Source organism: Pantoea rwandensis, from assembly GCF_002095475.1.
GTDB classification, from domain to species: Bacteria; Pseudomonadota; Gammaproteobacteria; order Enterobacterales; family Enterobacteriaceae; genus Pantoea; species Pantoea rwandensis.
On record NZ_MLFR01000017.1, the window covers coordinates 57,672 to 115,342 of the forward strand.

General features: G+C 52.3%; 55 protein-coding genes and 1 pseudogene (2 of these 56 cut by a window edge). 33 read left to right on the top strand and 23 right to left on the bottom strand.

The window, feature by feature from the left end; translation table 11 throughout:
• Nucleotides 1-496: the end of a glycine C-acetyltransferase gene (locus HA51_RS16250; protein ID WP_084935659.1), read on the top strand. It extends 713 nt beyond the left edge of the window; the window shows 496 of its 1,209 coding nt (coding positions 714-1,209); the start codon falls outside the window, past its left edge; the stop codon is at nt 494-496.
• Nucleotides 493-1,521 carry an L-threonine 3-dehydrogenase gene (tdh, locus tag HA51_RS16255; protein ID WP_084935660.1) on the top strand — a complete coding sequence of 343 codons (1,029 nt, stop codon included), beginning with the start codon at nt 493-495 and terminating at the stop codon, nt 1,519-1,521. The genes HA51_RS16250 and tdh overlap by 4 nt, the downstream gene beginning before the upstream one ends.
• Before the next feature lie 34 nt (nt 1,522-1,555).
• On the opposite strand, the gene HA51_RS16260 is transcribed toward tdh, so the two are convergent.
• Nucleotides 1,556-2,653 (bottom strand): glycosyltransferase, encoded by a 1,098-nt coding sequence (locus tag HA51_RS16260; RefSeq protein ID WP_084935661.1) that lies wholly within the window; start codon nt 2,651-2,653, stop codon nt 1,556-1,558.
• A 166-nt stretch (nt 2,654-2,819) separates the two neighbouring features.
• Here HA51_RS16260 and HA51_RS16265 point away from each other — a divergent pair, with 166 nt between their 5' ends.
• Complete coding sequence (locus HA51_RS16265) at nt 2,820-3,791, top strand: polysaccharide deacetylase family protein (protein ID WP_084935662.1); 972 nt, start codon at nt 2,820-2,822, stop codon at nt 3,789-3,791.
• Here the strand turns inward: HA51_RS16265 and HA51_RS16270 are convergent.
• Nucleotides 3,766-4,797, bottom strand: a complete 1,032-nt coding sequence (locus tag HA51_RS16270; RefSeq protein WP_084935663.1) for a glycosyltransferase family 9 protein — start codon at nt 4,795-4,797, stop codon at nt 3,766-3,768. The two genes, HA51_RS16265 and HA51_RS16270, sit on opposite strands and share 26 nt — an antisense overlap.
• Before the next feature lie 181 nt (nt 4,798-4,978).
• Here HA51_RS16270 and HA51_RS16275 point away from each other — a divergent pair, with 181 nt between their 5' ends.
• From HA51_RS16275 to coaD, 6 genes are all read left to right on the top strand, one after another.
• Nucleotides 4,979-5,968 (top strand): glycosyltransferase, encoded by a 990-nt coding sequence (locus HA51_RS16275; RefSeq protein ID WP_084935664.1) that lies wholly within the window; start codon nt 4,979-4,981, stop codon nt 5,966-5,968.
• A gap of 73 nt (nt 5,969-6,041) precedes the next feature.
• Complete coding sequence (gene rfaQ / locus HA51_RS16280) at nt 6,042-7,118, top strand: putative lipopolysaccharide heptosyltransferase III (RefSeq protein WP_084935665.1); 1,077 nt, start codon at nt 6,042-6,044, stop codon at nt 7,116-7,118.
• The gene (locus HA51_RS16285) at nt 7,111-8,244 is read left to right on the top strand and encodes a glycosyltransferase family 4 protein (RefSeq protein ID WP_084935666.1); all 1,134 of its coding nucleotides are present in this window, start codon (nt 7,111-7,113) and stop codon (nt 8,242-8,244) included. Before rfaQ ends, HA51_RS16285 begins: the two co-directional genes overlap by 8 nt.
• A gap of 85 nt (nt 8,245-8,329) precedes the next feature.
• Nucleotides 8,330-9,604, top strand: a complete 1,275-nt coding sequence (gene waaA, locus HA51_RS16290) for a lipid IV(A) 3-deoxy-D-manno-octulosonic acid transferase (protein ID WP_084935667.1) — start codon at nt 8,330-8,332, stop codon at nt 9,602-9,604.
• Between the two features lie 3 nt (nt 9,605-9,607).
• Nucleotides 9,608-10,384 carry a glycosyltransferase family 2 protein gene (locus HA51_RS16295; protein WP_084935668.1) on the top strand — a complete coding sequence of 259 codons (777 nt, stop codon included), beginning with the start codon at nt 9,608-9,610 and terminating at the stop codon, nt 10,382-10,384.
• Entirely contained in the window at nt 10,381-10,866 is a 486-nt protein-coding gene (coaD, locus tag HA51_RS16300; RefSeq protein ID WP_084935669.1) for a pantetheine-phosphate adenylyltransferase, read from the top strand. The genes HA51_RS16295 and coaD overlap by 4 nt, the downstream gene beginning before the upstream one ends.
• Here coaD and mutM read toward each other — a convergent pair whose 3' ends face one another.
• From mutM to radC, 4 genes are all read right to left on the bottom strand, one after another.
• Nucleotides 10,867-11,676 carry a bifunctional DNA-formamidopyrimidine glycosylase/DNA-(apurinic or apyrimidinic site) lyase gene (gene mutM, locus HA51_RS16305; RefSeq protein ID WP_084935670.1) on the bottom strand — a complete coding sequence of 270 codons (810 nt, stop codon included), beginning with the start codon at nt 11,674-11,676 and terminating at the stop codon, nt 10,867-10,869.
• A gap of 70 nt (nt 11,677-11,746) precedes the next feature.
• A complete protein-coding gene (gene rpmG / locus HA51_RS16310) occupies nt 11,747-11,914 on the bottom strand; it encodes a 50S ribosomal protein L33 (RefSeq protein WP_003024094.1) in 168 nt (55 codons plus the stop codon).
• 11 nt (nt 11,915-11,925) lie between these two features.
• Nucleotides 11,926-12,162: a 50S ribosomal protein L28 gene (gene rpmB / locus HA51_RS16315; protein ID WP_007885297.1), complete on the bottom strand. Its 237-nt coding sequence runs from the start codon at nt 12,160-12,162 to the stop codon at nt 11,926-11,928.
• A 242-nt stretch (nt 12,163-12,404) separates the two neighbouring features.
• On the bottom strand, nt 12,405-13,061 hold the full coding sequence (radC, locus tag HA51_RS16320; protein ID WP_084935671.1) for a RadC family protein: 657 nt from the start codon (nt 13,059-13,061) through the stop codon (nt 12,405-12,407).
• A 189-nt stretch (nt 13,062-13,250) separates the two neighbouring features.
• On the opposite strand from radC, the gene coaBC reads away from it, so the two are divergent.
• From coaBC to slmA, 3 genes are all read left to right on the top strand, one after another.
• Nucleotides 13,251-14,471: a bifunctional phosphopantothenoylcysteine decarboxylase/phosphopantothenate--cysteine ligase CoaBC gene (coaBC, locus tag HA51_RS16325; RefSeq protein WP_084935672.1), complete on the top strand. Its 1,221-nt coding sequence runs from the start codon at nt 13,251-13,253 to the stop codon at nt 14,469-14,471.
• Nucleotides 14,449-14,907: a dUTP diphosphatase gene (dut, locus tag HA51_RS16330; RefSeq protein WP_084935673.1), complete on the top strand. Its 459-nt coding sequence runs from the start codon at nt 14,449-14,451 to the stop codon at nt 14,905-14,907. Before coaBC ends, dut begins: the two co-directional genes overlap by 23 nt.
• A 117-nt stretch (nt 14,908-15,024) precedes the next feature.
• The gene (gene slmA / locus HA51_RS16335; RefSeq protein WP_084935674.1) at nt 15,025-15,621 is read left to right on the top strand and encodes a nucleoid occlusion factor SlmA; all 597 of its coding nucleotides are present in this window, start codon (nt 15,025-15,027) and stop codon (nt 15,619-15,621) included.
• Nucleotides 15,622-15,680: 59 nt separating this feature from the next.
• On the opposite strand, the gene pyrE is transcribed toward slmA, so the two are convergent.
• Complete coding sequence (gene pyrE, locus HA51_RS16340) at nt 15,681-16,322, bottom strand: orotate phosphoribosyltransferase (protein WP_084935675.1); 642 nt, start codon at nt 16,320-16,322, stop codon at nt 15,681-15,683.
• A gap of 49 nt (nt 16,323-16,371) precedes the next feature.
• A complete protein-coding gene (rph, locus tag HA51_RS16345) occupies nt 16,372-17,088 on the bottom strand; it encodes a ribonuclease PH (protein WP_084935676.1) in 717 nt (238 codons plus the stop codon).
• Between the two features lie 145 nt (nt 17,089-17,233).
• Between rph and HA51_RS16350 the strand changes: the two genes are divergently transcribed.
• Nucleotides 17,234-18,418, top strand: coding sequence for a NupC/NupG family nucleoside CNT transporter (locus HA51_RS16350; protein ID WP_084935710.1), 1,185 nt, complete (start codon nt 17,234-17,236; stop codon nt 18,416-18,418).
• Nucleotides 18,419-18,460: 42 nt separating this feature from the next.
• On the opposite strand, the gene HA51_RS16355 is transcribed toward HA51_RS16350, so the two are convergent.
• Nucleotides 18,461-18,904 carry a DUF3574 domain-containing protein gene (locus tag HA51_RS16355; protein ID WP_084935677.1) on the bottom strand — a complete coding sequence of 148 codons (444 nt, stop codon included), beginning with the start codon at nt 18,902-18,904 and terminating at the stop codon, nt 18,461-18,463.
• 173 nt (nt 18,905-19,077) lie between these two features.
• Between HA51_RS16355 and HA51_RS16360 the strand changes: the two genes are divergently transcribed.
• From HA51_RS16360 to HA51_RS16390, 7 genes are all read left to right on the top strand, one after another.
• Complete coding sequence (locus HA51_RS16360; protein WP_084935678.1) at nt 19,078-19,941, top strand: YicC/YloC family endoribonuclease; 864 nt, start codon at nt 19,078-19,080, stop codon at nt 19,939-19,941.
• Nucleotides 19,942-20,362: 421 nt separating this feature from the next.
• Nucleotides 20,363-21,286, top strand: coding sequence for a kdo(2)-lipid IV(A) palmitoleoyltransferase (gene lpxP, locus HA51_RS16365; RefSeq protein ID WP_084935679.1), 924 nt, complete (start codon nt 20,363-20,365; stop codon nt 21,284-21,286).
• A 138-nt stretch (nt 21,287-21,424) separates the two neighbouring features.
• Nucleotides 21,425-22,870 (top strand): efflux transporter outer membrane subunit, encoded by a 1,446-nt coding sequence (locus HA51_RS16370; RefSeq protein WP_084935680.1) that lies wholly within the window; start codon nt 21,425-21,427, stop codon nt 22,868-22,870.
• 236 nt (nt 22,871-23,106) lie between these two features.
• On the top strand, nt 23,107-23,502 hold the full coding sequence (locus HA51_RS16375; RefSeq protein ID WP_084935681.1) for a polyketide cyclase: 396 nt from the start codon (nt 23,107-23,109) through the stop codon (nt 23,500-23,502).
• 436 nt (nt 23,503-23,938) lie between these two features.
• Nucleotides 23,939-24,205 carry a hypothetical protein gene (locus HA51_RS16380; protein ID WP_084935682.1) on the top strand — a complete coding sequence of 89 codons (267 nt, stop codon included), beginning with the start codon at nt 23,939-23,941 and terminating at the stop codon, nt 24,203-24,205.
• A 74-nt stretch (nt 24,206-24,279) separates the two neighbouring features.
• Nucleotides 24,280-24,921, top strand: coding sequence for an oligosaccharide flippase family protein (locus tag HA51_RS16385; RefSeq protein ID WP_084935711.1), 642 nt, complete (start codon nt 24,280-24,282; stop codon nt 24,919-24,921).
• Between the two features lie 311 nt (nt 24,922-25,232).
• Nucleotides 25,233-25,850 (top strand): trimeric intracellular cation channel family protein, encoded by a 618-nt coding sequence (locus HA51_RS16390; RefSeq protein WP_084935683.1) that lies wholly within the window; start codon nt 25,233-25,235, stop codon nt 25,848-25,850.
• On the opposite strand, the gene ligB is transcribed toward HA51_RS16390, so the two are convergent.
• The gene (ligB, locus tag HA51_RS16395; protein WP_084935684.1) at nt 25,764-27,533 is read right to left on the bottom strand and encodes an NAD-dependent DNA ligase LigB; all 1,770 of its coding nucleotides are present in this window, start codon (nt 27,531-27,533) and stop codon (nt 25,764-25,766) included. The two genes, HA51_RS16390 and ligB, sit on opposite strands and share 87 nt — an antisense overlap.
• Before the next feature lie 239 nt (nt 27,534-27,772).
• Between ligB and gmk the strand changes: the two genes are divergently transcribed.
• The 5 genes and pseudogenes from gmk (at nt 27,773) to recG (ending at nt 33,631) form a co-directional block, all read left to right on the top strand.
• Entirely contained in the window at nt 27,773-28,396 is a 624-nt protein-coding gene (gmk, locus tag HA51_RS16400) for a guanylate kinase (protein ID WP_084935685.1), read from the top strand.
• Nucleotides 28,397-28,453: 57 nt separating this feature from the next.
• Nucleotides 28,454-28,729 carry a DNA-directed RNA polymerase subunit omega gene (rpoZ, locus tag HA51_RS16405; protein ID WP_013511051.1) on the top strand — a complete coding sequence of 92 codons (276 nt, stop codon included), beginning with the start codon at nt 28,454-28,456 and terminating at the stop codon, nt 28,727-28,729.
• Between the two features lie 20 nt (nt 28,730-28,749).
• Nucleotides 28,750-30,858, top strand: coding sequence for a bifunctional GTP diphosphokinase/guanosine-3',5'-bis pyrophosphate 3'-pyrophosphohydrolase (spoT, locus tag HA51_RS16410; RefSeq protein ID WP_084935686.1), 2,109 nt, complete (start codon nt 28,750-28,752; stop codon nt 30,856-30,858).
• Between the two features lie 3 nt (nt 30,859-30,861).
• Nucleotides 30,862-31,557, top strand: coding sequence for a tRNA (guanosine(18)-2'-O)-methyltransferase TrmH (gene trmH, locus HA51_RS16415; protein WP_084935687.1), 696 nt, complete (start codon nt 30,862-30,864; stop codon nt 31,555-31,557).
• Nucleotides 31,554-33,631: pseudogene (recG, locus tag HA51_RS16420) on the top strand (ATP-dependent DNA helicase RecG). Before trmH ends, recG begins: the two are co-directional and overlap by 4 nt.
• Nucleotides 33,632-33,682: 51 nt before the next feature.
• On the opposite strand, the gene HA51_RS16425 reads toward recG, so the two are convergent.
• Nucleotides 33,683-34,159, bottom strand: coding sequence for a MarR family winged helix-turn-helix transcriptional regulator (locus HA51_RS16425; protein ID WP_084935688.1), 477 nt, complete (start codon nt 34,157-34,159; stop codon nt 33,683-33,685).
• A 70-nt stretch (nt 34,160-34,229) separates the two neighbouring features.
• Here HA51_RS16425 and HA51_RS16430 point away from each other — a divergent pair, with 70 nt between their 5' ends.
• The 3 genes from HA51_RS16430 (at nt 34,230) to HA51_RS16440 (ending at nt 38,436) form a co-directional block, all read left to right on the top strand.
• Complete coding sequence (locus tag HA51_RS16430; RefSeq protein WP_084935689.1) at nt 34,230-35,165, top strand: quinone oxidoreductase family protein; 936 nt, start codon at nt 34,230-34,232, stop codon at nt 35,163-35,165.
• Between the two features lie 92 nt (nt 35,166-35,257).
• Complete coding sequence (locus tag HA51_RS16435) at nt 35,258-36,634, top strand: nucleobase:cation symporter-2 family protein (protein ID WP_084935690.1); 1,377 nt, start codon at nt 35,258-35,260, stop codon at nt 36,632-36,634.
• Between the two features lie 122 nt (nt 36,635-36,756).
• Nucleotides 36,757-38,436, top strand: coding sequence for an AsmA family protein (locus HA51_RS16440; RefSeq protein WP_084935712.1), 1,680 nt, complete (start codon nt 36,757-36,759; stop codon nt 38,434-38,436).
• Between the two features lie 208 nt (nt 38,437-38,644).
• On the opposite strand, the gene fabY is transcribed toward HA51_RS16440, so the two are convergent.
• From fabY to typA, 5 genes are all read right to left on the bottom strand, one after another.
• Nucleotides 38,645-39,592, bottom strand: a complete 948-nt coding sequence (gene fabY / locus HA51_RS16445) for a fatty acid biosynthesis protein FabY (RefSeq protein ID WP_084935691.1) — start codon at nt 39,590-39,592, stop codon at nt 38,645-38,647.
• Nucleotides 39,593-39,651: 59 nt separating this feature from the next.
• Entirely contained in the window at nt 39,652-40,089 is a 438-nt protein-coding gene (gene dtd, locus HA51_RS16450) for a D-aminoacyl-tRNA deacylase (RefSeq protein ID WP_084935692.1), read from the bottom strand.
• Nucleotides 40,086-40,958: a virulence factor BrkB family protein gene (locus HA51_RS16455; RefSeq protein ID WP_084935693.1), complete on the bottom strand. Its 873-nt coding sequence runs from the start codon at nt 40,956-40,958 to the stop codon at nt 40,086-40,088. The genes dtd and HA51_RS16455 overlap by 4 nt, the downstream gene beginning before the upstream one ends.
• Complete coding sequence (gene yihX, locus HA51_RS16460) at nt 40,959-41,555, bottom strand: glucose-1-phosphatase (protein ID WP_084935694.1); 597 nt, start codon at nt 41,553-41,555, stop codon at nt 40,959-40,961.
• Nucleotides 41,556-41,739: 184 nt separating this feature from the next.
• Entirely contained in the window at nt 41,740-43,560 is a 1,821-nt protein-coding gene (gene typA / locus HA51_RS16465; protein ID WP_084935695.1) for a ribosome-dependent GTPase TypA, read from the bottom strand.
• A 439-nt stretch (nt 43,561-43,999) separates the two neighbouring features.
• On the opposite strand from typA, the gene glnA reads away from it, so the two are divergent.
• From glnA to glnG, 3 genes are all read left to right on the top strand, one after another.
• The gene (gene glnA, locus HA51_RS16470; protein ID WP_084935696.1) at nt 44,000-45,409 is read left to right on the top strand and encodes a glutamate--ammonia ligase; all 1,410 of its coding nucleotides are present in this window, start codon (nt 44,000-44,002) and stop codon (nt 45,407-45,409) included.
• A 261-nt stretch (nt 45,410-45,670) separates the two neighbouring features.
• Nucleotides 45,671-46,720, top strand: coding sequence for a nitrogen regulation protein NR(II) (gene glnL, locus HA51_RS16475; protein WP_034823903.1), 1,050 nt, complete (start codon nt 45,671-45,673; stop codon nt 46,718-46,720).
• 7 nt (nt 46,721-46,727) lie between these two features.
• Nucleotides 46,728-48,137: a nitrogen regulation protein NR(I) gene (gene glnG, locus HA51_RS16480; RefSeq protein ID WP_084935697.1), complete on the top strand. Its 1,410-nt coding sequence runs from the start codon at nt 46,728-46,730 to the stop codon at nt 48,135-48,137.
• A gap of 30 nt (nt 48,138-48,167) precedes the next feature.
• Here the strand turns inward: glnG and hemN are convergent, their stop codons facing one another.
• Entirely contained in the window at nt 48,168-49,541 is a 1,374-nt protein-coding gene (gene hemN / locus HA51_RS16485; RefSeq protein WP_084935698.1) for an oxygen-independent coproporphyrinogen III oxidase, read from the bottom strand.
• A gap of 237 nt (nt 49,542-49,778) precedes the next feature.
• The gene (gene yihI, locus HA51_RS16490) at nt 49,779-50,300 is read right to left on the bottom strand and encodes a Der GTPase-activating protein YihI (protein WP_084935699.1); all 522 of its coding nucleotides are present in this window, start codon (nt 50,298-50,300) and stop codon (nt 49,779-49,781) included.
• Between the two features lie 555 nt (nt 50,301-50,855).
• On the opposite strand from yihI, the gene yihA reads away from it, so the two are divergent.
• The gene (yihA, locus tag HA51_RS16500; RefSeq protein ID WP_084935701.1) at nt 50,856-51,497 is read left to right on the top strand and encodes a ribosome biogenesis GTP-binding protein YihA/YsxC; all 642 of its coding nucleotides are present in this window, start codon (nt 50,856-50,858) and stop codon (nt 51,495-51,497) included.
• Nucleotides 51,498-51,583: 86 nt separating this feature from the next.
• Here the strand turns inward: yihA and spfP are convergent, their stop codons facing one another.
• From spfP to HA51_RS16520, 5 genes are all read right to left on the bottom strand, one after another.
• On the bottom strand, nt 51,584-51,631 hold the full coding sequence (gene spfP / locus HA51_RS27845) for a small protein SpfP (RefSeq protein WP_071892919.1): 48 nt from the start codon (nt 51,629-51,631) through the stop codon (nt 51,584-51,586).
• Nucleotides 51,632-51,906: 275 nt separating this feature from the next.
• Nucleotides 51,907-54,696: a DNA polymerase I gene (gene polA, locus HA51_RS16505; protein WP_084935702.1), complete on the bottom strand. Its 2,790-nt coding sequence runs from the start codon at nt 54,694-54,696 to the stop codon at nt 51,907-51,909.
• Nucleotides 54,697-55,064: 368 nt separating this feature from the next.
• Nucleotides 55,065-55,694 (bottom strand): thiol:disulfide interchange protein DsbA, encoded by a 630-nt coding sequence (gene dsbA, locus HA51_RS16510; RefSeq protein WP_084935703.1) that lies wholly within the window; start codon nt 55,692-55,694, stop codon nt 55,065-55,067.
• A 26-nt stretch (nt 55,695-55,720) separates the two neighbouring features.
• Nucleotides 55,721-56,707: a serine/threonine protein kinase gene (locus HA51_RS16515; RefSeq protein WP_084935704.1), complete on the bottom strand. Its 987-nt coding sequence runs from the start codon at nt 56,705-56,707 to the stop codon at nt 55,721-55,723.
• A gap of 46 nt (nt 56,708-56,753) precedes the next feature.
• Complete coding sequence (locus HA51_RS16520) at nt 56,754-57,029, bottom strand: YihD family protein (protein WP_084935705.1); 276 nt, start codon at nt 57,027-57,029, stop codon at nt 56,754-56,756.
• Nucleotides 57,030-57,100: 71 nt separating this feature from the next.
• Between HA51_RS16520 and mobA the strand changes: the two genes are divergently transcribed.
• Nucleotides 57,101-57,671, top strand: partial view of a molybdenum cofactor guanylyltransferase MobA gene (mobA, locus tag HA51_RS16525; RefSeq protein ID WP_211282957.1) — the 5' portion only. The gene runs 2 nt beyond the window's last position; only the first 571 of its 573 coding nucleotides appear in the window; it begins with the start codon at nt 57,101-57,103; the stop codon is cut by the window's right edge — 1 of its three bases falls inside, at nt 57,671.

Sequence of the window (57,671 nt, forward strand, 5' to 3'; positions counted from 1 at the left end):
GACCGGGACTTTAGGCAAAGCATTAGGCGGTGCTTCTGGTGGTTACGTGGCAGCCAAAAAAGAAGTTGTCGAGTGGCTACGTCAGCGGTCACGCCCTTACCTGTTCTCCAATTCATTGGCACCCGCCATTGTTGCCGCGTCTCTACATGTACTGGATTTATTGAGTGAAGGAGACGGCTTGCGTCAGCGTCTCTGGGATAACGCCCGCTTCTTCCGTGAGAAAATGACCGCAGCGGGTTTCACCTTGGCGGGTGCCGATCACGCCATTATTCCTGTGATGTTAGGTGACGCGAAAGTGGCACAACAATTTGCCAGCTTGCTACAACAGGAAGGTATTTATGTCACCGGTTTCTTTTATCCCGTCGTACCGCAGGGACAGGCACGTATTCGCACGCAGATCTCCGCTGGTCATACGCAGGCACAACTCGAGCATGCTGTTGCCGCCTTTACGCGCATTGGACAACAGCTGGGCGTGATTGCAGGAGCAGACAAATGAAAGCACTTGCCAAACTAAAAGCAGAAGAAGGGATCTGGATGGTCAAGGATGCCCCCATCCCTGAACCCGGTCACAACGACCTGCTGATTAAAATCCGTAAAACGGCAATTTGCGGCACTGATGTGCATATCTACAACTGGGATGACTGGTCGCGCAAAACCATCCCCGTTCCCATGATCACTGGCCACGAATATGTCGGCGAAGTGGTGGGAATGGGCGAAGAGGTGAGAGGTTTTTCACTGGGCGATCGCGTATCAGGTGAAGGCCACATCACTTGCGGCCACTGTCGAAACTGTCGTGCCGGGCGTACCCATCTCTGTCGCAACACCGTGGGGGTGGGCGTCAATCGTCAGGGTTGTTTCGCCGAATATCTGGTGATTCCGGCCTATAACGCTTTCAAAATTCCTGACAATATCTCCGACGAACTGGCCGCGATTTTTGATCCTTTCGGTAATGCCGTGCATACCGCGCTGTCATTCGATTTGGTTGGTGAAGATGTGTTGATCTCTGGCGCGGGTCCGATTGGCATCATGGCTGCAGCCGTATGCAAACATGTCGGTGCGCGTAATGTGGTGATCACAGATATCAACGAATATCGCCTGGGGCTGGCGCGCCAAATGGGTGTGACGCGCGCGGTCAACGTGGCGCAGGAGAATCTGCGTGATGTGATGGCCGAGTTAGGCATGACGGAAGGCTTTGATGTGGGACTGGAGATGTCCGGTGCACCTCCCGCGTTCCGCACGTTGCTGGAAGTGATGAACCACGGCGGCCGCATCGCCTTGCTGGGTATTCCACCGGGTGAAATGGCTATCGACTGGAATCAAGTGATCTTTAAAGGTTTGTTCATTAAGGGCATTTATGGCCGGGAGATGTTTGAAACCTGGTACAAGATGGCCGCACTGATTCAATCCGGCCTGGATCTCACGCCGATCATCACGCATCGCTATCACATTGATGATTTCCAGCAAGGATTTGACGAGATGCGTTCTGGACGATCTGGAAAAGTGGTATTGAGCTGGGATTGATGTTTGTGGGGGAAATGCAATTTCCCCCTATTTCCTATATCAATGCCAGGTACTGCTGACAGATTGCCGCAGTGTCAAATTCTGCAAAGGCATCTTCTGGTAATCGCGGTGGATGCTGATAAATATCCTGCATTTTCTCCGCCAAAGATTCAGGATTAAGCTCTGACAAACCACGTGCCAATTCGCCCTGTAATAACCATTCTGGACCGCCTGGACAACGCGTACTCACCACTGGCGTACCACACAATATCGCTTCAATCAGTACGTTACCAAAACCTTCACTGTCCGAACTGACAATCAACATTTCCGCTCGACTTACCCATGCGTAGGGATTCAGGGTGAAGCCCTGGAAAATCACTCGGTCGGCAATGCCTAATTCCCGCGCTTGTGCTTCGAGCGCCGTTTTACGCTGTGGTGAACCTTGCCCCAATAACACCAAAGGAAGTTGAATGTGACTTAATGCATAGGCCTTGAGCAGACGGTCATGTCGTTTGGTTTCGTGGAAACGCCCTACATGAACTAAAAATCCCGTTGGGGGTACGTCGGCGAATTCGGCAGCTTGTTGCCGGATATGAGCAATATCGAACGGATTGCCTATCACTGCTTCACGCGAAGGCTGCACTGCAAAAGCCGACTTAAGATCTTCCAGTACCGCCGGCGATACGCCAATGACGTTGCGCCCCTGATACACTTGCTGGATCTTGCGTGCCTTGAGCCAGCGTGACATCCCTGTTCGGTGTCCCAGATAAGAGGCGGAAAATACACCGTGCAGACAGAACCACGTTTTTTCAGGTGAGAGTGCCCGGCAACGACGTACGATACGGTCGGTTTTATGCAAGTGTGAAACAGCCAGATCAAACGCACCAGACTCCTTCTCCGCTTTTCTTACCGCCGCATCCAGCAAACTTGCACGTCGGCTGAGTTCAGTCAGTTTGCGCCATGGCTTACGATTGCTGTCCTGAATCACCTGATAATCCACACCTTGTGGCAAGGGATACTCGCAGACCTTGCGTAAGGAAAAGAGCGAGACGCGATGCCCCTGCGCCAGCATACCGGCCACCAAAGTCAACACCACTTTCTCGGCGCCGCCGCCCGGTAAACCATCAATCACGATGAGTATGCGTTTTGACAAAATGTCCTACCTGTGAGTTTTGAAAGCGGATTAATACCCGTTAGATGCTGGGAATTTTACCGCATTTTCACCACAATTTTCGCCTGTTTACTGCCGTGGCAAATAGTTTTGCGTCACTGAAAGGCACAGCGTAACATGGCGATTTTATTGGCTTCAGGCGGCGAATATGACCCGGCACGCGTTCCTTATTACCATAGACACCGAAGGCGATAATCTCTGGCGTAATCATCGCTCGATTACCACCAAAAATACCGGCTATCTGCCGCGTTTTCAGTCTCTATGCGAGCGTTATGGTTTTAAACCCACTTGGTTGACCAACTATGAAATGGCGATCGACCCCGCTTTTGTTGAATTCGGCAAAGATGTGATTGCCCGCAAGCAGGGCGAAATCGGTATGCATCTCCATGCCTGGAATAGCCCCCCTGAAGCACCGCTGACAGACGATGATTGGCGCTGGCAGCCTTTCCTGATTGAGTACCCTGATGCGGTACTGCGTGACAAAGTCGCCTATATGACGGATCTGCTGGAAGAAAAGTTCCAAACTAAAATGTTAAGTCATCGAGCGGGCCGATGGGCATTTGATGAACGCTACGCGGCGATCTTGACCGAATTAGGCTATCAGGTTGATTGTTCCGTCACACCGCGAGTGAACTGGTCCTATACGCGCGGGGCGCCACAAGGGAAAGGGGGGACAAACTATACTCACTTTCCAGCCAACCCCTACTTCCTTGATCCGCTGGACATCTCACGCAGTGGTCATTCATCGCTGCTCGAAATTCCTATGAGCATTCAATATAAATATTCGTCTTTGATGAATACGATTAAGCAGGGTGTGTATCGCCTACGCGGTAAGCAAAAAAGCCCGGCTGTGTACTGGTTACGTCCATCTGGCGGTAATCTGGCGGACATGAAGCGCGTGGTGGAGATGTCTCTGGCGGAGGGAAACAACTACACCGAGTTTATGTTGCACAGCTCAGAATTCATGCCCGATGGCAGCCCAACCTTTAAAAATGAGCGCGACATCGAGCAACTCTACGAAGATCTTGAAGCGTTATTCACCTGGCTTGCACCGAACTTTGTCGGGCAAACCCTGGCAGAATATTACGACACCTTTACACAGCAACAGGCTCAACGCTAAGCTGCTGCCATGCCTGCCAGACCGTTTCCAGCGTGATATCGCTGCACTCACCGGAATCGGTCTGCATAATTTGATATTTTCCAGACCATGGGTGCCAGATACTGGCATTGGTATCCCCGAAGAACACCACCTGCTTTTTATGTAACCCGGCAGCCAAATGCATCTGCCCGCCATCACTGCACAAAATCTGCTCACAGCGATCAAATCCGGCAATCAATTCGCGCACCGATGCGGTTGGGTAACGCGCCACACGCGGTGAACTCACCTGCTGCATCAACTCTTCTGCACGCGCGGCGTCACCTTTGTCATGGGGATCCAGAGTGCCTTGTGGAGACCAGAATACCAGCACCTGCGCTTGCTCATCTTCCAACAGTTTATTGATAAACGCTGCGTAGGATGCCACTGGCCAGCGGCGTTTAGGGCTGCGGCTGCTGATGTGTACGCCAAACACTTTTCCCGGTGCAGGAAACAGTGCCGCGACACGGGCTTTAGCGGCCTCACGCTCTGCATCCGCCAGATAGAGATTGACCTGGGGTATCGCCGGGGATGCATCCGTCAGCGCCGAAAGATAAGAGTAGGTATGCTCTACCTGATGTTTACCTTGGAAATCATGCTTCTGGAAAGGATGATCAAGATGCGCATCGGGCTGTGCGGCACCGATAATATTGTGCGCACCAGCCATTTTCGCCAGACGCAAACTGTATTTGCAAGGCACGGGATTTGCCAAAATGGTTGCATCAAATCGGGTTTTACGGAGCGCCAGCATGATCTTCACGCGCTGCCAGTAAACGCCCAATGTTGTCTCATTTTTTGCGCGGTGCTTGGCTTTTTTGTACACATACAAGCGATCGACATGCGGATTATGACTTATCACGTCTTGAGCAATTTTATTCACCAACAGCGTAATTTTCGCCTCGGGAAATGCCCGCTTCAGCCCTTCCAGTAACGGTGTGGTACAGACCATATCGCCAATGTTATCGCGTCTGATAACGAGGATGTTTTTCATACTGATGCCCGGAGAGATAAGGATATATGTCAAGTTTTGCGGCTATAACAATTCTTAAAAACGTAAAAATGCTAGCGAGCTAACTACTTTTGACCATTAATGTCCAAAAAGTTCTGAATTCCTTAGTAATAATTAACGTAAGAAAATCGTTAACGAATCATTATTAAAACATCGCAGAACAATGTCGCTAAAAGCTCCTTTAATCTCCATCATCTCACCTATGTACAATGCCGGTGCGATGCTTGAGACGTTTATGCAGTCCCTGCTGGCACAAACGCTGACGTCACTGGAAATTATCATCGTCGATGATGGCTCCACCGATGGCTCCGGCGAACGTGCTGACGCTTATGCGCAGCAGCATCCTCACGTCCACGTCATCCATCAGGTGAATGGGGGTGTTTCGCGCGCCCGCAATGCCGGTCTGGCTATCGCCCGGGGTAAATACGTCACTTTCCCGGATGCAGATGACACCATGAGCCCAGCCATGTATCAGACGCTGGTTGAGATGGCTGAGCGCGATAATCTCGACGCCGCGCAGTGCAATGCCGAGTGGTTTTTTAAATCCAGTCAGACCACCAAACCCCTCATTCCGCTTGACCGTTTGACCAGCACCGAGGTGCTGAGCGGTCCAGACTGGCTAAACACCGCACTGCAAACTCATCGTTACATGCATGTTGTGTGGCTCGGCATCTATCGCCGCGAACTGATTAACCAGCTAAACCTCACCTTCGAGCCAGGTTTGCACCATCAGGATATTCCCTGGACGACCGAGTTTATGCTCAATGTTCAGCGCGTGCGCTATACGGATCAAGTGCTGTATCGCTACTACATGCACGATGCGTCGATCAGCAACCGCAAACGCACCGGTCAGCGCAATGTGGAATACCAACGGCACTACCTGAAAATCGCGCAGATGCTGGAACAGATCAATGCACGCTATCGCAATAAAGTTAAAATATATTCAGCCTTCCACTACCAGATAACCCGTGAAGCGCTCAGTGTCTGCCACACCATCCGCCGCGAACCTGAAGAGAGCGCACGCCAGGCGATGATCGCAGATATCTTTGCCACCCAGACCCACAAGCGCATGCTGCGTAATGCACGCGGTGCAAGGCAGTGGTATCAGTTACTACTGTGGCTGAGCCGGATTTATCGCTGGCGTAAGAAATAAGCGGCGACGCTGGCTTTCGCAGCATAGGGGTTTACCCTACAATCAGCTCACTGAATTTTGAGATCATTTGAGTATGGCAAGCCCGATTCCAGCCCAATTTGTACCGCAAAACATTCTGCTGATTAAGCTGCGTCATCACGGCGATATGCTGCTGACCACGCCCGCAATCAATGCGTTACGTCAGCGTTATCCTCACGCCAACATTGACGTCCTGCTGTATAAAGAGACGCGGCCAATGCTGGAAGCCCATCCTGCCATTCGTCAGTTGCACATCATCGATCGCAACTGGAAAAAAGAGGGTGGATGGCAGAAGTTTCGTCACGAAATGGCCCTGCTCTCTGCAGTGCGCGCTTGCCATTATGATGTGGTGATTAATCTGGCTGACCAATGGCGCAGCGCCATTATTACCGGCTTTTCGGCTGCCCCCGTGCGCATTGGTTTTGCCTTTGCGAAGCGTGACAACCTGCTATGGCGCTGGTGCCACAATCACCTGATATCCACCCAAAATTACAACCAGCTGCACACGGTTGAGCAAAATATGGCAGCGCTCCAGCCGCTCAGCATTGGTGCAGAAGGTGCAAAAGCGTCGATGCATTTCAGCGCGGCAGACCAACAAAAAGTACAGGATATACTGGCGCAACAGCGGATTAGCAGGCCGTTTATCGTGATTCAGCCCACTTCACGTTGGGTATTTAAATGCTGGGAGGATGAGAAAGTCGCGCAGCTGATTGATACGCTCGCCGCTGACGGTCATACCATCGTCCTCACCGCCGCACCCGATCGGCAAGAGCAAGCGATGATTGCCAACATTCTTTCGCTGTGCCACAACCAAAAGGTGGTCTCACTCGCCGGGCAGCTTTCATTACCGCAACTGGCTGCGCTCATTGATACGGCGCAGCTGTTCATTGGCGTAGATTCAGCACCAATGCATATGGCCGCAGCCTTAGATACCCCTTGTCTGGCGCTATTTGGCCCCACCAAACTGCATCACTGGCGTCCGTGGGGCGAGAATAATCGGGTAATTTGGGCCGGAGATTATGCGCCGCTGCCCTCGCCTGATGATATCGATACCAAAACCCAGCAGCGCTATCTTTCCGCGATTCCGATTGAAGATGTGGTTGCCGCTGCAAGGAGCTTTTTGCATGACTAAGTTACGCCTGGCGATCGTCCGACAGAAATATCGCCCGGATGGGGGTGCTGAGCGCTTTATCTCGCGCGCACTGGAAGCGCTCGACAGCGAACAACTCGATCTCAACATTATTACTCGTAGCTGGCAGGGCACACCCAATCCTGCCTGGCACCTGCATATCTGCAATCCAACCAAGTTTGGTCGCGTGTCACGCGAACGCGGATTTGCCCACGCCGCCCGCCAGTGCTGGGAACGCGAGAAATTCGATATTGTGCAGAGTCATGAGCGTATTGCAGGTTGCGATATCTTTCGTGCTGGAGATGGCGTCCATCGCGTCTGGCTGGAACAACGCGCGCGTATCGTATCGCCATGGCAACGTCTCAGCGCCACGCTGAGCCCTTATCATCGCTATGTGTTGCAAGCAGAAGCAGAGATGTTTAATGCGTCGTCGCTGAAAGCGGTCATCTGCAATTCAGAGATGGTAAAACAGGATATTTTGCGTCATTTCACGTTAGATGCCAGCAAGATTCATGTCATTCACAACGCCATCGACAGCCAACGTTTTCAGCCCGCTAGCGAACTGCAGCGCCACGCTATGCGCCAGCAATTATCCTTACCCCAGAACGCCACAGTGATGATTTATGTGGGGTCTGGCTTTGAGCGAAAAGGATTAAAAGCAGCGATTGAAGCCCTTGCCAGCAGTGACCGTTACCTGATTGTTGTTGGCCAGGATAAGCAAGCCACACGCTATCAGCAGCGAGCAAAAACGCTGAATTGTGCCGATCGCTTACGCTTTGTTGGCGTTCAACAGGACGTACAGCCCTACTATCACGCAGCGGACGCACTACTGTTGCCGACGCTCTATGATCCTTTTCCGAATGTGGTGCTGGAGGCTATGGCCTGCGGCTTGGCCGTGATCACCAGTACAGGTTGTGGTGGCGCAGAATTCATCACGGCGGGTCAAGAAGGCTTCGTTTGTGATGCTTTGGATATCAAAGCATTAAATGAAGCGATTAACGCAACCCCCGCACTTTTGCAGAATTCTGCCATGGGCGAAGCCGCACGTCGCAGAATTGAACCTTATGGACCGCAGCAGCTGGCACAAGCACTGACCTCACTTTATCAGCAAGTGCTGAAGGCCAGCTGACGAAGTGGTAGGAGCAGGCGACCAGTTTCTGATAACATGCCGCCTTTCATGTGTTTTTTGACGCGAACCTGTCGTAACGATAACTATGACAACTCTATACACAGCCCTGCTCTATCTGATTCAGCCACTGATCTGGCTGCGCCTGTGGCTGCGCGGTCGAAAAGCACCGGCCTATCGTAAACGCTGGGCTGAGCGCTATGGCTATTGCGTGGGCAAAGTTCAACCACACGGCATTGTGCTGCATTCCGTGTCTGTTGGCGAAACGCTAGCCGCCGTTCCCTTGGTGCGCGCACTGCGCCATCGCTACCCTACGCTGCCGATTACCGTCACGACCATGACGCCGACCGGCTCCGAACGCGCCCAATCGGCGTTTGGCAAAGACGTGCATCATGTCTATCTGCCTTATGACTTACCCGGTTCTATCAATCGTTTCCTCGACACCGTCAATCCACGTCTGGTGATCATTATGGAAACCGAACTGTGGCCGAATATCATCCGTATTCTGCATCAGCGACAGATTCCGCTAGTGATTGCTAATGCCCGTTTGTCGGAGCGCTCAGCCAAAGGCTATAAAAAGCTTGGCGGCTTCATGCGCGATTTGCTGCAACGCATCACGCTGATTGCGGCGCAGAACAATGAGGATGCCGAACGCTTCCTGAGTCTGGGCCTTAAGCGCTCACACTTAGCCGTCACCGGCAGTCTCAAGTTTGATATTTCCGTCACGCCCGAACTTGCGGCAAAAGCCGTGACGCTGCGTCGGCAGTGGGCATCACGCCGCCAGGTGTGGATCGCGACCAGCACTCATGAAGGTGAAGAAGCCATCGTGCTTGATGCACATCGCCGTCTTCTGCAGCAGTTCCCGGATCTGCTGTTGATTTTGGTGCCACGCCATCCTGAGCGTTTCAAAGATGCCTGCGATCTGGCGCAAAAGCGCGGCTTTAGCTTTACGCTGCGCAGCAGCGGCGAAATTCCGTCCAGTGCCACGCAAGTGGTGATCGGCGATACCATGGGCGAGTTAATGATGTTGTACGGCATTGCTGATATTGCCTTTGTCGGCGGCAGCCTGGTCGAACGCGGTGGTCATAACCCGCTCGAACCCGCAGCGCATGCGATTCCCGTGCTGATGGGCCCGCACATCTGGAACTTCAAAGATATTTGCGCCAAATTGCAGCAAGCAGAAGGATTAATCACCGTCACTGATGTGGTTTCGCTGGAAAAAGAAGTGGCCAATCTGCTGAAAGATGACGATTACCGCCGTTACTATGGCCGCCATGCTGTGGAAGTTCTGCATCAAAACCAAGGCGCCTTACAGCGTCTGCTACAGTTACTCGAACCTCATTTACCGCCGCGGGCTCACTAACTCATGTCGCAACGCCAACGTCTTTCCGTAGTGATGATCGCCAAAAACGAGGCTGAACTGCTGCCGGAAGCGTTGGCCTCGGTGAGTTGGGCGGATGAGATAGTAGTACTGGATTCTGGCAGCCATGACGCCACCGCAGACGTTGCCCGTACACTGGGTGCACAAGTTTATCAGGCGAACGGATGGGATGGGTTTGGGAAACAGCGTCAACGCGCACAGGCTTTTGCCAGCGGCGACATGATTTTAATGCTGGATGCCGACGAACGTGTGACATCAGCATTGCGCCGCGCTATCGAACAGGTGCTGGAACAGCCAGCTTCGAATAAGGTTTATAGTTTAGGCCGCAGCAACTTGTTTCTGGGGCGCTTTATGCGACACAGTGGCTGGTACCCTGATCGCGTGATGCGTCTCTATCCGCGCGCCCTCAATTATAATGACAACCTGGTACATGAATCACTGGAAACGCAAGGCGCTCCGGTTGTTGCTTTGCCGGGCGATTTACAACATCTGACCTGCCGCGATCTGATCGCTTTTCAGCGCAAACAGATGAATTATGCCGAAGCTTGGGCGCTGGAGCGTTTTCAACGCGGTAAACGTTGTGGGATTTTCTCTATTTTCAGCCATACCCTCGGTGCGTTCCTCAAAACGCTGCTGCTGCGTGCTGGTTTTCTTGACGGGAAACAGGGCTGGATACTGGCTGTGGTGAATGCACAGTACACGTTTAACAAATATTCGGCGCTCTGGGCGCTGCATCACACCTCAACACAAGGCCGCGTATGAGTACTAAAGCGATTTATCCCGGCACCTTCGATCCTATCACCTTGGGTCATCTGGATATTGTGACACGTGCCGCGCAGATGTTTGACCATATCGTGGTGGCGATTGCGGCCAGCCCAAGCAAAAAACCGCTGTTTAGCCTGGATGAACGTGTAGATTTGGCGCGCCAGGCCACAACGCATTTATCGAATGTCGAGATTGTGGGCTTTAGCGATTTGATGGCGAACTTTGCTAGAACGCAAAACGCCAATGTGCTGGTGCGTGGTCTGCGTGCGGTATCGGATTTCGAGTATGAATTACAGCTAGCGCAGATGAACCGTCACTTGCTCCCTACGCTTGAAAGTGTGTTTCTGATGCCGTCCGAAGGATTCTCCTTTGTGTCATCCTCTCTGGTGAAGGAAGTTGCGCGTCACAAAGGCGATGTGCAGGCATTTCTACCTGCCATGGTGCATCAGGCACTGCTGGCGAAATTGGCGCAACCCTGATTAATGCTGGCAGCGTGGGCACCAGAAAGTGCTACGCTGGCCATGTTTGCCGCTGATAATCGGCGTGCCGCAGGCTCGACATGGCTCTCCTGCTCGACCATAGACCTGCAATTCCTGAGCAAAATAGCCCGGCTTGCCGTCAGTTTGCAGAAAATCACGCAGCGTCGTTCCACCCTGCTCAATTGAGCGCAGTAACACGGCTTTGATGGTGGCAACCATCAATTCAGCCTCATCGCGGCTCAAACTCATCGCAGGACGATCGGGCAAGATCCCCGCAGTAAACAGTGATTCACTGGCATAGATGTTACCCACACCCACTACCACTTTATTATCCATCAACCACTGCTTAATGACGGTGCGTTTACCACGTGACTTGTCAAACAGATAGGCACCATCAAATTCTTGACTGAGTGGCTCTGGACCAAGGTGAGAAAGCACGCTACTGCCTTCAAGGTCAGTCGTCCACAGCCAGGCACCAAATCGTCGCGGGTCGGTGTAGCGCAACACTTTGCCGTTACTCATCACTAAATCAACATGGTCATGCTTCGCAGCAGGTTGTTCACCCGGCAAAATACGTAAGCTGCCGGACATGCCGAGGTGAATAATAATCCAGCCGTGTTGAAGCTCCAGCAAGAGGTATTTCGCGCGACGTTGCACGCTCAATACGGGCTGATCGCTTAGCGCGTGGATTTCGTGCGAGACCGGCCAGCGCAGGCGTGAGTTACGCACTATCGCATGCAAAATCGTCGCGCCCACCATGTGTGGCTCAATGCCGCGGCGGCTGGTTTCTACCTCTGGTAATTCAGGCATGTCATCTCCTCAACAAACCGCAGAAACAAAAAACCCGGCCGAAGCCGGGTTTTTCACAAGAACACCAAAATTATTTAATTTTGGCTTCTTTGTAGAGAACGTGCTGACGTACAACCGGATCGAACTTTTTCAGTTCCAGTTTCTCTGGTTTAGTACGCTTGTTCTTCGTGGTGGTATAGAAGTGACCTGTACCAGCAGAGGAAACCAGCTTGATCTTCTCACGAATACCTTTAGCCATGATTCAGTTCCTTAGTACTTCTCACCACGGGCGCGGATTTCGGTCAAAACCGTATCAATGCCCTTTTTATCAATAACACGCATACCTTTAGCAGATACACGCAGAGTAACGAAGCGCTTTTCGCTCTCAACCCAGAAACGGTGAGAGTGCAAGTTCGGCAGGAAACGGCGTTTCGTCGCGTTCATTGCGTGGGAACGGTTGTTACCCGTTACCGGACGCTTTCCAGTTACCTGGCAGACTCGTGACATTTCTATTCTCCAAAAATCAAATAAGCTCGAGCTTTAAAAACTAGGTTTTGGCCGCCTCGTCAGGCCTTAGCCCGCCAGGCGAGTTCCATGTGAACCCGCTAAGCTGACCCAAACGCCAAACCCGAGATTCTCAAAGGTGGCGTAGTATACGCCGCTCAGGCGGTGTGCTCAAGTCCCGAACAGATAAAGATCCCTATGGATCGCGCGAAAATGCATCATTTCTGCGCACCCGGGCGGATGTTTTACAGCCAACCGCGCTCAGCGAAAGAGGTGTACTCGCCGTGACCGATCACCAAATGGTCAAGTAAACGAATATTCAGCAACGCGCAAGCCTGCCCAACTTTACTGGTAATATCACGGTCGGCCCGGCTGGGTTCAGCGATGCCAGAGGGATGATTATGCGCCAATATTACCGCAGCAGCGTTAAGTTTCAGCGCCTCACGCACAATTTCACGTGGATGCACCTCAACACTGGCGATGGAGCCGGAAAACATCTTCTGAGCTTGCAATACCCGATGCTGGTTATCCAGAAACAGCGCCATGAACACCTCCCGCTCCTGATGAGCCAGCACACTTTGCAGGTAGTGGCGCGTCACTTTAGGATTTTCCATCACATTTTCGCGTGCCAGCTGACTGGCGAAAAAACGTCGACCCAATTCGGCGATGGCATGCAGCTGTGTAATTTTGGCCATGCCCAAGCCTTTCATCGTTCCAAGATCTTCTTGAGTGGCGGTCATGATGCGATACAGCGAACCCCATTCATTGAGCATTTGCTGAGCCAGCACCATCACAGTCGTGCCATAGCTGCCGGTACGCAAAAAAATCGCTAAGAGTTCTGCATCAGTCAGCGCCTCTGCCCCCAGTATTGCCAGTTTTTCCCGTGGTGCCAGTTCCATCATGACTTTGACCTCCCTATTTAAGGGCGAGTGTGCGCGTCTGCCGTGTCGGGCACCAGCAACCCCTTTACGATTTCCGAGACGGCTCGCAAAGGTCGCAGGCAGTGAAAAGGCGAGTTGAGGATTTTGTGATAAAGTTGCCATCATCTGTCGCGCTTGGCGCGGCAATCCGTTTGAGTTGAGGCCAGGAACATGACGGGATTAGCCGGAAAAAAAATTCTGCTCGGCGTGAGTGGCGGTATCGCTGCTTATAAAGCCCCCGAGCTGGTGCGTCGTCTTCGCGATCGTGGCGCAGACGTGCGTGTGATGATGACCGAAGCGGCTAAAGCGTTCATTACGCCGCTCAGCTTACAAGCCGTTTCGGGCTATCCGGTGTTTGATGACTTGCTCGACCCGGCAGCGGAAGCCGCCATGGGTCATATCGAGCTGGCAAAGTGGGCGGACTTGATTGTACTGGCACCCGCAACGGCCGACCTCATTGCGCGCGTTACCGCAGGTATGGCAAACGATCTGGTCACCACCGCCTGCCTCGCCAGCGATGCCCCTTTAGCCATTGTACCCGCCATGAATCAGCAGATGTATCGCGCAGCGGTGACGCAGGAAAATCTTCAGCGTCTGGCGAAGCGAGGCGTCCTGATTTGGGGTCCAGACAGCGGCAGCCAAGCCTGTGGCGACATTGGCCCAGGACGCATGCTCGACCCACTGGCGATAGTGGCTTATGCACTCGAATGGGCGGCACCCGTCAACGATCTGCAACATCTCAACATTATGATCACCGCCGGCCCAACCCGTGAGGCATTGGATCCGGTACGCTATATCAGTAACCACAGCTCCGGCAAAATGGGTTATGCCATTGCTGCCGCCGCTGCAAAACGCGGCGCGAAGGTTACGTTGGTTTCCGGTCCGGTCACGCTCCCAACGCCAGCAGGCGTGACACGCGTGGATGTGGGCAGCGCACTGGAAATGGAAGCGGCGGTGATGGCGCAAATCAGCCAACAACATATTTTCATTGCCAGCGCAGCCGTGGCAGACTACCGGGCGGCAAACATTGCCGCAGAGAAAATCAAAAAACAGGGTGGCGATGATAACGTCACGCTGCAGTTGGTGAAGAACCCGGATATTGTCGCAGGCGTCGCGGCGCTGCAGAAAAATCGCCCTTATGTGGTGGGATTTGCTGCTGAAACCCAGAATGTGGAAGAATACGCGCGGCAAAAACGGGCGCGGAAAAACCTGGACCTGATTTGCGCGAACGATGTCGCGCAGGCCGGGCAGGGATTCAATAGCGACACCAATGCTCTTCACCTTTTTTGGCAGGAAGGAGAGAAAGTCTTACCGCTCAGTGATAAGACGCTCCTTGGCCAACAATTAATAGACGAGATTGTCAGCCGTTATGATGAAAAAAATCGACGTTAAAATTCTTGATGCGCGCGTGGGGAATGAATTCCCACTGCCGACTTATGCAACCTCGGGTTCAGCAGGCCTCGACCTGCGCGCCTGCCTTGATGGCGCACTGGAGATTACCCCAGGCATGACCACACTGGTGCCAACCGGCTTAGCGATTCACATTGCTGACCCTTCGCTGGCAGCAGTGATTTTGCCGCGTTCTGGTTTGGGCCATAAGCACGGCATCGTGTTGGGCAACCTGGTGGGCTTGATCGACTCCGATTACCAGGGCCAGTTAATGGTTTCTGTGTGGAACCGTGGTCAGGAGAGCTTTACGCTGCAGCCGGGTGATCGTCTGGCACAGCTGGTCTTCGTGCCAGTGGTACAGGCCGAATTTAATCTGGTTGAAGATTTTGATACCAGCGATCGCGGCGCAGGTGGCTTTGGTCACTCTGGTCGTCAGTAATACGCGACACTTTTCGCTTAGCCATCTTTTTATTTCTCATCTGCCACAGACAACCCAGTCAGTGGCAGATGAGGCCGTATTGCCTGTTTTTGGTGAATTTCAGGGGTCTTGAAGGTCATGGCAGAAAAAAAAGTCGCGAAACGCAACCGTCGCGAAGAAATTTTGCAGGCACTGGCGCAAATGCTGGAGTCGAGCGATGGCAGTCAGCGCATCACCACCGCCAAGCTGGCAGTCAATGTCGGCGTTTCGGAAGCGGCACTGTATCGCCACTTCCCCAGCAAAACGCGTATGTTCGATAGCCTGATCGAGTTTATTGAAGACAGTCTGATTACCCGCATCAATCTGATCCTGAAAGATGAAAAAGAGACCATGGCACGACTACGTTTGATTGTGCAGCTGGTTCTGGGATTTGGTGAGCGTAATCCGGGGCTGACGCGCATTTTGACTGGCCACGCGTTGATGTTTGAGCAGGATCGCCTGCAAGGGCGTATTAACCAACTGTTCGAACGCATTGAGGTGCAACTGCGTCAGGTAATGCGTGAGAAAAAAATGCGTGATGGTGAAGGTTTTCAGACTGATGAAACGCTGCTGGCCAGCCAGCTACTGGCGTTTTGCGAGGGGTTACTGTCGCGTTACGTGCGTTCTGAATTCCGCTTTCGCCCTACAGCCGATTTTGACACCCGCTGGCCGTTGATTGCTGCGCAGTTAGTGTAATACATAGCGTAGCGGCACAAAAAAATTGCGCCGCTACGGTTCGGTACAAAGCGAAAACTTTAGACGCCGTATTCTTTACGATATGCCCGTACTTTTGCCAGATGGTCTGCCATCTCTGGTTTCTCTTCCAGGTAATCAATCAACTCAGCCAACGTAATAATCGCAGTCACTTTGCACTGATAATCACGTTCCACTTCCTGAATAGCAGAAATATCACCACGCCCACGCTCCTGGCGATCCAGTGAAATCATCACACCCGCCAGGGTCGCATTGTGTGCACTGATAATATCCATCGATTCACGAATTGCGGTACCCGCCGTGATCACATCATCCACCAACATCACTTTACCCTGCAGTGGACTACCCACCAGCAAGCCGCCTTCTCCGTGATCTTTGGCTTCTTTGCGGTTAAAGCAGTAAGGCACGTCACGGTCGTGATGATCGGCCAATGCCACTGCGGTTGTGGTCGCGATGGGAATGCCTTTATAAGCAGGACCAAACAGTAGATCAAAATCAACGCCGCCATCCACCAGCGCTTGCGCATAGAAGCGTCCCAGCAGCGCTAAATCGCGCCCTGTGTTAAACAAACCAGCGTTAAAGAAATACGGGCTTACACGACCTGATTTCAGGGTAAACTCGCCAAATTTCAGTACGCCTTTGTTCAGGGCGAATTCGATAAACTGACGTTGCCAGGCTTTCATTTGTCACTCCTCAAATAAAGAAAAGGCGACTCTTTGGTCGCCTGTTAAATCAATTTGCTAACGCTGCTTTTTGCGCCTGAATCAACTGCTCTATGCCGCCTCGTGCCAGCGCCAACAGTTGCAGTAACTCTTCATGACTGAACGGTTCGCCTTCGGCAGTGCCCTGAACCTCAATCATGCGGCCATCTTCAGTCATCACCACGTTCATATCCGTTTCAGCTGTAGAATCCTCTACATACTCCAGATCGCATAGCGCTTCACCGCCAACAATGCCTACCGAAATGGCAGCAACCATGCCTTTCAGTGGACTGGCCTTCAGTTTGCCGGCTGCCACCAGCGCATTCAGCGCATCGGCCAACGCTACGCACGCACCGGTAATAGAGGCGGTACGCGTGCCGCCATCGGCCTGGATCACATCGCAATCTAATGTGATAGTGAATTCACCTAACGCCTCTAAATCCACGGCAGCACGAAGTGAACGGGCAATCAGACGTTGAATCTCTAATGTTCGTCCGCCTTGCTTACCTTTGGCGGCTTCACGCGCCATACGGCTATGGGTTGAACGCGGCAGCATGCCATATTCAGCGGTAACCCAGCCCTGACCTTTACCCTTAAGGAAGCGCGGCACACCTTCTTCAACGGTGGCAGTACACAGCACTTTGGTTTCGCCAAACTCCACGAGAACAGATCCTTCAGCGTGTTTGGTGTAGTGACGAGTGATAGTGACGGGACGCACATCAGATGCGTTACGGCCTGCTGGACGCATGGTTTCTCTCCGGCTTGCTTAGGTTTGGCTGCGCATTATACGGACTTCATACGCGGCTGTCCTGCCCACATGCGCCACAATCCCGGATGAAATTTCGCCGCAGCTATGGCTAAATGCGCCCTTTCCTCACATAAAAAGACACATGATGACAGCGATACTCCATTTCCTGTTAGCGTTGGCGGTGATCTTCGCCCTTGCGCTATTGGTCAGCCATGACCGCAAACGGATTCGTCCGCGTTTTATTATTCAATTATTAATTGTCGAGGCCGCGCTCGGGTGGTTCTTTCTGCACTCAGCGGGCGGTCAGACGGTGGTGACTGGCGTTGGGGGGTTCTTCGAGACCCTATTAACCTTCGCGGCACAAGGCACCGACTTTGTCTTCGGTAATATGGCAAAACAGGGGCTGGCCTTTATTTTCCTCGGTGTACTCTGCCCGATTGTTTTCATCTCGGCACTGATCGGCATTTTGCAGCACTGGCGCATTCTGCCACTGCTGATTCGTCTGGTCGGCACATTGCTGTCGAAGGTGAATGGCATGGGCAAACTGGAGTCGTTTAACGCCGTCAGTACCCTGATTCTTGGCCAATCGGAAAACTTCATCGCTTATAAAGGGATTCTCGGCGATATCTCCGCGCCGCGCATGTACACCATGGCAGCGACTGCGATGTCCACGGTCTCGCTGTCTATTGTCGGCGCCTACATGTCGATGATTGATGCAAAATATGTGGTTGCCGCGCTGCTCCTCAACATGTTCAGCACCTTTATCATCCTCTCAATCATCAACCCGACACGCCCGGAAAATGAAGAGCAGATTGCACTGGATAAGCTGCATGAAGATCAGAGCTTCTTTGAGATGCTGGGCGAATATATTCTGGCCGGTTTTAAAGTGGCGATGATCATTCTGGCGATGCTGATTGGTTTTATCGCGCTGATCGCCGCCATTAATGCCCTGTTCGCTGCGGTGTTTGGCTACAGCTTCCAACAGCTGCTCGGTTATGTGTTTTATCCCTTTGCGTGGCTGATTGGCATTCCCTCCGCCGATGCATTGCAGGCGGCAAGCATCATGGCCACCAAACTGGTCGCCAATGAATTTGTCGCCATGATTGAGCTGAAAAAGGTGGCAGCGGAAATGACACCGCGCGGATTGGGCATTTTGTCGGTGTTTCTTGTGTCGTTCGCCAACTTCGCCTCGATCGGTATTGTCGCAGGGGCGATTAAGGGGCTGAATGAGCGTCAGGGCAACGTAGTTTCACGCTTTGGTTGGAAGCTGGTGTATGGCTCAACGCTGGTGAGCCTGTTATCAGCGGCTTTTGCAGGTCTGTTTATTTGATAAGGCCAGGGCGCACATCATCCCGTGCGCCCTCAACATCGTTTAGAACGCCACGCACACCAAAGCATCCACACGCATCACGGAATCCTGTTCGAAACGCTTTTTATAGATGTCACGCAATGTATTGATGCTGTCAGAGCTGGCGCGATCTGGCTGATGAATCAACATTAACGCTTTGCTATTTTCACGTGCCAGCTTACCGTCGTTGCCCAGCCACTGGCCTTTGCCTTCATACACCGAAAGCCCATCTTTAAACTTGGGTGTCACATCCTTATCGACAAATTGCTGCCATTCGCTGCTGCTCACCGTGCCGCCTTTCGGTTTATTCATACCGAACCACAACGTGGTTTGCATCATGATGTCCCCTGAACCGCATACGGCAACAGGAGCGGTGTTGGGTGGAATCTGTTCACGGGTTTCAGAGGGTGCCTGGCATCCGGCCAGAAAGAGAACGAGAACCAGCGGCATCGCCAATTTATTCAACATCATAGCCTCAGACGTTTTAGTATCACAAAGAACATCATAGGGTGTGAATAGCAGATTCGTCACCCTTTTCACTCAAAGCGGCAGATGAAACAAGCTGATTGCGCTTATGCCTATCATGGTTCCACTCCCGTCACTATAATGCGGATAACATTCCTGAAAATGAGTACAAGCTTATGATCCGCAGCATGACCGCCTACGCCCGCCGCGAAGCCAAAGGCCACTGGGGCAGCGCCGCATGGGAACTCCGTTCGGTGAACCAACGCTATCTGGAAACCTATATCCGCCTACCGGAGCAGTTTCGTAGCCTGGAACCCATGATCCGTGAGCGCATCCGCAATCGTCTGACGCGCGGAAAAATAGAGTGCAATCTGCGATTTGACGCGGATCCGTCTGCTCAAGGTGAACTGCAACTGAATGAGGCACTCGCTAAGCAATTAGTACGGGCTGCCAACTGGGTAAAATTGCAAACCGATGAGGGCGCGATCAACCCGCTGGATATTCTGCGTTGGCCTGGCGTGATGTCAGCGCAAGAGCAGGATCTTGATGCCATCAATACCGAACTCTTGGCAGCACTGGATGGCGCACTCGATGACTTTATCGTGGCACGCGAAAGTGAAGGCACCGCACTGAAATCGCTGATCGAACAGCGCCTGGAAGGCGTCTCGCTCGAGGTGAGCAAAGTGCGCGCGCAAATGCCGGAAGTGTTGAAATGGCAGCGTGAGCGTCTGGTGACCAAACTGGAGGAAGCTGAAGTTCAGTTGGAAAACAATCGCCTGGAACAAGAATTGGTAATGATGGCACAACGCATTGATGTGGCAGAAGAACTCGATCGACTTGATGCCCACGTCAAAGAGACTTACAACATTCTGAAGAAGAAAGAAGCGGTAGGCCGTCGCCTCGACTTTATGATGCAAGAATTCAACCGCGAATCGAACACGCTGGCATCGAAGTCTATTAATGCAGATATCACGGCTTCTGCGATTGAGTTGAAAGTGTTGATTGAGCAAATGCGCGAACAGATTCAGAACATCGAGTAGCGTTAACTCTCCTGTTTTTCTGAGGCCCGGTTAACTGGGCCATTTCAAAACCACAGCCATTCAGTCACGCCTCGTTTAATGGCTAGACCAATTTCCTATCTTTGCAATGTAAAGATTGTGAAAGCTTCGATGATTATGCGTGTCAATTACTGTCCAAAGATGACCAACATCGCACGCCATGAACTATCACCAATATCAACTATCAATTTGTTAAATATAGACAATTTATTTCTTAACACCTGTATCTCATGCAGAAACCGTGGAACTCAATGAAACCTCTCAATCTTAAAGATTGCAGAGTTTACGTTTCTTTGAGGGCACTATTTGCTAATCTACTGGTCGTAATTAACACAGTCGTACCGCCAGGAATTCATGGACACCCTTCTTTGCGCGATACATTCACTCTTTCTCTGAAGGCGTTATGAAGAAAAACGGGCAGTTCTGTTCAAAACTTTTGCATCCCCGCTACTGGTTTACCTGGTTCGGACTGGGTGTGCTTTGGCTGCTGGTGCAACTCCCATACCCCATTTTAATTCGGCTTGGCGCGTCTGCCGGCAAGCTGTCACGCCACTTCCTTAAACGTCGTGAGCGTATCACCCGTCGCAACATTGAGCTTTGCTTCCCACATATTAATGAGGAAGACAAAGAGGTGCTGATTGCGGGCAACTTTGAATCACTGGGCATGGCGCTGGCGGAAACCGGGATTGCCTGGTTCTGGTCTGATGCGCGTGTGCGCCGCTATTTCCAGGTTGAAGGTCTTCACAACTTGCAAAATGCCCAGCAGAACCATCGCGGCGTAATGGCGATTGGCGTGCATTTTATGTCACTGGAACTGGGTGGCCGTATTACCGGACTCTGTCAGCCGATGATGGCGATGTACCGTCCGCACAATAATCAGGCGATGGAGTGGGCGCAAACTAAAGGCCGTATGCGTTCCAACAAGGCAATGATTGATCGCCGCGATCTGCGTGGCATGGTGCAGGCGCTAAAACAGGGCGAAGCGGTGTGGTTTGCACCGGATCAGGATTATGGCCCAAAAGGCAGCGTGTTCGCACCGCTGTTTGCCGTCGAAAAAGCCGCAACCACGAACGGAACCTACGTGTTGTCGCGTTTAGCTAAGCCAGCCATGCTGACCATTGTGCTGATTCGTAATAGCGATAAGAGCGGTTACCAGCTGATTATTCAGCCGGAGCTGCAAAATTATCCTTATGAAGATGAAGCGGCGGCGGCGGCTTACATGAACAAAGTCATTGAGAAAGAGATCCTGCGTGCGCCAGAGCAGTATCTGTGGCTGCATCGTCGCTTTAAAACTCGCCCACCAGGTGAAGCTTCACTTTACGTGTAATCTATTGATGCAGCAGGCGCTCGCCTGCTGTTCTTTTTTACCGCTCACATTTCCCAACCATTCTTAACGAAAAACAGGTTTGTCAAAATTTGCACAGACTCATGTAATGGTCTGCTCTCTCCTATTCTGATCAAAAACATGACTCTGCAATTGACGACCAAACGGCTCACACTTGCCGTTGCTATTGCCCTGCTGGCTGGCTGCGCCAACCCACATGGCTTACACACCAGTAATAAACTTCTCGATGCTAACTCGCTTCAGGCCAACGAATCGTTAAAAAATGCCCACTTCAGTGCAGCCAGCTGGCCTAAAAGCGACTGGTGGCGGAGCTTTAACGATACCCAGCTGAACCAATTGATCGCTAACGCGATGCAGTCCAGCCCTGATCTACAGATCGTCAACGCGCAAGCAGATAAAGCGAATGCGCAGGTGATTGCCGCCGATGCTGAGCGTTACCCTGACGTTGATCTCAATGCCGGGATAACGCGCTCGCGCGTCGCGAAAGTGGATGACCCATTGCTGCAAGGCAAAACCTACAGCACCCTTCGCACCGCCAACATTGGAATGAGCTACACCTTCGATTTATGGGGCGGGAAAAAAGATGCTGCCGAAGCCGCAATTGGCCAGGCCCGTGCAAGCGAATTGGATCGCCAAGCCAGCCAACTCACCCTCGCAGCGAACGTAACACGCGCATGGAACAACCTAAATCTGGCTTGGTCCAACGCTGAGTTAGCCAAGCAGAATGCTGATCGGTCTGATGGCATCGCCAAAATCCAGCAACAATACGTCAGTGCCGGATTGACGTCGGACTATCAATACAAGCAGGCGCTGTCAGAGCAGAAAACCGCCGAGGCCAGCCTGACCGAAGCGAAACAGAGCGTCACTGATGCGGGAATACAGTTATCAACACTGATTGGTAAAGGACCTGATTACTGGCGCCAGCTAAAGCCAGCGAAAATGAACGTACCGGTCGCCGCAACGCTACCAGGCACTATCCCGGCTGAATTGCTTGGACGCCGTCCGGATGTGGTCGCAGCGCGTTGGCGTGTTGAAGCGGCCTCGAAGCAAATTGCCGCAACCAAAACCGAGTTCTATCCCAATATTAACCTTGTGGCAGAAGCAGGAACGCGTTCGCTACTAGGGGATGCTTTCTTCGGCGCGCCGAGTCGCTTCTTTAACGTTGGCCCAAGCCTCTCACTGCCTATCTTTGATGCCGGTAAACGACGCGCCGATCTAGCGGAGAGCGATGCTAACTGGGATTTGGCTGTGGCGCAGTACAACAAGCTGCTGATCGGTTCACTAGGCAACATCAGCGATACCATCACGCAGTTACAATCCATTCAGGAACAGTTAGCCCAGCAGCAGAGTGCTAACCAGCTGATTCACAGCGCATGGGATGATTTGCACCGTGAATATGCGGCGGGACTTCGCCCGTATCTCGATGTGCTGACCATCCAAAATCAGCTCATTGAATCCGATCAAAAACTGGTGGCTCTGCAGGCACAGCAAATCAATCTGGCGGTCGTGCTGATTGAAGATTTGGGCGGCGGATTCCAAGGCGGCACGCCAACAAAAAAAGGATAAATGAACCGCCCGCAGCGGTAATGGCTAAACGAGAGTCCGCAATCTTGCAGACTCTCTGCGACAGGCAGGAAGAACCTTTTTGCGGGAAACCTCACTTACACCACATTTCCATAAGCCTGCCGTTTTCAGCTGGCTGGCCTTCAGATAAGGTAAAAATGCTACGGGCGTGTGTCGCGCCCCGCCCTAACACATTGCCGCCTGTCATAGCCGGCTTTATCTGCTCAACTGGAGGTTCCATGCTGCCATCTCAGACAGTCACGCTGACCATCCCTCGTAACTGGTTAGATTTATATGAAACCATCTGGAAACCTGAATGCTTTGCAAAATGGGCTAGCGGGCTAAGTGCCAGTACCCTCACGCAAGAGGGTAACTACTGGAAAGCGAAAGGACCTGAAGGCTCAGTGAAAATCCGTTTTACACCCCATAACCCGTTTGGTGTGATGGATCACTGGATTGATACCGGCATCGGTAAAGAAATTTATATGCCAATGCGGGTGATTGCCAATGAACAGGGCGCCGAAGTTGTCATGGTGGTTTATCGCCAGCCTTTGATGTCCGATGAAAAGTTTGCGCAGGACGTTACGTGGGTCAAACGTGATCTTGAGCAACTCCTCCATCTTTTAACTCATTAGAATCAATGCATTATAAAATCATTGATGTTTCAAAATACGCTGGCTGTAATCACTAAAAAAATCCACTTTGTTCACTCAGCAGCGTTTAACTGTTCTTGGGCAATTCTTGCTGCCTCTCTCGCTAATCACCAGTCTGGCTAAAGTCTCCTCACCAGGAAAACTCCTGGTGAGTGTCGGATGAGTTTCTCTTACACCCTCTGATTTATCGATGTTTTTATGCGCCCGCTTAATTGTCTCACTTGCTTTCATATCCAAATGTAGAAAAACACTAATAAATAATAAATCAGACGCTTTATCAATTCTGATGCAAAAGCTGAAACCATTTATTCCTGCTATGTATTTATAGGAGTTTTCTTATGGTGTTAATTTAATTAAAACACGGTATAACTCATTCACACACAGCAACACACAATAATAACAACAGCAGGGAAATAACATGGATCGCTCAACCTATCCTTTGTTGTCAGAAAAAGAATTTGTTGAGATTGCCAGGAGGATGCTGGCCGGGGAATATAATAATGCAAAGGGATTTTATAATGATCTTGCGGATTTCCTTCGAACAGGAGGAGATACCGACGAGACAAAAAAACCATTATACACCAGGGTCATCTTTTTACATTCAGAGCATCATTTAATTGAATGCATCTTTACGTGGCAATCTCTGAAAGGTATTTCAGGGCTGCGTCAGGAAACGTTGCATTGATGTGATCTGTACTCTGGGCTTTAGCCCGGGTAAACCCTCAATTGTACTGGTACATGTACCATAACGAGCAGAATATGACGATAAAAGAAAAAAATTTGGCCAGTGCCAAATGGTCAATTTTGTCATCGATTAAAATCGTCGGCATTGGTGTTTTACAACTTTCACTTCTGGCTCAAATACTCCAGGCAAACGAGTTAGATTTACTCGCTATTGCCATCATTATTTTATTAGTGATTGACACCTTGGCCGATCGTGGATTTGGCAACGCGGCAATCAGAAATAAAAACCTCAACAACAGTGAACTCTCCATTTTATACTGGGGGAATGTACTCAGTGGAATAACCATATTTGCGGCGCTGTTTATTGGAAGCGATATTTATAGCCGAATAATGAATCAACCAGAAATGGCAATCATGCTGGAAATGATTTCGGTGATTTTCATTATTATTCCACAGGGACAGCATTACCGAGCCATATTGCAGCGGGAAAAACAATTTTCGCGCATTGCTTTTACCGAAACAGCATCGGTACTGGTAGGCTTGGGTATTACACTGTTTACAGTCTGGCTGACCCCTTCAGTACTTTGCGCCATCTGGGGATACCTCGCCATGGTCTCTATCAGAATGCTGGTTTACTGCTACTACGGCCGTTCTTGGTTTCAACCAGAATACCGTTTTAGCCTGAAAAGTTTCGCCAATGTGCGAGCAAGAAACTGATAATAAAAACAAGTCTGTATGGTGGGCTCTGGGCATCTGAGAAGATGCGTTCGCGTGCTGGTCGCCAGCACGCTTTTTTCTTTTCTACTCATCAAGCGCCTTAGTCGCCACGCCGATTGGCCATCCGCTCCCTTTTCACATCACATTTTTTTATGCAAATCTGCATACCACTGCTGATTTATCCCGCCTGCTAAGACTGTTAGCATGTTCGTCATCAAAATGGCTAATCCGATGGCGTCATATTTAGAAAAACTCAGTGGTCTAGACTCTGGGAAATCTTTAGGCTTGCCGCCAATCTTCTGGAGTGCTCTATGTTATTAACCGTTCTCTATATTATTGGCATCACCGCCGAAGCCATGACCGGCGCGCTGGCAGCTGGGCGTCGTAAAATGGATCTGTTTGGTGTGATTATCATCGCCTCGGTCACCGCTATCGGCGGAGGATCCGTGCGTGACATTTTGCTCGGGCATTATCCACTCAGTTGGGTAAAGAATCCGGAATACATCATGATTGTGGCGGCAGCAGCCGTGGTCACCACTTTTGTCGCCCCGCTGATGAACCATTTGCGCAAAGTGTTTCTGGTGCTGGACGCGCTTGGCTTGGTGGTGTTTTCAATTATTGGCGCCCAAGTGGCGCTTGATGCAGGACACGCACCGATCATCGCGGCGATTGCTGCCGTGATCACCGGCGTATTTGGCGGCGTACTACGCGATATGTTCTGTAACCGCATCCCGCTGGTGTTCCAGAAAGAACTCTATGCAGGCATCGCCTTTGCCTCCGGCTGGCTCTATATCTTGTTACTGAAAACCCCACTGCCCAATGAAGCCGTAGTGATTATCACATTACTCTTCGGTTTCTTTGCCCGTTTGCTGGCGTTGCGCTTCCGCCTTGGGTTGCCCATCTTCAATTATCCCCATCCCGAGCACTGAGTGAGCAGCAGGAATATCCTGCTGCTGCAAAAAAAGTATCAACTGCCGCAACTCGCTATCTTGCAGCATAGCTACAATACGTTGCGCCAATACAGGACCGATACCAGGCAATTGCTGCCAATCTCCAACGGAGCGGTCCAGCAATGGCGACCACCCAGTATCAGGTAACGATTGCAATGCCGCACGGGGTAGCGGTAAACCAAGCGCACTCACCCAGCGACGCAGAGGCTGCTGGCGAGTCAGGTGAAAACGTTGCCAGATATGCTGCGCGCGCTGACTGGAAATGCCGTCGGTTTGTGCGATCTGTGCCGGGGTGAGCGTGACCCAGGAAAAGAGATGGGTGATTGCGCCGCTATCGAGTAGGCGTTGCCAACTACTGCGCTGCATACCCGGTATATCCAGTACCGACTTCTGACTCAGCCAGCTGAGTCGAGATAAAAACTGCAGACGACACTCGGTACTGAAAGTCAGGCATGTCTGAGCATCATAGGTATTCTGCTGAGGTGCAGTAGGGTAATCACGCTGCGCAATGCGCCATATCACTCGCTCCAGCCGTGGGATGCCCTGACCGGCCAGCGCCAGGGTTATCTGATCACCGGCAATCACATCTCGCTCGCGCCAACGGCGCAGTGAGCCGATATTCACCCGGCGTACCGTTTTGTCATCTAACTGCACCGGAAGCACATTCAGCACCACAGCGATTTTCCCCGTCCTGCCAACATTGAAATCCACCGATAACACCTCACTGCTCACCTCAACAGGCTGATACTTCCATGCAGCTGACCAGCCGCCCTGCCCAGGCTGCCAGTCACGCCCGTCGCGCATTGGCGATTGGTGAATGACCACGCCATCAGTGACAAACGGCAACGTTGCATGAAACCAGCGGTCGCGCCATATGGCGGCCTCTTCTTCATTGTTAACTTGGCGACTCCAGCGCTGCGCTAAACCCATTCCCCAGTGTGATAACTGTTGCAGGCGTTCTGTCATTTGCTTGGGGCCATCGGGCCATGACCAAATAAAAAGGCCGAGTTGTGACAGCAGCGCTGAGGCTTCATGGCGCATCATCGCACCCGCAACTTGCGCCCGTGCATTTTTGCCACCATCACGCGCTTGTTGATGATCGGTCATTTGCAGGAACAATTCGCCTTGCAGCACGACGTCATCAAGATCAGTTTCGATGCGCGATGGGATAGCCGGAATATATGAGGCTTTCGCCAGCCATTCTTCCCCACGTAAACCATCACCACGGCTGATCAGAGAAACCAACTTACCGTGCCGATACACCAGAGTGACGGCTACTCCATCAACCTTGGGTTGTATCCAAAGCGGCGCTTTATCCTGCATCCAGTAAGCCACCGCGCGTTTATCGCGTAGCTTGCGGACACCAGTGTGCGCGACCGGATGACGTGTCGTACCGTCCGTTTTCAACTGAGGCTCATCCTCTGAGCGGTCAGGTGTGAAGCAGCGCTGCCAGTGTTGTAGCCGCTGTTGCAGGCTATCGTAATCGGCATCGCTAACCAGATTGATGCCTTGTCGATAATAGGCATCATCCCAATGGCGTAGCTGGCTTTGTAGCTTCACTATCTCTTGTTGAGCACGCGCGGTGGCCCAACTGGGACACAGGGCCTCCGCCCAACAACCTGCGCTCATTAACCAGCAGCACAGACATAGCCATCCTTTCATCGTTGCTCTCCTTTTTGCCTATTGGAGAGTTCCGCTCTGTTGATTACCAACGTAGAAGGCATAAAAAGAGAGCCAGATTCCGGGCTTTTTACCGCGTTCGCAGCATCTTAATCAGCCTTTAAAGGCTGGCTCACAGAAAAAGAATTGCCCGGGCTCAGCGGCAAACGCTGCGTGGCGCACCTAAGCCGTGTATACTGTGCAGGAAATCGACTCCGCTCTTTACTCAATTCAAGATAACCATGGCTCAAGGCACGCTTTATATTGTTTCCGCCCCAAGCGGCGCGGGTAAATCCAGCCTGATTCAGGCACTGTTAAAGACACAGCCGCTGTACGATACGCAGGTGTCTATTTCTCATACCACCCGCGGCGTGCGCCCCGGTGAAGCACATGGTGAGCACTACTTCTTCGTCTCTAAGCCCGAATTCGAGACCATGATTGCCGCAGATGACTTCCTCGAACATGCGGAAGTGTTCGGCAATTACTACGGCACTTCGCGCGCCGCTATTGAGCGCGTGCTGGCGACCGGTGTAGATGTGTTTCTGGATATCGATTGGCAAGGTGCGCAGCAAATTCGTCAGAAAATGCCTGCAGCACGCAGCATTTTTGTTTTGCCGCCGTCAACCGAAGAGCTGGATCGCCGCCTGCGTGGCCGCGGTCAGGATAGCGAAGAGGTCATCGCCCGCCGCATGGCACAAGCCGTGGCGGAGATGAGTCACTACGCCGAATACGACTATCTGATTGTGAATGATGATTTCGACCTGGCGTTGACAGACCTGAAACACATTATTCGCGCAGAACGTCTGCGTATGAGTCGCCAAAAATCGCGACATGACGCTTTAATCAGCAAACTATTGGCAGTCTGAAGTCACTTTCAGTATTATGCCCAGTCATTTCTTCATCATCTGTGGAGTAGCACACCTATGGCACGCGTAACCGTTCAGGACGCAGTAGAGAAAATTGGTAACCGTTTTGACCTGGTGTTGGTCGCTGCACGTCGTGCACGTCAGATGCAGGTTGGCGGCAAAGACCCGCTGGTTCCAGAAGAGAACGATAAAGCCACCGTTATCGCCCTGCGCGAAATCGAAGAAGGCCTGATCACCAACCAGATTCTGGATGTTCGTGATCGTCAGGAGCAGCAAGAGCAGGAAGCCGCTGAGTTACAAGCCGTTACCGCTATCGCTGAAGGTCGTCGTTAACAGCACTTCGCAGGTCAACCTTGTATCTGTTTGAAAGCCTCAATCAACTGATTGAAAAATACTTGCCTGAGGAGCAGATTAAGCGCCTCAAGCAAGCTTATCTTGTCGCGCGTGATGCCCACGAGGGTCAGACACGCTCCAGCGGTGAACCTTACATTACCCATCCTGTTGCCGTAGCCTGCATTCTGGCCGAGATGAAACTCGACCACGAAACGCTGATGGCTGCGTTGCTGCATGACGTAATTGAAGACACCCCTGCCACCTACCAGGACATGGAACAGCTGTTTGGCAAAAGCGTTGCTGAACTGGTAGAAGGCGTATCGAAACTCGACAAGCTGAAGTTCCGCGACAAGAAAGAAGCCCAGGCTGAAAACTTCCGCAAAATGATCATGGCGATGGTGCAAGATATCCGCGTCATTCTGATCAAACTGGCTGACCGCACGCACAACATGCGCACGCTCGGTGCACTACGACCGGATAAAAAGCGTCGTATCGCACTGGAAACGCTGGAGATTTACAGTCCTCTGGCGCACCGCCTCGGTATTCATCACCTGAAAACAGAACTGGAAGAGCTCGGCTTTGAAGCGCTCTATCCGAATCGTTTCCGCGTGATTAAAGAGGTGGTGAAAGCGGCGCGCGGTAACCGTAAAGAGATGATTCAGAAGATTCTTTCTGAAATCGATGGGCGCTTACAGGAAGCAGGCATTCCCTGCCGGGTCAGCGGCCGTGAGAAGCATCTCTACTCGATTTACCGCAAAATGCACCTGAAAGAACAACGATTCCACTCGATCATGGATATCTATGCTTTCCGCGTTATCGTGAAAGACCTGGATACCTGTTATCGCGTGCTCGGACAGATGCACAGTCTTTATAAGCCGCGTCCTGGACGCGTCAAAGATTACATTGCGATTCCCAAGGCCAACGGCTATCAATCACTGCACACCTCGATGATTGGTCCACACGGCGTGCCGGTCGAAGTTCAGATCCGTACCGAAGATATGGATCAGATGGCTGAAATGGGGGTCGCCGCACACTGGGCTTATAAAGAGGCCGGTGAAAGCGGTACGACCGCGCAGATTCGCGCCCAGCGCTGGCTGCAAAGCCTGCTGGAGCTGCAGCAAAGTGCCGGTAGTTCGTTTGAATTTATCGAAAGCGTGAAATCCGATCTCTTCCCGGATGAGATCTACGTGTTCACGCCAGAAGGGCGCATCGTTGAACTGCCCGCTGGCGCTACACCAGTGGACTTCGCCTATGCGGTACATACCGATATCGGTCATGCTTGCGTGGGGGCTCGCGTTGATCGCCAGCCTTATCCGCTGTCACAATCTCTGACCAGCGGTCAAACTATTGAAATCATCACTGCGCCTGGCGCACGTCCTAATGCGGCGTGGCTTAACTTTGTCGTCAGCTCAAAAGCGCGCGCCAAGATTCGTCAACTACTGAAAAATCTCAAGCGTGAAGACTCCGTCAACCTTGGCCGTCGCCTGTTGAGCCATGCGCTCGGTGGCAGCAAGAAGTTAGCTGAGATCCCGCCAGAAAATATTCAGCACGAGCTGGAGCGCATGAAGCTGGCCGGCATTGAAGATTTGTTGGCGGAAATTGGCCTTGGCAATGCCATGAGCGTGGTGGTGGCGAAGAACCTTCTGCAAGCCGGCAGTGAAGAGCCGCAAAGCAACAGCAAACGCAAGAAGCTGCCGATCAAAGGTGCAGATGGCGTACTGATCACCTTTGCCAAGTGCTGCCGCCCGATTCCTGGCGATCCGATTGTCGCGCACGTCAGCCCAGGTAAGGGGTTGGTGGTGCATCACGAATCCTGTCGTAACATCCGTGGCTATCAGAAAGAGCCTGAGAAGTTCATGCCGGTTGAGTGGGATAAAGTCATCGATCAGGAGTTTGTTGCTGAAATTAAGGTTGATATGTTCAACCACCAAGGCGCGCTGGCTAACCTGACGGCGGCAATCAATACCGCCGGTTCCAACATTCAAAGTCTGAACACGGAAGAGCGTGATGGCCGCGTGTATAGCGCCTTTATCCGCCTCACCGCGAACGACCGCGTCCATCTGGCCAACATTATGCGTAAAATTCGCGTTATGCCGGATGTGATTAAAGTTCACCGTAACCGTAATTAGTGCATGAACGCTCAACGTTTTGCTCGTATTCAGGAGATGCTGGCCATGCGCCAGCACGATCTCACCGTCTGCATGGAGCAGGTTCATAAGCCGCACAATGTCTCAGCGGTGATTCGTACTGCCGATGCAGTGGGCATCCATGAAGTCCATGCCGTCTGGCCTAGCGTGCGCATGCGCACCATGGTGTCTGCCTCTGCGGGCAGTAATAGTTGGGTGAAAGTCCAGACACATCCCCATATCGCAGAAGCCGTGCGTCACCTGAAAGATCAGGGTATGCAGGTGCTCGCCACCAATCTTTCTGCCAATGCGGTGGATTTCCGCTCCATCGACTACACCAAACCCACCTGCATTCTGATGGGCCAGGAAAAGACCGGTATTTCTGCCGAAGCGCTGGCGCTCGCCGATCAGGACATCATCGTACCGATGGTAGGCATGGTGCAATCGCTCAACGTTTCTGTTGCCTCCGCGCTGATTCTGTATGAAGCACAACGCCAGCGGCAGAACGCCGGCATGTACAAACGCCAGTACAGCTTGCTGGATGCCGATGAACAGCAACGTTTACTGTTTGAAGGCGGATATCCGGTGCTGGCACGCGTGGCGAAGCAAAAAGGCCTGCCTTATCCGCACATCAACGCTCAAGGCGAAGTGGAAGCCGATGCCGACTGGTGGACCACCATGCAATCCACGGGTAAAAAATGAAAGGCCGTCTGCTGGATGCCATACCGCTCAGTACCCTGACCGGCGTCGGCGCCAGTCAGGCGGGAAAACTGGCTAAACTCAGCCTATTCACCATTCAGGATTTGCTGCTGCATCTGCCGCTGCGCTACGAAGATCGTACCCAACTCTACAAAATTAATGACCTGCTGCCGGGCGTTTGGGCCACGGTGGAAGGTGAAGTGCTGCACAGCGACATCACGTTTGGCCGTCGCCGTATGCTGGTGTGCCAGATAAGTGATGGCAGCGGCGTACTGACCATGCGCTTCTTCAATTTCAATGCCGGCATGAAAAACAGTCTGTCGCCGGGCCGCCGCGTCACCGCTTATGGCGAAATTAAACGTGGCCAGCGCGGTGCTGAGATTATCCATCCTGAGTACCGCGTACAGGGTGAACAAGGCGGCGTAGAGTTACAGGAAACGCTTACGCCGGTTTATCCCACCACCGAAGGTATTCGCCAGGCGACGCTGCGCAATCTTACCGATCAGGCGCTCACGTTACTGGAGAGCTGCCCCATTGCCGAGCTGCTGCCGTCAGAGTTGAGTGGTGGCTTGATGAGTTTGCCGGATGCACTGCGTACTCTGCATCGTCCGCCGCCCGACTTACGTCTCAGCGAGCTGGAAACCGGCCGCCATCCGGCGCAAAAACGTTTAATTCTCGAAGAGCTGCTGGCGCATAACTTGAGCATGCTGGCGGTTCGCGCCGGTGCGCAGCGCCATCATGCCTTGCCGATGCCCGCCAAGCACAATCTGGCGAAACAATTGCTGGCCGCGCTCCCCTTTTCCCCTACGGGTGCTCAGAAGCGCGTGGTTGAGGAGATTGAGCGCGATTTAGCCAATGACTTCCCGATGATGCGCCTGGTGCAGGGTGATGTCGGATCGGGCAAAACGCTGGTCGCGGCGCTGGCGGCGCTGGATGTCATCGCGCATGGCAAACAAGTCGCGCTAATGGCGCCGACAGAGCTGCTGGCCGAGCAACATGCCAATAACTTCCGTCAGTGGTTTGCGCCGCTGGGTATTGAAGTGGGTTGGTTAGCCGGTAAGCAGAAAGGCAAAGCGCGTGAAGCACAGCAGGAAGCGATTGCCAGCGGTCAAGTCGCAATGGTGGTCGGCACCCATGCGCTGTTCCAGGAGCAGGTGAAATTCAACGGCATGGCGCTGGTGATCATTGATGAGCAACATCGATTTGGCGTGCATCAGCGCCTGGCGCTGTGGGAAAAAGGCGAAGAGCAGGGTTTCCACCCGCATCAGCTGATCATGACCGCCACGCCAATTCCGCGTACCCTGGCGATGACCGCCTATGCCGATCTCGATACCTCCACCATCGATGAATTACCACCTGGCGTACGCCGGTCACCACGGTGGCGATTCCTGACAGTCGCCGCAGCGATATTATCGAGCGAGTGAAAAACGCCTGCCACGAGGGGCGCCAGGCTTATTGGGTCTGCACACTGATTGAAGAGTCGGACGTATTGGAAGCCCAGGCGGCGGAAGCCACTTGGGAAGAGCTAAAAGTCGCGCTGCCAGGCTTGCAGGTCGGGCTGGTGCACGGCCGCATGAAACCGGCAGAAAAACAGGCGGTCATGGCAGCCTTCAAAGCCAATGAAATTCAGTTACTGGTTGCGACCACGGTGATTGAAGTCGGGGTTGATGTGCCCAACGCCAGCCTGATGATCATTGAAAACCCGGAGCGTCTGGGACTTGCGCAGCTCCACCAGCTACGTGGCCGCGTGGGACGCGGCGCAGTCGCCTCTCACTGCGTGCTGCTGTACAAAGCGCCGCTGAGTAAAACCGCGCAGAAGCGTTTGCAGGTTTTACGCGACAGCAACGACGGCTTTGTGATTGCTCAGCACGACTTAGAGATTCGCGGTCCCGGTGAACTGCTGGGCACCCGCCAAACCGGCAATGCCGAGTTCAAAGTAGCTGACTTACTGCGCGATCAAGGCATGATCCCCGAAGTACAGCGTGTCGCGCGCCATATACACCAGCATTATCCCGAACAGGCACAGGCGCTGATTGAGCGCTGGCTGCCGGAAACAGAGCGCTACAGCAACGCTTAACGATGAGCATTTGCTGCGTGTTGAATAATCCGCACGATTAAATGCTCCGCTCTACTCGTTGCGGTCAATCGCCATAAAATCCCCAACAAATTTCTGCAGCAGGCGCGCTAACTCGGTGCGCTCGCTATCCTGCCAATTCTCAAACAGATGCTGATAAATCTGGGCACGTGCGGCATCAATTTTATCGGTCATTGCCTTACCCGCGGCGGTAATGACCGCTTCATTGATACGTTTGTCTTTGGCATTTTTCTGCCGTTGCGCCAGCCCTAGCTCCTCTAACTTCGCCACCTGACGGCTTACCGTCGTGTAATCACGCCCAGCACGCTCAGCCAATTCCACCACCCCAATCGGACCGAAGCGGCCAATCTGGATCAGCAGCGGAAACAGCGCCCGATCGAGTTGAATATTGGACTCTTTAATCAGTAACTCATCACGTTGCGGGCGATTGAAGGTGCCCACAATCATTAACAGCGCATTATGCAGATCATCAAACTCTGCACTATTATGTGTATTTTGCACGCTTTTCATTGACGTTATCCCGAGGCAGAACTAATGTGTGCATATTACACATATTATCCGATTACCCAAAGGTGAAAACATGAAAGCAGCGATCGTATCTGCAGCAGGCGAACGGCCGGTTTACGGTGATTTTCCAGAGCCTCAGGCCGAGGGCGATCACGTTGTGGTATCCGTGAAGGCCGCGGCTATCAGCCAACTGGCAAAATCACGCGCGGCCGGCACTCACTACAGCGCAGACTCACACTATCCCTTTATCACCGGCATTGATGGCACGGGCACGCTGAGCAATGGTGAGCCAGTCTATTTCCTGGCTTTCAAAGCACCGTGGGGCAGTATGGCCGAGAGAACCCTGGTACCCGCCGCCGCCGTTGTGCCGCTGCCAGCCACGCTGGATCCCGTATTAGCGGCAGCCATTGCTAATCCCGGCATGTCTTCATGGGCAGCCTTGACGCGTCGTGCCCAGTTGCAACAAGGGGAGACGGTGCTGATTAATGGCGCAACCGGCACGTCAGGTGGATTGGCAGTGCGCATTGCCAAACATCTCGGCGCAGGAAAGATTATCGCCACTGGACGCAACCGGGACGTACTCGATCAACTGCGTGCACAGGGCGTGGATATCACCCTGACACTGGACGAGTTGCCAGGCGCCCTTCCGGCACTGATGAAAGAAGGCATTGATGTGGTGCTGGATTACCTGTGGGGTCAGAGCGCGCTCGATATTATGCAGGCCGCAGTAGCAGGCGGTGAGAAAGCGGTGCGGTTTGTGCAAATCGGTTCACTAAGCGGCCAGGAAATCTCGCTGCACAGCAAACTGCTGCGCTCATCCGGGCTGACATTAATGGGCAGCGGATTAGGCAGCGTGTCCGATGCGGAACTGATTGCCTGCATTAGCGAGATGCTGAATGCCGCCGCTGAAAGTGATTTCTCTATCGCCTTCCAGATGCGCCCATTGAGTGACGTGGCGCAGGCCTGGCAAGAAGATGATAGCCGCAGTCGCACCGTGTTTACGCTCTAAATCAATGCAATCAAAAAGGGGCATTGCAAACGATTGCTTTCACAACGCAACCGTTTAAAATCCCCCCTTTGTTGTTATTGAGAACACCCACCATGTCCGTCAATACCGCTGAATCTCATCAGCCAATCACTGCAAAAAGTGAACTGATTTACCGCCTCGAAGACCGTCCACCGCTGCCGCAAACGTTGTTTGCTGCTTGTCAGCACCTGCTGGCGATGTTCGTCGCAGTGATTACACCTGCGCTGTTGATCTGTCAGGCGTTGGGTTTACCCGCCCAAGATACGCAGCACATCATCAGCATGTCGCTGTTTGCGTCAGGTGTGGCGTCTATTCTGCAAATCAAAACCTGGGGACCGGTGGGCTCTGGCTTGCTTTCAATTCAAGGCACCAGCTTTAACTTTGTGACTCCCCTGATTATGGGCGGCATGGCGCTAAAAAATGGCGGTGCGGATGTCCCGACCATGATGGCGGCACTGTTTGGCACCCTGATGGTGGCATCCTGTACCGAAATGGTGCTGTCGCGCGTACTGCACCTGGCACGCCGCATCATCACCCCACTGGTTTCCGGTATCGTGGTGATGATTATCGGCCTGTCGCTGATTCAGGTTGGCCTGACGTCAATTGGTGGCGGCTTTGCGGCGATGAGCGATCACAGCTTTGGTGCACCGAAAAACCTGCTGCTCGCGGGCGCGGTATTGGTGGTAATTATCCTGCTCAACCGCCAGCGTAATGCCTATCTGCGTGTGGCTTCGTTGGTCATCGCGATGGCAGTAGGTTATGCACTGGCATGGGCACTGGATATGCTGCCCACCACCAGCGCGCCGGTAAATCAACCCCTGGTCGCTGTGCCCACTCCGCTTTATTACGGTCTGGGATTTGACTGGAATCTACTGGTTCCCTTGATGCTGGTGTTTATGGTGACCTCACTGGAAACCATTGGCGATATCACCGCCACCTCTGACGTTTCCGAGCAGCCGGTCACCGGCCCCGTGTATATGAAACGTCTGAAAGGCGGCGTACTGGCTAACGGCCTTAACTCTTTTGTATCGGCATTGTTCAATACGTTTCCGAACTCCTGCTTTGGGCAGAACAACGGTGTGATCCAGCTGACCGGCGTTGCTAGCCGCTATGTGGGATTTGTCGTGGCATTAATGCTGATCGTGCTTGGCCTGTTCCCGGCGGTGAGCGGTTTTGTGCAGCATATTCCAGAACCAGTGCTGGGCGGCGCAACTATAGTGATGTTTGGTACGATTGCCGCTTCCGGTGTGCGTATCGTTTCACGTGAACCTCTGAACCGTCGCGCCATTATGATCATCGCGCTGTCTCTGGCCGTTGGCTTAGGTGTTTCACAGCAACCGCTGATCCTGCAATTTGCACCAGACTGGCTGAAAACCCTGTTGTCATCAGGCATTGCCGCCGGTGGTATCACCGCAATCGTCCTTAACCTCGTCTTTCCACAGGAAAAGTAACCTGTAAGGCAGGCTTCGGCCTGCCTGTTATTTATCCGCTTTTACATCCAGGCTGTTGAGCTGCAACGGTAATTCAGGCATAACAACCTCTTACCGGATAAATATCGGGATGGATGGATGCGATGAAATTTTTAGGCAAGTTTTTCCTTACCTTACTGCTGCTGATTCTGCTGGCGCTGGTCGTGCTGTATGTCATGTTACAGACTCAGTGGGGCGCAGGCTGGTTTAGCCGCTGGGTAAGTGATAAAACCGCCTGGCATCTCTCGCTCAGCAAGATTGAGCACAACTTCTCTTCTCCCTCGCACATCATTCTTGATGATTTCAGCTTTGGTCATGATGGTCAGCCCGCGGTGCTGGTCGCCAAGCGTGTCGATCTGGGTTTGGCTCTGGTGCAATTCAGCGATTGGCTGCATTTTGACAGCATTGAAGTCCGCGATGGCGAGATCAATCTTGCCAATCAAACCCCCGATACCACACTACCGATTCAGGCTAACCGCCTGCAGCTAAACAATGTACGTATCGACAGTCCGCATAGCACGCTGCCGATGACGGCCCAACGGGTAAACGGTGGGATTCTTCCGTGGAAACCAACGCCGACCGATATGCTCGGCAGCGATGCCCAGTTCCAGATGAGCGCGGGGATCCTGACGCTAAACGGCGTAACGGGCAATAATGTGCTGCTGCAAGGCAGCGTGAAACAGCGCCGCTTAGTACTCACCAATATGGGGGCCGATATTGCGCGCGGTTCGATGACGGGCAATGCTGAACGCGACGCACAAGGCAATTGGCAGATTGATCAGCTGCGCCTCAATGATATCCGCTTGCAAACCCACCAAAGTCTGAGCGATTTCCTGAACCCGCTGCGCGATGTGCCATCGGTAAGCATTAATCGGCTGGATATGACTGATGCCCGTCTGCAAGGCCCGGATTGGGCGGTCACTGACCTCGACCTGACCTTAAAGAACATGACGCTGCGTGGCGATGACTGGCAGAGCGATGGTGGCTCACTGTCAATGAACGCCGGTAATTTTATCAACGGTAGCTTTGAGCTTAACGATCCTATTGTGAATGCCAACTTCTCAGCACAGGGCATTGAGTTAGCACAATTTAGTTCACGTTGGGTCAACGGGGTGATCCGCACCAGTGGTACCTGGACGCGCAGTGATAAACGCCTCACACTTGATGACTTAGCGATTGCTGGACTGGAGTATACCCTACCCCTGAACTGGCGGGATCGTTGGCAACAGGCTTTACCTTCTTGGTTAGACAGTGTGCTTGTGAAGCACGTGACTGCGAATCGCAATCTGGTGATCGATATTAATCCAGACTTCCCGTTCCAGATGACAGCACTGGATGGCAGCGCAGACAACGTGTTGCTGGCGCGCCAGCATCAATGGGGTATCTGGGGAGGAAAAGTGAGTTTTAACGCAGCTGAAGCGACGTTTAACCGCACCGATTTGCGTCATCCGTCGATTGCCCTGACGGCCAATGATCAGCAGATTCAGATCACCGAAATGAGCGCCTTTAATGGCAGTGGTCTGCTGGAAGGCACTGCGAACGTTGGACAGGATGCGCAGCGCCCATTAACGCTTAATCTTAAAGGCCAAGCCGTACCTGCCAATGCGCTGCAAAACTGGGGATGGCCTGCGTTGCCACTGAGTGGCAATAGCAATCTGCTGTTGCAGCTGAAAGGGTCGCTTAGCGCGAATGCCCCGTTGCGTCCAAGCGTTGAAGGGAACCTGTCAGTGACCACCGATACGCAATCGGTACAGCAAACAATGCATGAAGGGCGGGTTCAATAATTTTGCAGGAAACTATAGCGGCGCGAAAAGTTTACTCTGATTCGTGTTGTTAGTTGCTAACCAGCGACACAGGCAAGAAAGAAGCGGCGCAATTCATCGCGCGCACCTGAAGCAAAAGAGAAGCTTGCAGATGCGCAATAAATGAAGCGAACCCCGAAAGTTGGACACCATTCCAACGAGTAGGGGGAACTGCAATGAGCAGGATGAGTTAATTAATATGCGCGCCGGAACCCCCCTCTTCGAGCGCTCCGTCTGCGTCAGCGGGCAACACGATATACACCCCCTCAAAGACCGCTCCTAGCTCATCGTTGCCGAACAGCTCCACTTCCATCTGTACACGCGCTTTACGACCCCGCGCCAGGCGATCGAGATCGCCACTTAAGGAACCGAGATCGGCAATAGCACCAGGGCGTCCACTGATGGGCTTGCTGTAGCGAATATGCGCATCCGCCAGAATAATTGTACCGCCGAGGTGACGCTCGCGGAGCAGTAGCCAAATCAGCCCCCAGCCCGTGAGTGTCGCCAGCGAAAACAGGCTACCGGCGAACAGCGTATGATGTGGATTTTGGTTGCCGGTTTCCGGCATCGTCGTGACAAACTTTTGCCCAGTATACTGAAGAATACGCACACCCATCTTTTCGCTCAGCGGGATATGCTCGTACCAGGCCTGCTGCAGTTGCCCACACCAATCGGCGCGATGCAGGATGTCATCTAGTGTCACCACAGGTTTAATCATCAGGAAGTGGCGCACTGGCGTGGTTTGTGGCGCGGTGATTTCACCCTGATTGACGAAGCCCAGCTTGGCAAAGAACTCAACAGCATCTTCGCGTGCACTGCAGGTGACGCGCTTCGCCCCTTCCTGACGCGCGACAGATTCTAGCGTCATCGCCACCAACGTGCCTAAGCCTTTGCCTTGCACTGAGGGATGAACGGCCAGAAAGCGGATCGCCGCTTCATTTTCTGCATTGATATAGAGACGGCCAATAGCGACGGGATTGCCTTGCTCATCAACCACCATCTGATGATGCGCCAGTGCATCCCAGGCATCACGTTCAGAACCCTGCGGCTGACGTAGCGGTTTACGTAACATTTCCCAACGGAACTGGTAATACATATCCAGCTCTTCTGCTGTTTGCGGCACACGAAGATGATACATAAAGTGATTCTCTCGTTCGGAGCTTGCGTGGCTGATCCCTGTCCGCTCGGCTAAAAACCTCACACCTGCAACCAGAAGGTTACTGGGCCGTCATTAACCAGCGAGACCTGCATATTGGCAGCAAAGCGACCGTTTGCCGTGTTCACACCCTGTGCCCGGCAGCGATCGCTGAAATAGTGATAAAGACGTTCGGCTTCAGCCGGCTCGGCACCGCCAGAAAAAGAAGGGCGCATACCTTTTTGTGTGTCCGCGGCCAGCGTGAATTGTGACACTGCCAGCACGCTGCCGCCCGCCTGCTGCACGTTCAAATTCATTTTGTCGTTCTCATCACCGAAGATGCGATAGCCCAGCACGCGCTCCGATAAGCGCTGCGCCTTCTGCTCGTCATCGCCCTTCTCAACTCCTAATAACACCAGCAAACCCGCACCAATTTCACCCACCGTCACGTCATCGACGCTGACACTGGCGCGACTGACGCGCTGAATCAAAGCAATCATGCATCCTCTCGTTCTTTTTCGCGTTCCTGCTGTTTTAGCTGGCGATAGTCGTCCAATGTGACGGTAATTTCCGCCCCTAACAACACAATACACCAGGTCCAGTAAACCCACAGAAACAGTATTGGGATTACTGCCAGTACGCCGTAAATTAACTGATACGAAGGGAACATCGTAACATAGAGCGCAAACCCTTTTTTGCCCAGCTCGAACAGTAAACCCGCGACAATCGCGCCAACCAACGCATCACGCGTGGGCACACGTCGTGTCGGCACAATGCTGTATAAAAGCCAAAAAGCGAGGATAGCCAGCAGTAGAGGGAAAACACGCAATGCCTGATCGATTAAGCTGGTCACGCCGGTCACATTAATCCAGCGCAGGGATAGCAAGTAAGAGCTGATTGCCAAACTCGCGCCGGCCAGCAACGGGCCTAACGTCAGGATCATCCAGTAAACAGCAAAGGAGTAGACCATTGGGCGCGGCTTATCACTACGCCAGATGGCATTGAGTGCACTGTCCACTGAATGCATCAGCAGAAGCGCGGTGACAATCAATCCCACAATGCCAACCGCCGTCATCTTATTGACGTTGGCGACAAACTGATCGAGATAACGTTGAATAACGTCACCCGCTGCCGGCATAAAGTTGCTGAAGATGAAGTGCTTAAGTTGGACGCTGATTTCAGAAAACATCGGAAAAGCGGCGAAAAGGGCAAAGACCACGGCAATTAGCGGCACCAGCGCCAACAATGAGACATAGGCCAGATTCCCGGCCTGCGTCGTCATGTTGTCTTCATCTACGCGTCGCCACAGTAGCTTTACCCACAGAAAAAACGCGTGCGCGGAATGGCGCAGATGGTTACGCGTTACCACTCAGAGACGGCTCGCAAACCAATCTGGCACGGTTTTATCACTTTCCACCAGCACACTCTCTATGCCGAGCGCGCGCGCAGCATCAATATTTGCCCGGTTATCATCAAAGAACACTGCCTGAGTGGCCGTGTAACCCTCCTGCTCCAACACGGATTGATAGATACGCGCCTCAGGTTTGCGCATCCCCATATCCTGCGACATGTAGACGCGGTCAGCGGCCTGCTGAACTTCCGGATATTGTGTTGGCCAGAACTCGAAATGCAGCTGGTTGGTATTTGACAGGATCACCACGCGCTCGCCGTTGGCACGCAGTTTGTGCATGATGGCCAGCGTTTCTGGACGCACACCAACAAACACCGCCTGCCAGCCCGCAGTAAACTGCGGATAGCTCAATGCAATATCCAGTTGGTCACAAATACGTGCCGCAAACTCAGGATCGCTGATTTCACCTCGCTCGTGTTTCTCGAACGCTTCATCCATATGGAAGCGGCTCTGCAACGTCGCCAAGGGCACACGTCCCAGGTCACTCCAGACGCCGAGCACACGATTAAAATCGATATCAACAATCACATTGCCTAAATCAAAAATGTACAGCATGACGCCTCTCCTTTATGTTCCCTGGATCATTCACTTTAGCGGTAAAAGAGAGTGCTGAACAGGTACGATGAGGAGGAAATAAGCGATCTGGAAGCGGGGCCAAGGTTCGCGAAGTGAGCATTGCAGCGGGTTACAGGCACAAAAAAGCCCCGCAGTGCGGGGCTTAAATATCAGACTGTTTCGCTTAGTCTTTGCTGCCGCGAGAAGAACGTTTACGGTCGTTCTCGGTCAGGTGACGTTTACGAATACGTACTGACAGCGGAGTCACTTCTACCAGTTCGTCATCATCGATGAACTCGATAGCCTGCTCCAGCGTCATTTTCTGTGGTGGAACCAGAGTCGTCGCTTCATCAGTACCTGACGCACGCATGTTGGTCAGTTTCTTACCGGTCAGGCAGTTAACCGTCAGGTCGTTAGAACGGCTGTGAATACCGATGATCTGGCCTTCATACACTTCCGCACCGTGACCGAGGAATAGCTTACCGCGATCCTGCAGGCTGAACAGCGCAAACGCAACGGCTTTACCCTGACCGTTTGAGATCAGTACGCCGTTCTGACGCTGGCCCACTTCGCCCTGACGAACGTCGTCATAGTGGCTGAAGGTGGAGTACAGCAGACCGGTACCTGAAGTCATGGTCATGAATTCGTTACGGAAGCCAATCAGACCACGGCTTGGGATCATGTAGTCGAGACGTACACGGCCTTTGCCATCTGGATCCATGTTTTTCAGGTCGCCTTTACGCTCACCCATCGCTTGCATCACAGAACCCTGATGGGTTTCTTCGATGTCGAGGGTAACGTTTTCGAATGGCTCTTGCTTACGGCCTTCGAATTCGCGGAAGATTACTTTCGGACGGGATACCGCCAGCTCGAAACCTTCACGACGCATGTTTTCGATCAGAACTGACAAGTGCAGCTCACCACGACCGGAAACGCGGAAGGCGTCAGAATCTTCAGTCTCTTCAACGCGCAGAGCAACGTTGTGAACCAGTTCTTTGTTCAGACGCTCCAGGATCTGGCGCGAGGTCACAAACTTACCTTCTTTACCGCAGAAAGGTGAGGTGTTGACGTTGAAGAACATGGTTACGGTTGGCTCATCAACGCTCAGGGCTGGCAGCGCTTCCACTTTCTGCGTATCGCAGATGGTGTCAGAGATGTTCAGCTCGCCCAGACCGGTGATTGCAATGATGTCGCCTGCTTCCGCCAAGGTGCTTTCGATACGCTCCAGACCGAGGTGGCCCAGTACTTTACCGACTTTACCGTTACGGGTTTTGCCTTCGCTATCAATGATAGTGACCTGCTGGTTCGGCTTCACAGTACCGCGTTTGATGCGGCCGATGCCGATCACGCCCAGGTAGTTGTTGTAGTCCAGCTGCGAGATTTGCATCTGCAGTGGTGCTTCAACTTCAACCTGAGGTGGAGAAACGTGGTCGACGATCGCCTGATACAGCGGGGTCATGTCGTCAGCCATGTCGGTGTGTTCCAGACCCGCGATACCATTCAACGCAGAAGCGAAGATGATCGGGAAGTCCAGCTGCTCGTCAGTCGCATCCAGATTTACGAACAGGTCGAATACCTGATCAACAACCCAATCAGGACGCGCGCCCGGACGGTCAACTTTGTTGATAACTACAATCGGCTTCAAACCATGAGCAAACGCTTTCTTGGTTACGAAGCGGGTTTGCGGCATAGGGCCATCCATCGCATCTACAACCAGCAGCACCGAATCCACCATGGACATGACACGTTCCACTTCACCACCGAAGTCGGCGTGTCCTGGGGTATCAACGATGTTGATACGGTAGTCGTTCCATTTGATGGCGGTGTTTTTTGCGAGGATGGTAATCCCACGCTCTTTCTCCAAATCGTTGGAGTCCATTACGCGCTCAGTCGCTTCGGTACGAGCATCAAAAGTACCGGACTGTTGCAGCAGCTTGTCAACCAGGGTGGTCTTACCATGGTCAACGTGCGCGATGATGGCGATGTTACGCAAATTTTCGATCACAGCTTTGCCTCAGGCATTATAGAAATAACGCGGTATTGTACACGGATTAAGCGAAAGACTGAACATGATCACAGTATTCCCTTAAAGTTTCTCATAGTGCTGTTTTTTAGCACCAATAACGGTGCATTAATCTGCACTGCGATGGTGTTTTGCACCTTTTTGGGGCGATATTTGAACCATGAGGCACCAAATTAGTGCACCTCATCCATACTGGTGCAGTGACCGACTCACGAAAGAGCGCGTCACAGCGCCATTTTTACCATTGTAATAAAGTTGGCACAGAATTCGCTTTATATCTTTCAAGCGAAAACGACAGTTACACAACGGTTGAAAGAGCTTGCCGAGATCTTGGTTAGGGATGGTCAGTAAGCGTGACGCATTCCAGGCAACGAAGTTCTCTCACCATGACGATTATGACCATTTCCAGGAGAGTTTAAGTATGTCCGCTGAACACGTCCTCTCGATGATGAACGAGCACGAAGTTAAGTTTGTTGACCTGCGTTTTACCGATACCAAAGGTAAAGAACAGCACGTTACTATCCCTGCTCACCAGGTTAACGCTGACTTCTTCGAAGAAGGCAAAATGTTCGATGGCTCATCCATCGGTGGCTGGAAAGGCATTAACGAATCAGACATGGTGCTGATGCCGGATTCATCTACAGCTGTTATGGATCCATTCTTCGAAGATTCTACGCTGATCATCCGTTGCGATATCCTCGAGCCAGGCACACTGCAGGGCTACGATCGTGACCCACGCTCCATTGCTAAGCGTGCAGAAGAGTTCCTGCAGGCATCCGGCATCGCGGACACCGTGCTGTTTGGCCCAGAGCCAGAGTTCTTCCTGTTCGACGACATCCGTTTCGGTTCTTCTACTTCAGGTTCACACGTTGCTATCGATGATATCGAAGCGTGCTGGAACACCGGTAAACAATACGAAGGCGGTAACAAAGGTCACCGTCCAGCGCTGAAAGGCGGTTACTTCCCAGTTCCACCAGTCGACTCAGCTCAGGACATCCGTTCTGCTATGTGTCTGACCATGGAGCAGATGGGTCTGGTTGTTGAAGCCCATCACCACGAAGTGGCAACTGCTGGTCAGAACGAAGTGGCAACCCGCTTCAACACCATGACCAAAAAAGCAGACGAAATTCAGATCTACAAATACGTGGTGCATAACGTTGCTCACGCGTACAACAAAACTGCGACCTTCATGCCTAAGCCAATGTTCGGCGATAACGGTTCTGGTATGCACTGCCACATGTCCCTGTCAAAAGGCGGCGTGAACCTGTTCGCAGGTGATAAATACGGCGGTCTGTCTGAAGCTGCGCTGTTCTACATCGGTGGTGTTATCAAGCACGCTAAAGCGATCAATGCCCTGGCGAACCCAACCACCAACTCTTACAAGCGTCTGGTCCCAGGCTACGAAGCACCGGTCATGCTGGCTTACTCAGCACGTAACCGTTCAGCTTCTATCCGTATCCCAGTAGTTGCCAGCCCGAAAGCACGTCGTATTGAAGCGCGCTTCCCGGATCCAGCGGCTAACCCGTACCTGGCATTCACCGCGCTGCTGATGGCTGGTCTTGATGGCATCATCAACAAGATCCACCCTGGCGATGCGATGGACAAAAACCTGTATGACCTGCCTCCGGAAGAAGAAGCTGAGATTCCAAAAGTTGCAGGCTCTCTGGAAGAAGCACTGAACGCACTGAACGAAGACCGCGAGTTCCTGACCCGTGGCGGCGTGTTCACTGATGACGCTATCGACGCGTACATCGAACTGCTTAAGCCAGACGTTGACCGCGTGCGCATGACTCCGCACCCTGTTGAGTTCGAAATGTACTACAGCGTTTAATTAGCACTAAATATTCGCGAATTTTGTATCGCAGCAAGGCGGCAATCGAGTGAATCCCGAGGAGCTGAAATAACTCAGTGACTCGGGTGAACGAAAGCAGCCAACGCATCTGGGGTGCAAAAGTCGCCGAAGATTTTATATTGCCGTGGAAACTTTGGCCCATCTTCGGATGGGCTTTTTTCTCCGCGCAAACACCGTTTGAACGACAGATTTCCGCCTATAAAGGCTATAATGCACTAACTTGGTGCAGAGGAACGCTGTATGGCAACTGGCACGCTGCCCGATGCGGGGCAGATTCTCAACTCTCTAATCAACAGTATTTTGCTGGTCGATAACGATCTGGTTATCCATTATGCCAATCCGGCTGCACAGCAATTACTGGCGCAAAGCTCACGAAAATTATTCGGCACGCCATTACCGGAATTAACGGGTTATTTTTCGCTGAATATTGAGGTCATGAGCGAGAGTCTTGGAGCCGGCCAGGGCTTTACCGACAGCGAAGTGACTTTAGTCGTTGATGGTCGTGCACATATTATGTCGTTGACGGCGCAACGTCTGCCCGATGGCCTTATTTTGCTGGAAATGGCGCCGATGGATAACCAGCGTCGCCTGAGCCAGGAACAACTGCAACATGCACAGCAGGTCGCCGCCCGAGATTTAGTACGCGGACTGGCACATGAAATTAAAAACCCGCTTGGGGGATTACGTGGCGCGGCACAGTTACTGACCCGAGCCCTGCCCGACCCGTCGCTGCATGAATACACCCGAATCATCATTGAACAGGCTGACCGCCTGCGCAATCTGGTTGATCGCCTACTCGGACCACAACAGCCGGGTATGCATGTCACACAAAGCATTCATCAGGTGGCCGAGCGTGTCGTCAATCTGGTCTCGATGGAATTACCGGATAATGTCTCGCTGGTGCGTGATTACGACCCAAGCCTGCCGGAGTTGCCACACGATCCTGACCAGATTGAACAGGTGCTGCTCAACGTAGTACGCAATGCGCTGCAGGCGCTGGGAGACGAAGGCGGCACTATCGTGATCCGCACACGCACTGCCTTTCAGCTCACGCTGCACGGTACGCGCTATCGCCTGGTCGCTCGCATTGATATTGAAGATGACGGCCCGGGCATTCCAGCCCAGTTACAAGACACGCTGTTCTATCCGATGGTCAGCGGACGCGAAGGTGGTACCGGTTTAGGTCTTTCTATCGCCCGCAGTCTGATCGATCAGCATTCGGGAAAAATAGAATTTAACAGTTGGCCAGGACACACCGAATTCTCGGTTTACCTGCCTATTCGCCAGTGAGGTTTCTATGCAACGAGGGATAGTCTGGATCGTCGATGACGATAGCTCCATCCGCTGGGTGCTTGAACGTGCGCTCACTGGAGCCGGTTTGAGCTGCGCAACATTTGACAGTGCGAATGAGGTGCTGGATGCACTCTCAAGCAAGACCCCAGATGTATTGTTATCAGATATTCGCATGCCGGGCATGGATGGACTGGCGCTGCTGAAACAGATTAAACAGCGTCATCCGATGCTGCCGGTGATAATCATGACCGCGCACTCGGATTTAGATGCCGCGGTGAGTGCCTATCAGCAAGGTGCGTTTGATTATCTGCCAAAGCCGTTTGATATTGACGAAGCGGTGGCACTGGTCGATCGCGCGATCAGCCACTACCAGGAACAGCAGCAACCGCGCAATCAGCCGGTCAGCGGCCCCACCACCGACATCATTGGTGAAGCGCCAGCGATGCAGGATGTGTTCCGTATCATTGGCCGTTTGTCACGTTCATCGATTAGCGTGTTGATTAACGGTGAATCCGGCACGGGTAAAGAGCTGGTGGCGCACGCGCTGCACCGCCACAGTCCGCGCGCCAAATCACCCTTTATCGCGTTGAATATGGCGGCGATCCCGAAAGACCTGATCGAGTCTGAACTGTTCGGGCACGAAAAAGGTGCCTTTACCGGGGCAAATCAGATTCGTCAGGGTCGCTTTGAGCAAGCTGATGGCGGCACGCTGTTCCTCGACGAGATTGGTGATATGCCACTCGACGTGCAAACCCGCTTATTGCGTGTGTTGGCCGATGGTCAATTTTATCGTGTGGGCGGTTATGCACCGGTGAAAGTGGATGTGCGAATCATCGCTGCAACTCACCAAAACCTTGAGCTACGCGTACAGGAAGGTAAATTCCGTGAGGATTTATTCCACCGCCTGAACGTGATTCGTGTGCATCTGCCGCCGTTGCGCGAACGTCGTGAAGACATTCCACGTTTGGCACGCTACTTCCTGCAAGTGGCAGCGCGTGAACTGGGTGTTGAAGCGAAGATTTTGCATCCGGAAGCCGAAACCGCGCTAACGCGCCTGCATTGGTCCGGTAACGTGCGCCAGTTGGAAAACACCTGCCGCTGGCTAACGGTGATGGCTGCGGGCCAGGAAGTATTGATACAAGATCTGCCGCCGGAGCTGTTTGAAACCAGCACCACTGACAATCCCGTTCAATCGCTGCCGGATAGCTGGGCCACGCTGCTGGCGCAATGGGCGGACCGCGCGCTGCGTTCCGGTCATCAAAACCTGCTTTCTGAAGCTCAGCCCGAAATGGAGCGCACGCTACTGACGACCGCACTGCGCCATACTCAGGGGCACAAGCAAGAAGCAGCACGTTTGCTCGGCTGGGGCCGCAATACCCTGACGCGTAAATTGAAAGAGCTTGGTATGGAATAAGTGAATAATGGGGAGCGAATGCTCCCCTTCTTATATCACTCGGGAGAACTGCTGCTGCCGGACCTTCTGGCGCAGATAGCGATCGAAGCACATACAGATATTGCGGATCAGCAAGCGCCCGACACCCGTCACCTGCAAACTTCGGCCTCGCTGCTCAAGCAAACCATCTGAGATCAGCGGCGCTAAGAGCGCCAAATCCTCTGAAAAATAGGCCTCAAAGTTCACTGGCCATCGGGCCTCGATAGCCGAAAAATCCAGTGAGAAATGACAAATTAGCGCCTTAATCACATCGCGACGCAGGCAGTCATCCTCACTTAACGTGAGGCCACGCCATAACGCATTACCGCGCTGCTCAACATCACCGTAATACGCCTTCAAGTCTTTCTGATTCTGCGCATAGCTATCACCCAACATGCTAATGGCTGATACACCAAAACCGAGCAGATCGCTCTCTCCCTGCGTGGTGTAGCCCTGGAAGTTACGATGCAGTACGCCCTCACGCTGCGCCACTGCTAACTCATCCTGTGGCTTGGCGAAGTGATCCATGCCAATGAACTGGTAGCCTGCGCCAGTTAACGTTGCGATGGTTTGTTGCAGGATGAGCAGTTTCTGTGCCGCATTCGGCAACTCGTCATCTTTGATCTTACGTTGTGCCGCGAACAGCGTGGGCATGTGCGCGTAGTTGAATACGCTAAGGCGATCGGGATTCAGTGCAATCACCCTCTGTAAGGTGAAGGCAAAGCTTTCTGGCGTTTGCAAGGGCAGGCCGTAGATCAGATCAAGGCTTATGGAGCGGAACCCTTGGGCACGTGCCCGCTGCATCAGTGCGAAGATGGTATCTTCGTCCTGCACGCGATTGACGCGTTCCTGTACGGCTTTGTTAAAGTCCTGCACGCCCATGCTGAGACGATTAAAACCTTCAGCGCGAAGATGATCGATCATCTCCAGCTCAATTTCACGAGGATCAACCTCGATCGACATTTCAACATCGTCAGTGATCGCAAAATGGCTGCGTAACAGCGCCACCAGCCGACTGATCTGAATGGGATTCAGAAATGTTGGCGTACCCCCGCCCCAATGCAGCTGCGTCACGCGGCGACCCGCAAATTGGGACGCCCGCTGGCGGATCTCCTGCTCCAGCACATCAAGATAGCGATCGGCTTTGTGGAGCTGGCGCGTCACAATCTTATTGCAGCCGCAGAAGTAGCACAGGCGATGGCAGAAGGGAATGTGCACATAGAGCGACAGGGAACGTTCAGGATAGCGTTCAACCGCAGTGCGAAAATCGGCCTCGCCAAAGTTCTCATCGAACTCCAGCGCGGTAGGATACGAGGTGTAACGCGGGCCCGCATAATTGTATTTTTCAACGAGCGGCTGATCCCATTCAATCTGCTGCGATGACATGCTCACTCCTTAGGGTGACGTCGTCTGAGAGAGGGTCGCGTAGCAGAAGAGTGGATGAAGCGATGTGCCGTACGCCGGCGTAAACGCGACTTCAGACGCGACAGGCGACGTAGTTTAAACAATAACCACAGGAGATAACATGTCAGTAGCAGCGCTAAAATTGATCCAGGCCAAAGCATAGGCAAATACCTGTTTAGCGCGGCATGCGCAAAAGCACATGCCGATCAAAATAGACGTTTAGTTGCCTTTCAGCAGACGCATCATATCTTCTTCAGCCTGCTCATCTTCAGCTTCGTCATCCAGCGCGATACCAAGGGTTTCCATCAGCTCGTCGATGCGATCCAGCGTTTGATCCAGCCAGGCTTGATCTTCACCGCTCAACGTCTCGCCGTTTTCCAGGCGATCCAGCAGCGTATCAAGACGCTCGTCATTTTCCAGCTGAGCCAGCTCTTCCTGAGGGCTTAAGCGAACTTTTTCCGCTTTCGGCTTAGCTTTGGCCGCTGGTTTCTTCTCAGGCTGGGTTTTGCCATCGGCTACCAGCGCAATCGGCTTTTTGCTGCCTACTCGTGGGTCCTGGCTTTTTTTACCTTGTCCTTTCTGCGCGGCTTGCGCTTCTGGGTTCGCGCGGCTGCCCGCTTTGTGGCCGCTGTGCTTTTGATCGCGTTTACGATCGCGTGCTTCCAAGTTCAGGTCTTCACGCGATTTGCGTTTGGCTTTAGCAGCAGGTTTGCCACGCTGGGCTGGTGCAGGTTGCTTCATGGTGTCCGGTCTCAGTGATGCTAAATGAATTCAGTATAGAATTGCGGCGAAATCTAGCAGAAAGCGGGCAAAGAAAAAAGGCGACAGCCTATGCTATCGCCTTATTTCGCACCTTCTTATGAAGGAATTACGTTATAAATCCTTTACGGCTCACAACGTCCCGGTTGCTCCTTCGCCCAATCGCTCCTGCGATGTCTCCTTATCCCTTTCCGACTCTTGCCTGAATCGTATCCTGCCATGCTCTTGGTCATCCTCGACGCTCCTGAGCGCATCATCCTGATGGGTGCCGCCGTGCACTGACACCAAATGTAGACCAACCAGTAAAATGAACAAGTGGGACTTGCCTCTAATGTAGAATGGTATTTTTCAATTTTTGATTAATTTATTGAAATTTAATAATAAAAGACAAAATGAACATTGTATTAAACGGTAATGGCTGGCAGTAGAAATCGTCGATCTCTTACAAAATAGCGCGTTAAGACGCCATCGGGCACTTTTGCGCCATAACAGGTATAATCAGCTCAATTGACCGAATCACTCTGCTGGAGTTCTACTTTGTCTGCTTTAAATTATCACATGACCCATTTCGTGCTCAGCGCCCCAGATATTCGCCATTTACCGGCGGATGTGGGCATTGAAGTCGCCTTTGCCGGGCGCTCTAACGCAGGCAAATCCAGCGCGTTGAATACCATCACCAACCAGAAAAGCCTTGCACGTACCAGTAAAACGCCAGGCCGTACTCAGCTCATCAACCTGTTTCAAGTCGTCGAAGGGAAAACCCTGGTCGATTTACCAGGCTATGGTTACGCCGAAGTTCCTGAAGAGATGAAGCGCAAATGGCAGCGTGCACTGTCTGAATATTTGCAGAAGCGTCAGGCATTGAAAGGCCTGGTGGTACTGATGGATATCCGCCATCCACTGAAAGATCTCGATCAAAACATGATTGAGTGGGCAGTTCAGAGCGGTATTCCGGTTTTAGTGCTGTTAACGAAAGCAGATAAGTTGGCTTCGGGTGCACGTAAAGCGCAGCTCAAACTGGTGCGTGAAGCGGCTCTGGGTTTTGTGGGCGATGTGCAGGTAGAGATGTTCTCGTCACTTAAGAAGATTGGTGTTGATATCGTTCGCCAGAAACTCGACAGCTGGTTCAGTGAGCTGGAACCGGCGCAGGAAGGTGAGGAAGAAACGCCATCTTCGTGATGTCAAAAGCGGGTTTTCACCCCGCTTTTTCAGAAAAAGCCCAATAAAAAACGCCCCAGTCATAAATGACTGGGGCGGCTAAATATTCAGCCAAATCCGATTACGTGAAGTAAAAGGTCTGAAAGATAGAACATCTTACCTCTGTACCCTACGCGATGAACTTTACCTGATTTTTCCTGACCGACAAAGGGTTTTTTGTTGTTAAGTTTCAGGAAACGACATCTTTTTTACCAAGTACGTCACACTTTGACTTATGGCATGTAGTTTAATTACTAAAAAAATGCTTAGGCTATAGAGAGTTACAAAACGCGTATTTAACCAGCGGCTTTAACAGGTTGCTGAACCGATTAAGTAAACTTTTTTCTTATGACGATATCGGCGACATTAATAAGCCGCCGATAGGGCCTTATCAATGTGCCTGATCCCAGTTATCACCCATACCAACTTCAACCTGCAGCGGTACATCTAACTCCATACTGCTTTCCATCAATTGGCGGATCTTGGCACTGGCGCTCTCGACTGCATCATTGTGAATCTCAAACACCAATTCATCGTGTACCTGCATGATCATCTTCACCGCATCGTCTTGCTGTTGCAGTAACCAGCCATCTACCGCGATCATGGCACGTTTGATAATGTCTGCCGCAGTGCCTTGCATTGGGGCATTGATCGCCGCGCGCTCAGCCGCTTTACGACGAATGGCATTGCTGGAATTGATGTCTGGCAACCACAAACGACGGCCATCCAGTGTCTCGACGTAACCCTTCTCAGCAGCCTGTGCACGAGTCTCTTCCATATAACGCAACACACCCGGATAGCGTTCAAAGTAGAGATCCATATACTTTTTCGCTTCTCCCGCACCGATATTCAACTGGCGCGACAAACCAAACGCACTCATCCCGTAAATCAAGCCGAAGTTAATGGCCTTGGCGCTGCGGCGCTGCTCGCTTGAAACGTTGCTCAGCGCGACACCAAAGACTTCAGACGCCGTCGCGCGGTGAATATCTTCACCCTGAGCAAAGGCGTCTAACAAACCTTTGTCCTGCGACAGGTGCGCCATGATACGCAATTCAATTTGCGAGTAGTCAGCAGCAACAATGCGCTTATCCGCACCCGCAATAAACGCCTGACGAATACGGCGCCCTTCATCATTACGTACCGGAATATTTTGCAAGTTCGGATCGGTGGACGAAAGGCGCCCGGTTGCCGTCACGGCCTGATGATAAGATGTGTGCACACGGCCCGTGATCGGATTGATCATCAATGGCAGTTTATCGGTATACGTCGATTTCAGCTTCGACAGACCGCGATGCTCCAGAATGACTTTTGGCAGTGGATAGTCGAGTGCCAGCTCAGCCAGCACTTCTTCACTGGTAGACGGTGCACCGCCTGGCGTTTTTTTAGTGGGCTTAATCCCCTGCTTTTCAAACAGAATGGTTTGTAGCTGTTTAGTAGACGAGAGGTTAAAGGGTTCACCCGCTAACTCGTGTGCTTTCAGCTCAAGCTCAGCCAGGCGAGTCGTGAGCTCCTGTGAGTGCTTCGCCAGGATATTTTTATCTATCAACACGCCATTGCGCTCAACGCGTGAAATGACTGTGACCAGTGGAATCTCAATGTCAGTGAAGACCTGCTTCGGACCCGCTTCTTGTTCCAGTTTTGGCCACATTTGCAGATGTAGCTGCAGCGTGACATCAGCATCTTCTGCGGCGTAGTGAGCGGCCTGCTCAATAGCAATCTGGTTGAAGGTCAGCTGATTTTTACCTTTACCCGCGATCTCTTCGAAAGTGACCGTTTTATGGTTGAGCCAGCGCGCTGCGAGGCTATCCATATCATGCTTACCGCCGACGCTATTTAGGCAGTATGATTCCAACATGGTGTCGAATTTTATGCCGTTCAACTCAATATCGTAGTTCTTCAGCACGCCACGGTCGTATTTGAGGTTTTGCCCGACTTTTGCCGCTTTGGCATCTTCCAGTAGCGGTTTGAGCTGTTTTAATACCTCATTGCGATCTAACTGGTCTGGCGCATCAAGATAGTCATGCCCCACTGGAAGATAAGCTGCCTCACCCGGTGCGGTGGCAAAGGAAAGACCAATAATTTGCGCACTCCACGAATCCAGAGAATCCGTTTCGAGATCGAAGGCAAACAGCTCGGCTTTTTTTAGCTTCTGCAGCCATTCGCTAAAGGTTGCCTCGTCAAGAATGGTGACGTAACCGTCTGATGACAGCACGCTGGCTGTTTCAACAGCCTCAACCGCAGGTTCAGTAGCCAACGATTTCTGTGCCTGCGCGTTGCTCTTTTTGCCTTGCAGCCAAGTACCGTCCTGTAAATCGCTGATCCAACGTTTAAATTCATAGCGGCCGAAGAGATTTTGCAGTTTTTCAACGTCCGGCTCGTTGACGGTGAGTTGCTCACAACCCAGTTCCAGTTCAACGTCAGTTTTAATGGTCGCAAGTTGATAGGACAGGAATGCCACGTCGCGATTTTGCTCCAGCTTCGCTGCCATGGTTTTCGCGCCACGGAACGAGAGGTCAGCGACTTTTTCCAAGTTATCGTAGATCGACTGCATGCCGCCCAAGCCCTGCAACAGGGCCTGCGCGGTTTTCTCTCCCACGCCTGGTACGCCAGGGATGTTATCCGAGCTATCGCCCATCATGGCGAGGAAATCAATAATCAGTGAAGGAGGCACGCCATACTTCTGCTCAACCTCTTCTGGGCCTAGGACCGTATTGGTCATGGTGTTGATCAGCGTAATACCTGGCGTGACCAACTGTGCCATGTCTTTATCACCGGTGCTGATCAGGACCGCTCGACCCTGTTTCTCAGCTTCCAGCGCCAGCGTGCCAATAACGTCATCCGCTTCAACGCCGGTGACTGCTAATAATGGCAGCCCCATCGCTTTTACCATCTCATGCAAGGGTTCAATCTGCGCACGCAGATCATCAGGCATGGGTGGGCGATGGGACTTGTAATGCTCGAATAACTCGTCCCTGAAGGTTTTTCCTTTTGCATCGAAGACCACAGCCACATGGCTTGGCTGATACTGCATCAACAAGCTCTTCAGCATGTTGAGCACACCATACATGGCGCCTGTTGGCTCGCCAGCACTGTTCGTCAGCGGCGGAAAGGCATGATACGCCCGGTAGAGATAGGAGGATCCGTCTACCAGAATCAGGGGATTTTCTGCAATTTGCGCCATAGGTTCGTATTTTCTTCGTTGCGATAATCAGGGGTATAAGGATGCCACATCCGGAGAAGAATGTTGAATCCGTACGGGGAAGTGAGGATCTTTTTCGCTGTTACGCGGCGCGGATCGCAGGGATCAGATTGTGGATAAGTTTGTGCGTAAAAATCATAACGTATTGTTATTTACGTTAATTGCAATCATTTTACTGATAAAAACATCAATTATTCAATGGGATATGAACTTACCGTGATACATCACTGCTTTTTGAAAAGGGGATCGTCCATGTGGATATTAAGCAGAGGCTGTACAGGAATATCATTTACACGACAAGATAAATGCAATAAAAAACGCCGACATTGTCGGCGTTTAATTGAGCTGAATTATTTCTTCTCAACCAGGAATTTCACTACGTTGGCATAATCGGCAACGAAATTGTCCATGGAGCTGGTATCCAGACCACCATTGTTCACCATATATTTGCCGTTAACGAAGATCGCTGGCACGCCTTGCAGATTCAGATCTGAAGCCGCTTTCTGCTGCTGTGCGACCAGGGCTTTCACCGCGAAGCTATTCCATGCCGCATCATAATCTTCGGAAGAGATGCCCGCAGCCTGGATGAAGGCCGCTTTCAGGCTTGCAGCATCAGTGATGGTTTGGGTTTTCTGGATGCCATCGAAAATCGTTGTAGTCACTTTGCTTTCAACACCGAGCGCAATAGCCACGGCCCATGCCTGAGTCACTACCGGACCGAAGTCACCACCGAGGAAGTCAACGTGGTACTTAGTCACTTTGGTATCCGCTGGCAGGTTCTTTTTCACTGCATCGCTCACGTGATAAACACGTTCGAACTGGTAGCAGTGCGGACAGAAGAAGGAGAAAAACTCCAGCACCTGTGGCTCACCGGCAACGGGCTTAGGCAACGTGACGTATTGTTTGCCGTCATCAAATTGTGCCGCTGAAGCGCCAAATGCCAGCATTAATCCTACCAGCGCAAACATAATCTTTTTCATCGTGAAAAAATCTCCTGAGTACATCATTAAAATTGCGGGCTAAGCTGCAACGGAGGTTGGTGTAACAGCTTCTCCTGCTCGATAAATAGTGCAATTTGTCGACGCCAGAAATCCTCATCGGTCATCCACGGGAACGCGCGTGGAAAAGCGGGATCCTGCCAACGGCGTACCACCCAAGCCAAATAATAAACCATGCGCATAGCGCGTAAAGGCTCAATCAGTGACAATTCATTTAAATCGAAGTCACTGAATTCATTGTAGGCTTCTAACAGAATGTCCCATTGGATCAGTTGTTCCTGACGATCGCCATTCACCAGCATCCACAAATCCTGTACCGCCGGACCGTTACGCGCATCATCAAGATCGACAAACATGGGGCCATCTCGCCACAGAATATTGCCCGGATGACAGTCACCGTGCAGCCTGAGCGGCTGCCATCGACTATGCCAGCATTGCTGTAATGTGCCACTGAGCTTATCGACAGCATTCAATAATGCGTCTTTTAACGCACCGGGTACGAGTGTGCTTTGCTCCAGTTCCCGGCGAGGTTGAAACACATACTCCTCCAGACCGAACGTGGGGCGATCTTGAAACAAACTCTGACGACCCGTTTGATGGATGCGTCCCAGAAAACGGCCAACCCACTCCATCTGCTCTTCATTATCGGTTTCATATTGCCGCCCACCCAGGCTCGGGAAAACGGCAAACATAAATCCGGCATGATGATTTAACGTGCTGCCTTGCAGTTCAATTGGCGCAGCTACTGGGACCTCATCAGTCAGCAAGTCATGAGTAAACTGATGTTCTTCAATAATTTGCTGCGCACTCCAACGCTGTGGTCGATAAAACTTGGCCACATAACGACGCTTATCATCATCGCTGAACTGATAGACACGGTTTTCGTAGCTATTGAGGGCGGTTAAGCCAGATTCGACACGCAGACCCGCATCCCAAAGTGCATCCAGGATGACATCAGGGTCCAGCGTCTGGAAAGTAAAGGCGGCTTCGCTCATCATTTTGCCTGTGTGTTACCGTTGCAAGGAATGCGCAAGGATAACACTACTCATCATCCTTAATCACACCGCGTGCACGTAATAGCGCGGTTTTGAAGTCCACTTCATAATCCTTTTTCAGTCCGGGAATTTCAGCATGGCCATCGGCATCACGCATCTTGAGATGGTAAATCAATACATCATCTGTTAATTCACTTAATGGGCCACTGAAACCGGATTCCTGCGCCAGTTTTTGTAAAAATGCCAGCAGGTTAAGATCGGACTCCTTTTGCCATGCTGGTTGCAGGAGTTCGAGGAGTTCATTAAGTCGGTGATATTTCATCATGGATTCCTTTATGCAGGTGGTACGCTGCGCTGATGCAAGTATCGTCCAGAATGAATAAGGAGACGAAAGTGACAGCATTTACCGGCGTGATCCTCGCAGGTGGGCAAGGCAGTCGTATGGGAGGCCAGGATAAAGGGTTGCTGGAACTGCATGGCAAACCGCTTTATCAGCACGTTCTGCAGCGATTGGTGCCGCAGGTCAATATTGTGTTGATAAGCGCGAACCGTAACATTGATCGTTATCAGGCTAGCGGTTGTCAGGTTGTGACGGATTCTATGCCTGATTATCCAGGTCCCTTGGCTGGCATGCTGAGCGGTTTGCAACACAGTAGCACTGAGTGGGTTGCGTTTTGTGCCTGTGATACGCCGTGGTTACCTGAAGATTTTGTCGCGCGATTATGGCAGCAGCGTGGCGATGCGCCCGCCGTGTGGGTGCGTTCGACGCAGCGAGATCATCCTGCATTGGCGTTAGTTCATCGCACATTGGCCGAGGATCTGGAAGTCTGGCTGCTACGTGGCGAACGACGTTTAATGCAGTTTCTACGTGAACACGGTGGGCATGCGGTGATGTTCGCAGATCCTGAGTCTACGTTTCGCAATATTAATACCCCAGCCGATTTAGTTGATGAGGAGATGCAGT

Bases quoted from the DNA above. Each gene is read 5' to 3' on its own strand.
- tdh (WP_084935660.1), top strand. From the start codon at position 493: ATGAAAGCACTTGCCAAACTAAAAGCAGAAGAAGGGATCTGGATGGTC.
- HA51_RS16265 (WP_084935662.1), top strand. From the start codon at position 2,820: ATGACCCGGCACGCGTTCCTTATTACCATAGACACCGAAGGCGATAAT.
- HA51_RS16270 (WP_084935663.1), bottom strand. From the start codon at position 4,797: ATGAAAAACATCCTCGTTATCAGACGCGATAACATTGGCGATATGGTC.
- HA51_RS16275 (WP_084935664.1), top strand. From the start codon at position 4,979: ATGTCGCTAAAAGCTCCTTTAATCTCCATCATCTCACCTATGTACAAT.
- rfaQ (WP_084935665.1), top strand. From the start codon at position 6,042: ATGGCAAGCCCGATTCCAGCCCAATTTGTACCGCAAAACATTCTGCTG.
- HA51_RS16285 (WP_084935666.1), top strand. From the start codon at position 7,111: ATGACTAAGTTACGCCTGGCGATCGTCCGACAGAAATATCGCCCGGAT.
- waaA (WP_084935667.1), top strand. From the start codon at position 8,330: ATGACAACTCTATACACAGCCCTGCTCTATCTGATTCAGCCACTGATC.
- HA51_RS16295 (WP_084935668.1), top strand. From the start codon at position 9,608: ATGTCGCAACGCCAACGTCTTTCCGTAGTGATGATCGCCAAAAACGAG.
- coaD (WP_084935669.1), top strand. From the start codon at position 10,381: ATGAGTACTAAAGCGATTTATCCCGGCACCTTCGATCCTATCACCTTG.
- mutM (WP_084935670.1), bottom strand. From the start codon at position 11,676: ATGCCTGAATTACCAGAGGTAGAAACCAGCCGCCGCGGCATTGAGCCA.
- rpmG (WP_003024094.1), bottom strand. From the start codon at position 11,914: ATGGCTAAAGGTATTCGTGAGAAGATCAAGCTGGTTTCCTCTGCTGGT.
- rpmB (WP_007885297.1), bottom strand. From the start codon at position 12,162: ATGTCACGAGTCTGCCAGGTAACTGGAAAGCGTCCGGTAACGGGTAAC.
- radC (WP_084935671.1), bottom strand. From the start codon at position 13,061: ATGATGGAACTGGCACCACGGGAAAAACTGGCAATACTGGGGGCAGAG.
- coaBC (WP_084935672.1), top strand. From the start codon at position 13,251: ATGACGGGATTAGCCGGAAAAAAAATTCTGCTCGGCGTGAGTGGCGGT.
- dut (WP_084935673.1), top strand. From the start codon at position 14,449: ATGATGAAAAAAATCGACGTTAAAATTCTTGATGCGCGCGTGGGGAAT.
- slmA (WP_084935674.1), top strand. From the start codon at position 15,025: ATGGCAGAAAAAAAAGTCGCGAAACGCAACCGTCGCGAAGAAATTTTG.
- pyrE (WP_084935675.1), bottom strand. From the start codon at position 16,322: ATGAAAGCCTGGCAACGTCAGTTTATCGAATTCGCCCTGAACAAAGGC.
- rph (WP_084935676.1), bottom strand. From the start codon at position 17,088: ATGCGTCCAGCAGGCCGTAACGCATCTGATGTGCGTCCCGTCACTATC.
- HA51_RS16350 (WP_084935710.1), top strand. From the start codon at position 17,234: ATGACAGCGATACTCCATTTCCTGTTAGCGTTGGCGGTGATCTTCGCC.
- HA51_RS16355 (WP_084935677.1), bottom strand. From the start codon at position 18,904: ATGTTGAATAAATTGGCGATGCCGCTGGTTCTCGTTCTCTTTCTGGCC.
- HA51_RS16360 (WP_084935678.1), top strand. From the start codon at position 19,078: ATGATCCGCAGCATGACCGCCTACGCCCGCCGCGAAGCCAAAGGCCAC.
- lpxP (WP_084935679.1), top strand. From the start codon at position 20,363: ATGAAGAAAAACGGGCAGTTCTGTTCAAAACTTTTGCATCCCCGCTAC.
- HA51_RS16370 (WP_084935680.1), top strand. From the start codon at position 21,425: ATGACTCTGCAATTGACGACCAAACGGCTCACACTTGCCGTTGCTATT.
- HA51_RS16375 (WP_084935681.1), top strand. From the start codon at position 23,107: ATGCTGCCATCTCAGACAGTCACGCTGACCATCCCTCGTAACTGGTTA.
- HA51_RS16380 (WP_084935682.1), top strand. From the start codon at position 23,939: ATGGATCGCTCAACCTATCCTTTGTTGTCAGAAAAAGAATTTGTTGAG.
- HA51_RS16385 (WP_084935711.1), top strand. From the start codon at position 24,280: ATGACGATAAAAGAAAAAAATTTGGCCAGTGCCAAATGGTCAATTTTG.
- HA51_RS16390 (WP_084935683.1), top strand. From the start codon at position 25,233: ATGTTATTAACCGTTCTCTATATTATTGGCATCACCGCCGAAGCCATG.
- ligB (WP_084935684.1), bottom strand. From the start codon at position 27,533: ATGAAAGGATGGCTATGTCTGTGCTGCTGGTTAATGAGCGCAGGTTGT.
- gmk (WP_084935685.1), top strand. From the start codon at position 27,773: ATGGCTCAAGGCACGCTTTATATTGTTTCCGCCCCAAGCGGCGCGGGT.
- rpoZ (WP_013511051.1), top strand. From the start codon at position 28,454: ATGGCACGCGTAACCGTTCAGGACGCAGTAGAGAAAATTGGTAACCGT.
- trmH (WP_084935687.1), top strand. From the start codon at position 30,862: ATGAACGCTCAACGTTTTGCTCGTATTCAGGAGATGCTGGCCATGCGC.
- HA51_RS16425 (WP_084935688.1), bottom strand. From the start codon at position 34,159: ATGAAAAGCGTGCAAAATACACATAATAGTGCAGAGTTTGATGATCTG.
- HA51_RS16430 (WP_084935689.1), top strand. From the start codon at position 34,230: ATGAAAGCAGCGATCGTATCTGCAGCAGGCGAACGGCCGGTTTACGGT.
- HA51_RS16435 (WP_084935690.1), top strand. From the start codon at position 35,258: ATGTCCGTCAATACCGCTGAATCTCATCAGCCAATCACTGCAAAAAGT.
- HA51_RS16440 (WP_084935712.1), top strand. From the start codon at position 36,757: ATGAAATTTTTAGGCAAGTTTTTCCTTACCTTACTGCTGCTGATTCTG.
- fabY (WP_084935691.1), bottom strand. From the start codon at position 39,592: ATGTATCATCTTCGTGTGCCGCAAACAGCAGAAGAGCTGGATATGTAT.
- dtd (WP_084935692.1), bottom strand. From the start codon at position 40,089: ATGATTGCTTTGATTCAGCGCGTCAGTCGCGCCAGTGTCAGCGTCGAT.
- yihX (WP_084935694.1), bottom strand. From the start codon at position 41,555: ATGCTGTACATTTTTGATTTAGGCAATGTGATTGTTGATATCGATTTT.
- glnA (WP_084935696.1), top strand. From the start codon at position 44,000: ATGTCCGCTGAACACGTCCTCTCGATGATGAACGAGCACGAAGTTAAG.
- glnL (WP_034823903.1), top strand. From the start codon at position 45,671: ATGGCAACTGGCACGCTGCCCGATGCGGGGCAGATTCTCAACTCTCTA.
- glnG (WP_084935697.1), top strand. From the start codon at position 46,728: ATGCAACGAGGGATAGTCTGGATCGTCGATGACGATAGCTCCATCCGC.
- hemN (WP_084935698.1), bottom strand. From the start codon at position 49,541: ATGTCATCGCAGCAGATTGAATGGGATCAGCCGCTCGTTGAAAAATAC.
- yihI (WP_084935699.1), bottom strand. From the start codon at position 50,300: ATGAAGCAACCTGCACCAGCCCAGCGTGGCAAACCTGCTGCTAAAGCC.
- polA (WP_084935702.1), bottom strand. From the start codon at position 54,696: ATGGCGCAAATTGCAGAAAATCCCCTGATTCTGGTAGACGGATCCTCC.
- dsbA (WP_084935703.1), bottom strand. From the start codon at position 55,694: ATGAAAAAGATTATGTTTGCGCTGGTAGGATTAATGCTGGCATTTGGC.
- HA51_RS16515 (WP_084935704.1), bottom strand. From the start codon at position 56,707: ATGAGCGAAGCCGCCTTTACTTTCCAGACGCTGGACCCTGATGTCATC.
- HA51_RS16520 (WP_084935705.1), bottom strand. From the start codon at position 57,029: ATGAAATATCACCGACTTAATGAACTCCTCGAACTCCTGCAACCAGCA.